The sequence below is a fragment of the Streptomyces sp. NPDC029526 genome (genome assembly GCF_040637405.1).
Taxonomy (GTDB): domain Bacteria; phylum Actinomycetota; class Actinomycetes; order Streptomycetales; family Streptomycetaceae; genus Streptomyces.
Genome location: NZ_JBEZWE010000010.1, coordinates 171078 through 227956 on the forward strand (window position 1 = coordinate 171078; position 56879 = coordinate 227956).

The 56879-nt window shown below is 74.8% G+C and carries 47 protein-coding genes and 2 pseudogenes (1 of these 49 only partly in view); 34 read left to right on the forward strand and 15 right to left on the reverse strand.

The genetic code is table 11. The annotated features are described in order from the left end of the window. Positions 1–131: 131 nt before the first annotated feature. The 10 genes from AB0F01_RS21590 to AB0F01_RS21635 all read left to right on the forward strand — a co-directional run bounded on the left by AB0F01_RS21590 (position 132) and on the right by AB0F01_RS21635 (position 16089). Positions 132–4139, forward strand: coding sequence for a HAMP domain-containing protein (locus tag AB0F01_RS21590; protein WP_362098059.1), 4008 nt, complete (start codon positions 132–134; stop codon positions 4137–4139). 118 nt (positions 4140–4257) lie between these two features. Further along, positions 4258–6633, forward strand: coding sequence for a SpoIIE family protein phosphatase (locus AB0F01_RS21595; protein ID WP_362098212.1), 2376 nt, complete (start codon positions 4258–4260; stop codon positions 6631–6633). Between the two features lie 439 nt (positions 6634–7072). Next, on the forward strand, positions 7073–7474 hold the full coding sequence (locus tag AB0F01_RS21600) for an STAS domain-containing protein (RefSeq protein ID WP_362098062.1): 402 nt from the start codon (positions 7073–7075) through the stop codon (positions 7472–7474). Positions 7475–7625: 151 nt separating this feature from the next. Beyond that, positions 7626–8525, forward strand: coding sequence for an STAS domain-containing protein (locus tag AB0F01_RS21605; RefSeq protein ID WP_362098064.1), 900 nt, complete (start codon positions 7626–7628; stop codon positions 8523–8525). Beyond that, positions 8522–8947 (forward strand): STAS domain-containing protein, encoded by a 426-nt coding sequence (locus AB0F01_RS21610; RefSeq protein WP_362098066.1) that lies wholly within the window; start codon positions 8522–8524, stop codon positions 8945–8947. The genes AB0F01_RS21605 and AB0F01_RS21610 overlap by 4 nt, the downstream gene beginning before the upstream one ends. Beyond that, entirely contained in the window at positions 8947–9387 is a 441-nt protein-coding gene (locus tag AB0F01_RS21615; protein ID WP_362098067.1) for an anti-sigma regulatory factor, read from the forward strand. Before AB0F01_RS21610 ends, AB0F01_RS21615 begins: the two co-directional genes overlap by 1 nt. After that, complete coding sequence (locus AB0F01_RS21620) at positions 9387–10505, forward strand: ATP-binding SpoIIE family protein phosphatase (RefSeq protein ID WP_362098069.1); 1119 nt, start codon at positions 9387–9389, stop codon at positions 10503–10505. Before AB0F01_RS21615 ends, AB0F01_RS21620 begins: the two co-directional genes overlap by 1 nt. Continuing rightward, positions 10502–12211: a SpoIIE family protein phosphatase gene (locus AB0F01_RS21625; RefSeq protein ID WP_362098072.1), complete on the forward strand. Its 1710-nt coding sequence runs from the start codon at positions 10502–10504 to the stop codon at positions 12209–12211. The genes AB0F01_RS21620 and AB0F01_RS21625 overlap by 4 nt, the downstream gene beginning before the upstream one ends. 184 nt (positions 12212–12395) lie before the next feature. After that, positions 12396–13772, forward strand: a complete 1377-nt coding sequence (locus AB0F01_RS21630) for an NAD(P)/FAD-dependent oxidoreductase (protein WP_362098075.1) — start codon at positions 12396–12398, stop codon at positions 13770–13772. A 79-nt stretch (positions 13773–13851) separates the two neighbouring features. Then, a complete protein-coding gene (locus tag AB0F01_RS21635) occupies positions 13852–16089 on the forward strand; it encodes an FUSC family protein (RefSeq protein WP_362098078.1) in 2238 nt (745 codons plus the stop codon). A gap of 372 nt (positions 16090–16461) precedes the next feature. Here the strand turns inward: AB0F01_RS21635 and AB0F01_RS21640 are convergent, their stop codons facing one another. The 5 genes from AB0F01_RS21640 to AB0F01_RS21660 all read right to left on the reverse strand — a co-directional run bounded on the left by AB0F01_RS21640 (position 16462) and on the right by AB0F01_RS21660 (position 19965). After that, positions 16462–16890: a hypothetical protein gene (locus tag AB0F01_RS21640; RefSeq protein ID WP_362098081.1), complete on the reverse strand. Its 429-nt coding sequence runs from the start codon at positions 16888–16890 to the stop codon at positions 16462–16464. 84 nt (positions 16891–16974) lie between these two features. Continuing rightward, entirely contained in the window at positions 16975–17811 is an 837-nt protein-coding gene (locus tag AB0F01_RS21645; protein WP_362098084.1) for a DUF1206 domain-containing protein, read from the reverse strand. Between the two features lie 147 nt (positions 17812–17958). Beyond that, positions 17959–18234 (reverse strand): DUF5133 domain-containing protein, encoded by a 276-nt coding sequence (locus AB0F01_RS21650; protein WP_362098087.1) that lies wholly within the window; start codon positions 18232–18234, stop codon positions 17959–17961. A gap of 203 nt (positions 18235–18437) precedes the next feature. Then, on the reverse strand, positions 18438–19301 hold the full coding sequence (locus AB0F01_RS21655; RefSeq protein WP_362098090.1) for a SigB/SigF/SigG family RNA polymerase sigma factor: 864 nt from the start codon (positions 19299–19301) through the stop codon (positions 18438–18440). A gap of 217 nt (positions 19302–19518) precedes the next feature. Further along, a complete protein-coding gene (locus AB0F01_RS21660; protein ID WP_362098093.1) occupies positions 19519–19965 on the reverse strand; it encodes an ATP-binding protein in 447 nt (148 codons plus the stop codon). A 160-nt stretch (positions 19966–20125) separates the two neighbouring features. Between AB0F01_RS21660 and AB0F01_RS21665 the strand changes: the two genes are divergently transcribed. The 3 genes from AB0F01_RS21665 (at position 20126) to AB0F01_RS21675 (ending at position 22861) form a co-directional block, all read left to right on the forward strand. Continuing rightward, positions 20126–20344, forward strand: coding sequence for a hypothetical protein (locus AB0F01_RS21665; RefSeq protein WP_362098096.1), 219 nt, complete (start codon positions 20126–20128; stop codon positions 20342–20344). 211 nt (positions 20345–20555) lie between these two features. Beyond that, positions 20556–22034 (forward strand): ornithine decarboxylase, encoded by a 1479-nt coding sequence (locus AB0F01_RS21670; protein ID WP_362098098.1) that lies wholly within the window; start codon positions 20556–20558, stop codon positions 22032–22034. A gap of 368 nt (positions 22035–22402) precedes the next feature. Continuing rightward, positions 22403–22861: a cyclic nucleotide-binding domain-containing protein gene (locus AB0F01_RS21675; RefSeq protein ID WP_362098101.1), complete on the forward strand. Its 459-nt coding sequence runs from the start codon at positions 22403–22405 to the stop codon at positions 22859–22861. Positions 22862–23081: 220 nt separating this feature from the next. Here the strand turns inward: AB0F01_RS21675 and AB0F01_RS21680 are convergent, their stop codons facing one another. Then, the gene (locus AB0F01_RS21680; RefSeq protein WP_362098103.1) at positions 23082–23699 is read right to left on the reverse strand and encodes a LysE/ArgO family amino acid transporter; all 618 of its coding nucleotides are present in this window, start codon (positions 23697–23699) and stop codon (positions 23082–23084) included. A gap of 160 nt (positions 23700–23859) precedes the next feature. On the opposite strand from AB0F01_RS21680, the gene AB0F01_RS21685 reads away from it, so the two are divergent. Beyond that, positions 23860–24768 carry a LysR family transcriptional regulator ArgP gene (locus tag AB0F01_RS21685; protein WP_362098105.1) on the forward strand — a complete coding sequence of 303 codons (909 nt, stop codon included), beginning with the start codon at positions 23860–23862 and terminating at the stop codon, positions 24766–24768. 304 nt (positions 24769–25072) lie between these two features. On the opposite strand, the pseudogene AB0F01_RS21690 reads toward AB0F01_RS21685, so the two are convergent. Next, positions 25073–25753, reverse strand: a pseudogene (locus AB0F01_RS21690) (TetR/AcrR family transcriptional regulator); the annotation flags it as partial. Positions 25754–25923: 170 nt separating this feature from the next. Between AB0F01_RS21690 and AB0F01_RS21695 the strand changes: the two are divergent. From AB0F01_RS21695 to AB0F01_RS21705, 3 genes are all read left to right on the forward strand, one after another. Further along, the gene (locus tag AB0F01_RS21695) at positions 25924–27144 is read left to right on the forward strand and encodes a saccharopine dehydrogenase C-terminal domain-containing protein (protein WP_362098108.1); all 1221 of its coding nucleotides are present in this window, start codon (positions 25924–25926) and stop codon (positions 27142–27144) included. A 102-nt stretch (positions 27145–27246) separates the two neighbouring features. Continuing rightward, a complete protein-coding gene (locus tag AB0F01_RS21700; RefSeq protein WP_362098215.1) occupies positions 27247–27495 on the forward strand; it encodes a WhiB family transcriptional regulator in 249 nt (82 codons plus the stop codon). A 234-nt stretch (positions 27496–27729) separates the two neighbouring features. Beyond that, the gene (locus AB0F01_RS21705; protein WP_362098111.1) at positions 27730–28080 is read left to right on the forward strand and encodes a DUF488 family protein; all 351 of its coding nucleotides are present in this window, start codon (positions 27730–27732) and stop codon (positions 28078–28080) included. 48 nt (positions 28081–28128) lie between these two features. Here AB0F01_RS21705 and AB0F01_RS21710 read toward each other — a convergent pair whose 3' ends face one another. Together AB0F01_RS21710 and AB0F01_RS21715 are read right to left on the reverse strand one after the other, a co-directional pair. Next, the gene (locus tag AB0F01_RS21710) at positions 28129–29802 is read right to left on the reverse strand and encodes an FAD-binding dehydrogenase (RefSeq protein ID WP_362098114.1); all 1674 of its coding nucleotides are present in this window, start codon (positions 29800–29802) and stop codon (positions 28129–28131) included. Beyond that, positions 29739–30455 carry a TetR/AcrR family transcriptional regulator gene (locus tag AB0F01_RS21715; protein ID WP_362098117.1) on the reverse strand — a complete coding sequence of 239 codons (717 nt, stop codon included), beginning with the start codon at positions 30453–30455 and terminating at the stop codon, positions 29739–29741. The genes AB0F01_RS21710 and AB0F01_RS21715 overlap by 64 nt, the downstream gene beginning before the upstream one ends. A 143-nt stretch (positions 30456–30598) precedes the next feature. On the opposite strand from AB0F01_RS21715, the gene AB0F01_RS21720 reads away from it, so the two are divergent. The 3 genes from AB0F01_RS21720 (at position 30599) to AB0F01_RS21730 (ending at position 34078) form a co-directional block, all read left to right on the forward strand. Continuing rightward, positions 30599–31246 carry an alpha-ketoglutarate-dependent dioxygenase AlkB gene (locus tag AB0F01_RS21720; protein WP_362098120.1) on the forward strand — a complete coding sequence of 216 codons (648 nt, stop codon included), beginning with the start codon at positions 30599–30601 and terminating at the stop codon, positions 31244–31246. Between the two features lie 78 nt (positions 31247–31324). Then, positions 31325–32590 carry an acyltransferase gene (locus tag AB0F01_RS21725; protein ID WP_362098123.1) on the forward strand — a complete coding sequence of 422 codons (1266 nt, stop codon included), beginning with the start codon at positions 31325–31327 and terminating at the stop codon, positions 32588–32590. 237 nt (positions 32591–32827) lie between these two features. After that, complete coding sequence (locus AB0F01_RS21730; protein WP_362098126.1) at positions 32828–34078, forward strand: DUF4032 domain-containing protein; 1251 nt, start codon at positions 32828–32830, stop codon at positions 34076–34078. A gap of 48 nt (positions 34079–34126) precedes the next feature. On the opposite strand, the gene AB0F01_RS21735 is transcribed toward AB0F01_RS21730, so the two are convergent. Beyond that, on the reverse strand, positions 34127–34999 hold the full coding sequence (locus tag AB0F01_RS21735; protein WP_362098129.1) for a universal stress protein: 873 nt from the start codon (positions 34997–34999) through the stop codon (positions 34127–34129). A gap of 89 nt (positions 35000–35088) precedes the next feature. Between AB0F01_RS21735 and AB0F01_RS21740 the strand changes: the two genes are divergently transcribed. The 9 genes and pseudogenes from AB0F01_RS21740 to AB0F01_RS21780 all read left to right on the forward strand — a co-directional run bounded on the left by AB0F01_RS21740 (position 35089) and on the right by AB0F01_RS21780 (position 47698). Further along, positions 35089–35463, forward strand: coding sequence for a VOC family protein (locus AB0F01_RS21740; RefSeq protein WP_362098131.1), 375 nt, complete (start codon positions 35089–35091; stop codon positions 35461–35463). Between the two features lie 103 nt (positions 35464–35566). Further along, positions 35567–37236 (forward strand): annotated as a pseudogene (locus AB0F01_RS21745) (FAD-dependent oxidoreductase). Then, positions 37233–38750 carry an ATP-binding protein gene (locus tag AB0F01_RS21750; RefSeq protein ID WP_362098134.1) on the forward strand — a complete coding sequence of 506 codons (1518 nt, stop codon included), beginning with the start codon at positions 37233–37235 and terminating at the stop codon, positions 38748–38750. The pseudogene AB0F01_RS21745 and the gene AB0F01_RS21750 overlap by 4 nt, the downstream one beginning before the upstream one ends. Next, positions 38747–39097, forward strand: coding sequence for a UBP-type zinc finger domain-containing protein (locus AB0F01_RS21755; protein WP_362098137.1), 351 nt, complete (start codon positions 38747–38749; stop codon positions 39095–39097). Before AB0F01_RS21750 ends, AB0F01_RS21755 begins: the two co-directional genes overlap by 4 nt. A 153-nt stretch (positions 39098–39250) precedes the next feature. Then, a complete protein-coding gene (locus AB0F01_RS21760; protein WP_362098144.1) occupies positions 39251–42244 on the forward strand; it encodes an AAA family ATPase in 2994 nt (997 codons plus the stop codon). 117 nt (positions 42245–42361) lie between these two features. Further along, on the forward strand, positions 42362–43636 hold the full coding sequence (locus AB0F01_RS21765) for a serine hydrolase domain-containing protein (protein WP_362098147.1): 1275 nt from the start codon (positions 42362–42364) through the stop codon (positions 43634–43636). Positions 43637–43714: 78 nt separating this feature from the next. Next, positions 43715–44392, forward strand: a complete 678-nt coding sequence (locus tag AB0F01_RS21770; protein ID WP_362098150.1) for an AIM24 family protein — start codon at positions 43715–43717, stop codon at positions 44390–44392. A 177-nt stretch (positions 44393–44569) separates the two neighbouring features. Further along, positions 44570–45529, forward strand: a complete 960-nt coding sequence (locus AB0F01_RS21775; protein ID WP_362098153.1) for a threonine/serine dehydratase — start codon at positions 44570–44572, stop codon at positions 45527–45529. Positions 45530–46054: 525 nt separating this feature from the next. After that, positions 46055–47698, forward strand: coding sequence for a serine/threonine-protein kinase (locus AB0F01_RS21780; protein ID WP_362098156.1), 1644 nt, complete (start codon positions 46055–46057; stop codon positions 47696–47698). Between the two features lie 31 nt (positions 47699–47729). Here AB0F01_RS21780 and AB0F01_RS21785 read toward each other — a convergent pair whose 3' ends face one another. Further along, a complete protein-coding gene (locus AB0F01_RS21785) occupies positions 47730–49175 on the reverse strand; it encodes a serine hydrolase domain-containing protein (protein WP_362098159.1) in 1446 nt (481 codons plus the stop codon). A 71-nt stretch (positions 49176–49246) separates the two neighbouring features. Between AB0F01_RS21785 and AB0F01_RS21790 the strand changes: the two genes are divergently transcribed. Both AB0F01_RS21790 and AB0F01_RS21795 read left to right on the forward strand, forming a co-directional pair. Next, complete coding sequence (locus AB0F01_RS21790; RefSeq protein WP_362098162.1) at positions 49247–50218, forward strand: LLM class F420-dependent oxidoreductase; 972 nt, start codon at positions 49247–49249, stop codon at positions 50216–50218. Positions 50219–50470: 252 nt separating this feature from the next. Beyond that, entirely contained in the window at positions 50471–50896 is a 426-nt protein-coding gene (locus tag AB0F01_RS21795) for an SsgA family sporulation/cell division regulator (RefSeq protein ID WP_362098165.1), read from the forward strand. Positions 50897–51089: 193 nt separating this feature from the next. Here AB0F01_RS21795 and AB0F01_RS21800 read toward each other — a convergent pair whose 3' ends face one another. Beyond that, a complete protein-coding gene (locus tag AB0F01_RS21800; protein ID WP_362098218.1) occupies positions 51090–51515 on the reverse strand; it encodes a DUF6328 family protein in 426 nt (141 codons plus the stop codon). A 272-nt stretch (positions 51516–51787) separates the two neighbouring features. Here AB0F01_RS21800 and AB0F01_RS21805 point away from each other — a divergent pair, with 272 nt between their 5' ends. Further along, positions 51788–52132, forward strand: a complete 345-nt coding sequence (locus tag AB0F01_RS21805) for a hypothetical protein (protein WP_362098168.1) — start codon at positions 51788–51790, stop codon at positions 52130–52132. 222 nt (positions 52133–52354) lie between these two features. Here the strand turns inward: AB0F01_RS21805 and AB0F01_RS21810 are convergent, their stop codons facing one another. Then, entirely contained in the window at positions 52355–53338 is a 984-nt protein-coding gene (locus tag AB0F01_RS21810) for an aldo/keto reductase (RefSeq protein ID WP_362098170.1), read from the reverse strand. Positions 53339–53351: 13 nt separating this feature from the next. Continuing rightward, complete coding sequence (locus tag AB0F01_RS21815; protein WP_362098173.1) at positions 53352–54578, reverse strand: FAD-dependent monooxygenase; 1227 nt, start codon at positions 54576–54578, stop codon at positions 53352–53354. A gap of 402 nt (positions 54579–54980) precedes the next feature. On the opposite strand from AB0F01_RS21815, the gene AB0F01_RS21820 reads away from it, so the two are divergent. Both AB0F01_RS21820 and AB0F01_RS21825 read left to right on the forward strand, forming a co-directional pair. Continuing rightward, positions 54981–55430, forward strand: coding sequence for a tyrosinase cofactor (locus AB0F01_RS21820; RefSeq protein WP_362098175.1), 450 nt, complete (start codon positions 54981–54983; stop codon positions 55428–55430). A 35-nt stretch (positions 55431–55465) separates the two neighbouring features. Continuing rightward, positions 55466–56287, forward strand: a complete 822-nt coding sequence (locus AB0F01_RS21825; protein ID WP_362098177.1) for a tyrosinase family protein — start codon at positions 55466–55468, stop codon at positions 56285–56287. On the opposite strand, the gene AB0F01_RS21830 is transcribed toward AB0F01_RS21825, so the two are convergent. Then, positions 56275–56879, reverse strand: partial view of a ribonuclease H gene (locus AB0F01_RS21830; protein WP_362098180.1) — the 3' portion only. 115 nt of this gene lie beyond the right edge of the window; 605 of the gene's 720 nt are visible here — the last part of the coding sequence; its start codon lies beyond the right edge, outside the window; its stop codon occupies positions 56275–56277. The two genes, AB0F01_RS21825 and AB0F01_RS21830, sit on opposite strands and share 13 nt — an antisense overlap.

Consider the following 56879-nt stretch of genomic DNA (forward strand, 5'->3'; position numbering starts at 1 on the left):
GGCGTATTTCTCATCTGGCGAAGCCGTGAACTGCACAAACGCGGGCACGGCTGCCGGGTCGCGCGGCGGCCCGGCAGGGGTGGTCGAGTTCCCGTCGGCGGGGACTCCCGGGGAGCGGAACGAGGGTGCGCATGACCAGCGGCAAAAGTCCCGAGAGCACCGAGGCGGTGCCCGGGGACCAGGAGCTGCTCCGGCTGCTGGCCGGGCTCACGGCGGTGCGGGACGGGGACTTCGGCACCCGGCTGCCCGACGACGCCGACGGACTCCTGGGCGACATCGCCAAGGTGTTCAACGGGATGGTGGACCAGCTGTCGGTCTTCACCTCCGAGGTCACCCGGGTGGCGCGCGAGGTCGGCACCGAGGGCACCCTGGGCGGTCAGGCGCAGGTGCCGGGGGTCTCGGGCACCTGGGCGGACCTGACCGACTCGGTGAACGCCATGGCGGGCAACCTGACCTCCCAGGTCCGGGACATCGCCCAGGTGGCGACCGCCGTCGCGCAGGGCGACCTGTCGCAGAAGATCGACGTCGACGCGCGCGGCGAGATCCTCCAGCTGAAGAACACCATCAACACGATGGTCGACCAGCTCTCCGCCTTCGCCGACGAGGTCACCCGCGTCGCCCGCGAGGTCGGCACCGAGGGCCGCCTCGGCGGCCAGGCGGACGTGAAGGGCGTCAAGGGCACCTGGCGCGACCTCACCGACTCGGTGAACTTCATGGCGGGCAACCTGACCGGCCAGGTGAGGAACATCGCACTGGTCGCGACCGCCGTCGCACAGGGCGACCTGTCGCAGAAGATCACGGTCGACGCGCGGGGCGAGATCCTGGAGCTGAAGAACACCATCAACACGATGGTCGACCAGCTCTCCGCCTTCGCCGACGAGGTCACCCGCGTCGCCCGGGAGGTCGGCACCGAGGGCCGCCTCGGCGGCCAGGCCCAGGTGCGGGGCGTCTCCGGCACCTGGAAGGACCTCACCGACAACGTCAACGTGATGGCCTCCAACCTGACCGGCCAGGTCCGCTCCATCGCCCAGGTGGCCACCGCCGTGGCCCGGGGCGACCTGTCGCAGCGGATCACCGTGGAGGCGGCGGGCGAGGTCGCCGCGCTGGCCGAAGTGATCAACACCATGGTCGACACCCTGTCGGCGTTCGCCGACGAGGTCACCCGGGTCGCCCGGGAGGTCGGCACCGAGGGCCGCCTCGGCGGCCAGGCCCACGTCTCGAACGTGGCGGGCACCTGGCGCGACCTCACCGACAACGTCAACTCCATGGCGAGCAACCTCACCGGCCAGGTCCGCAACATCGCGCTCGTCACCACGGCGGTGGCCCGCGGCGACCTGTCGAAGAAGATCGACGTGGACGCGCGCGGGGAGATCCTGGAGCTGAAGACGACCATCAACACGATGGTCGACCAGCTCTCCGCCTTCGCCGACGAGGTCACCCGCGTCGCCCGCGAGGTCGGCACCGAGGGCCGCCTCGGCGGCCAGGCCGAGGTGGAGGGCGTCTCCGGCACCTGGAAGCGCCTGACGGAGAACGTCAACGAGCTGGCCGGGAACCTCACCCGTCAGGTGCGGGCCATCGCCGCCGTGACCAGCGCGGTCGCCGAGGGCGACCTGACCCGGTCCGTCGACGTGGAGGCGTCCGGCGAGGTGGCCGAGCTCAAGGACAACATCAACTCGATGGTGGAGTCCCTGCGCGAGACCACCCGCGCCAACCAGGAGCAGGACTGGCTCAAGACGAACCTGGCCCGGATCTCCGGGCTGATGCAGGGCCACCGCGACCTGCCCGTGGTCGCCGAGCTGATCATGGACGAGCTGGTGCCGCTGGTGTCGGCGCAGTACGGGGCCTTCTACCTCGCGGAGGACGGCGACGACGGGCCCGAGCTGCGGCTCGTCGGCTCCTACGGCTACCCCGACGACCTGGAGCGGCCCGCCCGCATCGCCTTCGGCCGCACCCTGGTGGGCCAGGCGGCGCGCAGCCGCCGCACGATCATGGTGGAGGACCTGCCGCCGGACTACGTCACCATCTCCTCCGGTCTGGGCCGGGTGGTGCCGACCGCGCTGGTGCTGCTGCCCATCGTGATGGAGGGGCAGGTCCTCGGCGTCATCGAGCTGGCCTCGGTGACCCCGTTCACCCAGATCCACCAGGACTTCCTGACCCAGCTGATGGAGACGGTCGGCGTCAACGTCAACACCATCGTCGCCAACGCCCGGACCGACGAACTGCTCGCCGAGTCGCAGCGGCTGACCGGCGCGCTGCAGGAGCGGTCCGCGGAGTTGCAGGTGCAGCAGGAGGAGCTGCAGCGCTCCAACGCCGAGCTGGAGGAGAAGGCGTCGCTGCTGGTGGCGCAGAACCGGGACATCGAGGCGAAGAACCTGCAGATCGAGCAGGCCCGGCAGGAGCTGGAGACGCGGGCCCAGCAGCTGTCGCTGGCGTCCAAGTACAAGTCGGAGTTCCTGGCCAACATGAGCCACGAGCTGCGCACCCCGCTCAACAGCCTGCTCATCCTGGCGCAGCTGCTCTCCCAGAACCCCTCGCGCAACCTGACCCCGAAGCAGGTCGAGTACGCGCAGATCATCCACTCGGCGGGCTCGGACCTGCTGCAGCTGATCAACGACATCCTCGACCTGTCCAAGGTCGAGGCGGGGAAGATGGACGTCAGCCCCGAGCGGGTGGAGCTGGGCCGGCTCATCGAGTACGTCGAGGCCACCTTCCGGCCGATGACGATGCAGAAGAGCCTGGACTTCACGGTGACCACCGCCCCGGGCGCGCCCGCGGACCTGCTGACCGACGACTCGCGGCTGCGGCAGGTGCTGCGCAACCTGCTGTCGAACGCGGTGAAGTTCACCGAGCGGGGCAGCGTCGAGCTGCGGATCGAACCGGCCGCGGAGGACGAGGTGCCGGCCGGCGTGCGCGGTCACGGCGCGGTGGTGGCCTTCCGGGTCCGCGACACCGGGATCGGCATCCCGGAGCAGCACCTGGAGACGATCTTCGGGGCGTTCCAGCAGGCGGACGGGACCACCAGCCGCAAGTACGGCGGCACCGGGCTGGGCCTGTCCATCACCCGCGAGATCGCGCACCTGCTCGGCGGTGCGGTGAGCGTGGACAGCGTGCCCGACCAGGGCAGCACCTTCACCCTGTTCCTGCCGGTGGCCCGGCCGGACTTCGAGGACCTGACGCGCGCCCCCGGCGCGGGGGTGCCGGGCGACGCGTCCGTGCTGCCCGCCGACGCGCCGTCCCGGCCGGTCCCGGCCCTGGAGAGCGGTGGCGGCGCGCAGCGGCGTCCGCGACGGCTGCTGGTGGTGGAGGAACGCCCGCGCGGGCTGCTCACGCTGGTCGCGGAGAGCGTCGTCCAGGACGTCGCCGGGGCCCGGGGCCACGGGGGAAGCCGGCCCGTGGTCGACATCATCACCGCCGTCGGCGCCCAGGAGGCGGCCGGCGCCCTGGCGGCGGAGCCGTGCCACTGCGTGGTGCTGGAGCTGGGCATGGAGGGCGAGGCGGCCCGCTTCCTGGAGGCGCTGCGGGGCGACGCCGCGCTGGCCGCCGTCCCGGTGCTGGTGCACAGCGGGCACCGGGCGGACACCGCCATGGAGGACACGCTGCGCTCCCGCTCCGCGGGGACCGCGCTGGAGTTCCTCTCCAGCCTGGACGAGCTGCGGGAGCGCATCGCGCTGCACCTGTCCGCCGAGGAGCCCGGTGACGTGCTGTCCCTGGTCCGGCCGGACGACCCGCAGCGGCAGACGCCGGACCCGGTGGTGGACGTCTCGCACGCCGGCCGCACGGTGCTGGTCGTCGACGACGACGCGCGCAACCTGTTCGCCCTCAGCGGGATCCTGGAGCTGCACGGCTTCCGGGTGCTGCACGCGGAGAACGGGCGTCGGGGCATCGAGACGCTGATGGCCAACCCGGACGTGGCGCTGGTGCTGATGGACGTGATGATGCCCGAGATGGACGGGTACACCGCGACGGAGGAGATCCGGGCCCTGCCGCAGTACGCGGAGCTGCCGATCATCGCGGTGACCGCGAAGGCGATGCCCGGGGACCGGGAGAAGAGTCTCGCCTCGGGCGCCAGCGACTACGTCACCAAGCCGGTCGACACGCACGCCCTGATGGCGTGCGTCCGGCGCTGGCTGCCGGCGTGAACCGCCCGCGCCCGTCCCACCGCGCCCCAGGTCCCCGCAACCGAGGAGCATCCGCACCGTGAGCACCACCGACCGGCCGATCCTGCCGCCGCACGAGGAGCCGCAGGGCGGCTCCGGCCTGCCGGCGGCCGCGCACCGGGCCGGGCCCGCCGGAGTGGCCGCGGACTCCCCCGTGGGGCGGCTCGCGGCGACCGTGGACCGGCTGAGCCGGGAAGTGCGGGCCGCACAGGCGGAGGCCGAGGGGCGGGCCCTGCTGGAACTCGCCAAGGGCATCCTCGTCGAGCGGCTGCAGTGCGGTCCCGCGCAGGCGGCCCGCCAGCTCGCCGAGCTGACCGAGCAGGCCGGGACCACTCCGCTGGAGTTCGCCGTCGAGGTGATCAACCAGGCGGCACGGGACCGGATGTCGGAGGTGACCAGCGCGTTCCTGGCCGCCACCCGGGCGGCCGGGGAGGCGGAGAGCGAGGCGGCGGCCGCCGTCCGGCTGCGGGCGGCGGAGAGCGGGGTGCTGGCCGCCGACGACACCCAGGCCGTCGCGGAGTCCCTGCTCCAGCACGCGCTGCGGCCGATCGGGGCGACCGCCGTGGCCATCTGGTCGGCGGGCTTCGACGGCTCGCTCACCCTGGCGGGCAGCGCCGGGTTCTCCCCCGCGGAGGCGGCGCGCTGGCGGTACGTGCCGCCGGACGTGGCGACGGTGGCCCGCTCGGGTCTGACCGAGCGGGACGGGCTGTGGATCACCTCGCTGTCCGACACGGGCCTGCCCAGCGTCGGCCGTCACCAGCATCCCGACGGGGGCCGGGCCGCCGTGCCCGCCGGGACGGGCGGCCGGATCCACGGCGTGCTGGAGATCGCCTGGCCGGCGCCGCTGCCAGAGCAGCCGCCGCAGATAGTGCGCCAGGTGGAGGCGCTGGCGGAGCTGTGCGCGCACACGCTGGAGACGTACACGGCGCCGGGCGACCCGGCCCAGCCGCCGCGGGTACTGCCGGACGCCGCCGAACTGATGGACCTGGCCGACGGGCTGCAGGACCCGGCCCTCGTCCTGGTGCCGCACCTGGACGCCTCCGGGAACCTGGTGGACTTCCGCATCCAGCACGTCAACGGCCGCTTCCAGGACCCGGCGGGCCGCTCCCGGGCGATGATCAACGGGGCGCTGCTGCTGGAGGCGTACCCGCTGGCCGCCGGGGAGAGCGGGCTGTTCCAGCGGATCGAGCGGGTCTACGCGACCGGTGAGCCGTTCCGGGCCCGCCGGACCAACCTGACGGCGCTGGTCGACCAGGTGCCGCTGTCGGCGGTCGCCGACCTCAGCATCAGCCGGCACGGCTCCAGCGTGCTGTTCATCTGGCGGATCGAGGACGAGGCGGCGCGGCTGGCGAGCCTGCTCCAGCACGCTCAGCGCCTCGGCCGGATCGGCGGGTTCGAGGAGAACCTCCTCACCGGGGAGATCACCTGGAACGGCCAGCTGTTCGACCTGTACGGGCGCCCGCCGACGAGTCTGCCGGTGGCGCTGGAGGACCTTCCCGCGCACGCCCACCCCGACGACGCGGTCCCTATCGGCCGCTTCCTGCGGACCCTGATGCACCACGGCCGGCCCGCCTCCGCGGCCTTCCGGCTGCAGCGCCCCGACGGGGTGACCCGGCACATCCGGGTGGTCGCCGAGCCGGTCACGGACACCGACGGCCGGGTGCTCACGGTGCGCGGCGCCTACCAGGACGTCTCGGCCCAGCACTGGACCGAGGTGGCGCTGGCCGCGACCCGGGACCAGCTCGCGCACACCGAGCAGCACGCCAGCGAGCGGGACCGGCTGGCGCTCCAGCTCCAGCAGGCCATCATGCCGCCCACCCAGGCCCCGCTGCGGGTGCCGGACCTCTCGGTGGCGGTCCGCTACCGGCCGGCGGAGGCGGAGCAGCTGGTGGGCGGTGACTGGTACGACGCGGTGGTCCTGCCGTCGGGGCTGGTGCTGCTGTGCGTGGGCGACGTGGCCGGGCACGGCATCGAGGCCGCGACCAGCATGGTCGTGCTGCGCAACGCGCTGCGCGGGCTGGCCGTCACCGGGGCGGGGCCGGGGCAGCTGCTGTCGTGGCTCAACATCGTGGCCCACCACCTGACGGGCGCGGTCACCGCCACGGCCGTCTGCGGGCTGTACGACCCGGACGTGCGGAGCCTGCGCTGGGCCCGCGCGGGCCACCTGCCGCCGGTGCTGGTCCGCGGTGACGGTGCCGCGCCGCTGCCGACGGTCAAGGGGCTGCTGCTCGGTGCGGTGCCGGAGGCCGACTACGAGGAGGCGGAGGTGACGCTGGCGGCCCAGGACACGCTGCTGATGTACACCGACGGCCTCATCGAGCGCCGCGACCGGACCATGGAGGAGGCGCTGACCCAGCTCCTGACCACGGTCGGCACCGCCCCGAGGTCGCTGGACCAGCAGCTGGACCGCATGCTCACGCACAGCAGGTCGGACACGGACGACGACACCTGCATCGTCGGCATCCGGGTGGGCTGAGACGGGGACGGGGACGGGGGCGCCTGGGGTGCCCCCTGCCGCCGGCGGGGGCCTGCCGGAGCCGCGCGGCCCTCGCCTGGCCCGGGGCCGGGTCCTCCCGTCCCCCCGCCGGGGCCCCGGGGCCGGCTCCGCCCGTCCCCCGGCCGGACCCCGCGTCCGGGTCCGCCGTCCCCCGCCGTCCCGGCCGGGTCCGATTCCGTGCGGGTGGTGCCGGGCATGAAACGCGGATCAGGGGGTACGCGCGGCTGCGCGGTGCGACTCGGCCGGGAGCGAAGGAGTGCGGATGGCAGGCGGCACAGGGGTTTCGGGCCCCGCAGCGGGGACGTGTCCTTGCAGGTCGTCGCCGTTGAGAGCTTGATCACTTCCGCGTCCCGGCCCCGTACCGCGTGGCCCCCGGGGTGACCCCCGCCCCGGACGTCCGTACTTGTTGGAGGTACCCGTGCCCATTGCCCAGAACCCGCTGTCCGTCGAGGTGACCCTGCCGCGCGAGGACGTCGCCCTGCTCACGGTGGAGGGGTACTTGGACGTCGACACCGCGACCGAGTTCCAGCACCACCTGGCGAACCAGCTCCACCACGGCCGGCGCCACTTCCTGCTCGACCTGTCGGCCGTGCCCTTCATGGACTCCTCCGGCATGAACATCATCCTCCGCGTCTACCAGGAGGCCCGGGAACTGCCGGGGAGCGTGCACATCATCTCCCCCACGTCCGCGGTGCGACGCATCCTGGACCTGACCGGGGTCAGCATCACGGTCCCCGTCTCGGAGAGCGTGGACGAGGCGCTGGAGCGCGTCGACGGGATGCGGGACGGGGCCGCCCCCCGGGAGGACCCCGAGATCTGAGCGGACCGGCCCGGCGAGCGAGGACCGGGCACCTCACGAGCAACACCACCACCCGACGGCGTGCCGCCGGCCGGTGCGGGCGGCCGGCGGCCGCACGGCCCGGTCGCCGCGCCCGCACGCGGGGGACATCGAGACGACGAGGAGAAGACAGGTGCCGGAGCACGAGGCGGACGGGGCGCTCGGGACGCCGTCGCACGAGGTCGCGGACTTCCTGCGGCGACGACGGGAGCAGATCGCCCAGCGGTGGGCGGACGAACCCCTGTTCCGTACGGTGTTCACCGTCTCGCGGGACGAGGCCGTCGAGGCGGGCCGCACGGTCGTGGACGCCCTGGCCGTGGTCGCGGAGGCGGGGAAGGTCGAGGACCCGGACGCGGCCGGATTCAGCGGGGTGCGTGAGCAGCTCGCCCGGATGGGGGCGTCCCGGTCGCGGGCCGGGCTGTCCTCGACGCAGGTGTCGGCGGAGCTGTCCGCCCTCTGGCCGCCCGCCGAGAACCTGCTGGTCGCGGACCTGGAGCAGGCGGAGCCCGAGCGGCTGCGGAGCTGCTCGACCACGCTGAGCCGGCTGATGGGGACGCTGCGGCTGGTCGCGATGCAGACGGCGCTGACCGAGGGGCAGGCGCTCATCGACCGGCAGCGGCTGCAGCTGATGGAGGTCGCCACTCCGGTGATCAAACTGTGGGACGGGATCGTGGCGGTCCCGCTCATCGGCACGCTGGACAGCGCGCGCAGCCAGGTCGTGATGGAGACCCTGCTGGACGCGGTGGTCGAGCAGCGCGCCCGGTTCGCGATCCTCGACATCACCGGGGTGCCCACCGTCGACTCGCTGGTGGCGCAGCACCTGATGAAGACCGTCGCGGCGGCCCGGCTGATGGGCGCGGAGTGCGTGGTCTCCGGCATCCGGCCCGCCATCGCGCAGACCATGGTCCACCTCGGGCTGGACCTCGGTTCGGTCCTCACCCGGGCGAGCCTCGCCGACGCGCTGGGCTACTGCCTGCACGAGCTGGGCGCCGACATCGTGACCGCCTCCCCGACGGCCGAGGGGCGGCGGTGAGCGCACACCCGTCGCACGGCGCCCCGGGCCAGGTGGCCGTGCCCGTCCTGCGGCTCGGCGACGTCCTGCTGGTCACCCTCCAGGGCGACCTGTACGACAGCACGGCACAGCAGCTCCAGCAGGACCTGGCGGAGACCATCGTGCGCAGCGGGGTCACCGGGGTCGTCATCGACATCTCCGGCGTGGAGATGATCGACTCCTTCCTCGGCCGGGTGCTCGCGGAGATCGCGGCGCAGACCGAACTGCTGGCCGCGCGGACGGTCGTGGCGGGCATGCGGCCGGCGGTCGCGATCACCCTGGTCGAGCTGGGGCTGACGCTGCCCGGCCTGCGCACGGCGCTGAGCACGGAGGTCGCGCTGGAGATGCTCTCCCAGCCGGTCGTACGGTCCCGTCCGGGCGGCAGGCGCGGGGAGGGCGCGTAATGGACACGTCGGCGGGCGTGGATGCCTGCTTGCCGATCCGGTCGGACATGGACCTGGCGTGGGTGCGCCAGCACGTGCGGCAGTCGGCGGCCGCGCTCGGGTTCGGGCTGGTGGACCAGACGAAGCTGGTCACCGCCGCCAGCGAGCTGGCCCGCAACACGCTGGTGCACGGCGGGGGCGGCCGGATGGAGAGTTCCGCGATCAGCACCGCGGGCGTCGCCGGGCTGCGGCTGGTCTTCGTCGACGACGGCCCGGGCATCGCGGACCTGGACCGGGCCCTCAGCGACGGCTACACCTCGGGCGACGGCCTGGGCATGGGCCTGGGCGGGGCCCGGCGCCTGGTGCACGACTTCGCGGTGGACAGCTCCCCCGGGTCCGGAACCACCGTGCGGGTGACATCCTGGGTGTCCGGGCCTCCCCGGACGCGGGAGGACGTCTGATGCCGCGCGTGTGGGAGGTGCCGGTGCGGGACTCGACCCGGGTGCGGGACGCCCGTGTCGCCGCCGAGGAGGCGGCAGCCGTGGCCGGACTGGACGAGCGCCGGACCGCCGCGGCGGCGCTGGTGGCGACCGAGCTGGCCACGAATCTGCTGAAGTACGCGGAGGGCGGGACGATTCTGATCGACGTGGTGGATCCGCCCGTGCTGCCGGAGGGCCCCGCGACCCGGTCCGTGCAGATCGCCGCCCTCGACCACGGGCCGGGCATCCCGGACGTGCCCGCCGCCCTGCGGGACGGCTACACCACGACCCGTTCCCTGGGGGCGGGGCTGGGCACCTGCCGGCGTCTGTCCGACGACTTCGCGGTGCACAGCGCGCCGGGCCGGGGCACCGTGGCGGTGGCCCGGCTCTCCCGCGGCCCGGCCCGCGGTGCGGCCGGGCGGTCCCCCGGCCCGCTCGCCTCTCCCCCCGGTCCCGGCGGGACCGGAGGGACCGGCGGGTGGCGGGCGGCGGGCGTGCGGGCCGGCGGCGTGAACGTCCCCTACGCCTCGGCCACCCATTCCGGGGACGCGTGGGCCTGGCACCGCGACGGCGACCGCTGCACCCTGCTGCTCGCCGACGGGCTGGGCCACGGCACCCAGGCCGCGCGGGCCTCGACGGCCGCGGTGGACACGCTGCGCCAGTGGGCGCACCTGCCGCCCGGCGAGATCCTGGGCCGGCTGCACGAGGCGCTCACCGGAACCCGGGGGGCCGCCGTCGCGGTCGCCCAGGTGGACACCCGCACCGAGCGGCTGCGGTTCTCCGGGATCGGCAACGTGGGGGCCCGGCTGCGCGAGGGCGACCGGTGGCGGGCACTGCTGTCGAGACCCGGCATCGTCGGCGTCCACCGCCCGGGCCGGGTACGGGAGGACGACCTGCCCTGGACCGGAGACAGCCTGCTGATCCTGCACAGTGACGGCCTGCCCAGCCGCTGGAGTCCCGCCCCGGACGCCGGACGCCCGGCGACCGACCCGGCGGTGACCGCCGCGGTGACGATCCGGGACGCGAGCAGTTCCGCCCTGCCGGTCCGGGACGACACCGCCGTGGCCGTCCTCGCCCCCGACCCCCCGGACCGCCCATGACCCGGACCTGGCAGATCACCGGCCCCGCCGACGCGGCCGGCGCGCGGGCCGCCGTGACGCGGACCGCCGCGCGGTGCGGAGTGCCGGCGGTCGAACGGGCCCGGCTGGCCGCGTCGCTCACCGAGCGGCTGCGGCGCTGCCTGGCCAAGGGGGGCACGTGGGTGCTCACCCTGGAGCTGCCGTCCGCCGGTCCGGCCGCGGGGTCGCTGCGCGTGGTGGTGACGCCGCCGCGGGACCTCGCCGAGGCCGGGGAGATCCCGTGGGAGGTGGCGGTCGCCGCGCCCGACGTGGGACAGGCCGCGGACCTCGGGTCGGAGGGGGCCGCGGACCTGGCCGAGGCGCTGCTGGACGCCGACGAGGACACGGCCGCGGTGCTGGACGAGCTGACCGCGCAGGAGGCGCTGGTCGCCTTCCACCGGGAGGAGCTGCACCAGACCAACCAGGGCGTGCTCGCGCTCCACGCCGAGCTGGACGTCGCCGGGCGGGCGCAGCGCACGGCGTTCGCCGCGGAGCGCAGGGCGCGCAAGGAGGCGGAGAACGCCCGCCGCCGGCTGACGTTCCTGGCGGACGCGAGCGCCGTGCTGAACGCCTCGCTGAACCTCGACGAGATCGTGCGCCGGCTGCCGGAGCTGCTGGTGCCGTCGTACGCCTCGTGGGTCGACGTGTGGCTGTTCGACGACGAGAGCGAGCAGGTGCACCCGGCGTCCCACGCCGCCGCCGCGGTCCGCGCCGCCCGCACCGGGCGTCCGCAGTACGCGGCGCCCCACCCCGGCGGGCTGCCCGGGGTCGACGACCACCCCCCGTCGGCGCTCGACCCGCAGCGGCCGCTGCTGTGCGTGCCGCTGCTGACCCGCCGGGCCCCGCTGGGCGTGCTGACCCTGTCGCCGCCCGGGGAGCGCTGGGCGCCCGACGACGCGGTGATGCTGATCGAGCTCGCCCGGCGGGCCAGCATCGCCCTGGACAACGCGCGGCGCTTCGAGCACAACCGTGACATCGCTCAGACCCTGCAGCGCGCCCTGCTGACCGAGCTGCCCCACATCCCCCGGCTCAGCCTCGCCGCGCGCTACCTCCCGGCCACCCACGGGCTGAACATCGGCGGTGACTGGTACGACGCGTTCCGGGGCCCGGACGGCAGCCTGATCACCGTGGTCGGTGACGTGACGGGGCACGGGCTGCACGCGGCGGTGATGATGAGCCAGCTGCGCACCGCGCTGCGCGCCTACGCCGTCGACGGCAGCAGCCCGGGCCGGCTGCTGACCCGGCTGCACCAGTTCCTGCACCAGCTCCAGCCGGACCTGTTCGCCACCGCGGTCATCGCGCGGTTCCACCCGGACGAGCCGACACTGACCTGGGCCGCCGCCGGCCATCCGCCGCCGGTGCTGCGGCTGCCCGACGGGCGGGTGCGCATCCTGGACGCCAAGCCGGGCGCGATGCTGGGCATCCCGCTGCACCAGGAGATCGCCGACCACACCGAGCCGCTGGCGCCCGGATCGACGCTCGCGCTGTACACCGACGGGCTGGTGGAGCGGCGCGCGCAGGGCATAGACCCCGGGATCGCGCGGCTGTCGGCGGCGCTCGGCTCCCTCGGCAGCGGCGACCTGGACGCCGATCCGGACGCGTCCGCGGACCGGCTGCTGAGCCCGCTGCTCAGCGATTCCGAACGCGACGACGACATCTGCCTGCTGCTCTGTCACCTGCACGGGTGAACGGCGGCGGCGCTGCCGTTCGCGGGGCCCGCTCCCGCCGCTCCGTGCGGGCCCCCGCCCCGTCTCCCGCGCCGCCGGCCGCCTCTCCCGGTGCGCACGCGCGTGCCTGCGGGCATCGTGGTGCGATACGGGGGCACGCGAAGGGCGTCGACGTACGAGGCAGGACACACGCAGCCGGAGAGGGATGACCACCGTGACTCGACCCAGGATCCTGGTTGTGGGCGCAGGCTTCGCCGGAGTGGCGTGCGTCCGGCGGCTGGAACGCAGGCTGGCGCCCCACGAGGCGCGCATCACGCTGGTGACGCCGGTCTCCTACCAGCTCTATCTCCCGCTGCTGCCCCAGGTCGCCTCCGGCGTGCTGACCCCGCAGTCGGTCGCGCTGTCGCTGCGCCGGAGCACCAAGTACCGCACCCGGATCATCCCGGGCGGCGCCATCGGCGTGGACCTGCGGGCCAAGGTGTGCGTCATCCGCACCATCACCGACGAGATCGTGAACGAGCCGTACGACTACATCGTGCTGGCCCCCGGCAGCGTCACCCGGACGTTCGACATCCCGGGGCTGACGGACCACGCCTTCGGCATGAAGACGCTGGCCGAGGCCGCGTACATCCGCGACCACGTGATCGCCCAGCTCGACCTCGCCGACGCCAGCCACGATCCGGCCGAGCGCGCGTCCCGGCTGCAGTTCGTGGTGGTCGGCGGCGGCTACGCCGGCACGGAGACGGCGGCCTGCCTGCAACGGCTGACGCACGCCGCCGTCGAGCGCTACCCGAGGCTGGACCCGGGTCTGATCAAGTGGCACCTGATCGACATCGCCCCGAAACTCATGCCGGAGCTGGGCGAGAAGCTGGGCCGCAGCGCGCTGGAGATCCTCACCCGGCGGGGCATCGAGATCTCGCTCGGGGTGTCCATCGCGAAGGCGGGCCCGGAGGAGGTCACCTTCACCGACGGCCGGGTGGTGCCCACGCGCACGCTGATCTGGACGGCCGGGGTGGTGGCCAGCCCGCTCATCGCCACGCTCGGCGCCGACACCGTCCGGGGACGGCTCGCGGTCACCGCGGAGATGACCCTGCCCGGCTACGACGGCGTGTTCGCGCTCGGCGACTCGGCCGCGGTGCCCGACCTGGCGAAGGGCGAGGAGGGCGCCGTCTGCCCCCCGACCGCCCAGCACGCCCACCGCCAGGGCCGGACGGTGGCCGACAACGTCATCGCGACCCTGCGCGGCCAGCCGCTGCGCCGCTACACCCACCACGACCTGGGACTCGTGGTCGACCTCGGCGGCACCGACGCCGTCTCCAAGCCGCTGGGCGTCGAACTGCACGGGCTGCCCGCGCAGGTGGTGGCCCGCGGGTACCACCTGGGGGCGCTGCGGACCGGTGTCGCCAAGACGCGGGTGCTGACGAGCTGGCTGCTGAACTCGGTGGCGGGCGACGACTTCGTCCGCACCGGCTTCCAGGCGCGCAAGCCGGCGAAGCTGCGGGACTTCGAGTTCACCGACGCCTATCTGACGCCGGACCAGGTGCGGGCCCACGTCGAGGAGGAGGGCCGCCCGGTACGGTGATCCGGACGGTGGTCCGGACGGTGCGGCGGGCCGGGCCGGGTTCCGGTCCGCCGCGGGTGACAGGAGAGAGTGCGGGGGCGTGAAGGCTGCGGGACGACCGGCGCGGACCGGGCTGCGGGAGCGCTTCGTGGCGTCCGACCCGGGACTGCTGCGACTGACGGCCGCGCTGCGGACCGTGGGGGCCCTCGCCCTGACCCTGGCCGTGCTCGGCCTCGCGGGCGCGTCGACCAGCCTCATGGTGGCGGGGGCCATCGCCGCGATGGTCTCCACCTTCTCCATCCGGGAGCGGCAGCGGACGGCCCAGGCCGTCACCCTGGCCCTCGGTCTGCCGGTGGCCTTCGCGTCGGTGTCGCTGGCGGCGCTGCTCAGCGAGCGGGTCGTGGTGGGCGACCTGTGCTTCGTCGTCCTGATCTTCTGCGCGGTCTACGGGCGGCGGTTCGGCGACCGGGGCACGGCGCTGGGGCTGATCGCCTTCCAGGTCTACTTCCTGTCCCTGTTCGTCGGCGCGGATCCCGGCGGGCTGCCCGGCCTGTGGGCGGCCATCGCGGTGGCGTTCGCGTGCAGCGCCCTGGCGCGGTTCGCCCTGGTGCCGGTGACGCCGACGGGCCTGATGGGGCGGCTGCGGGACGCCTTCCGGGCGCGGCTGGCGCAACTGGTGACCGCCCAGCTGACGCTGCTCGACGCCACCCCCGAGCAGGCCGACAAGGCGCTGGAGGACCTGCGGGAGGGCACCGCCCGGCTGCACGAGACCGCCCTGATGATCCAGTCCCGGCTGGAGGAGGGCACCCCGGACGAGTCGACGGCCCGGCTGGTGCAGCGCCGCATCGCGGAGGCGGAGATCGCCGCCGAGCGGCTCGGCCTGCTGCTGCTGTCGGCGCGCAGCGCCCAGCGGGCGGACACCCTCACCCTGCACCTGCCGGGCGCGCCGGCGCCCGAGGTGGGCCGGCTGCCGGGACCGGACGAGGCCGTGGCGTCCCTGCGCCGGGACCTGCTGGCGCTGCGCACCCTGATCCTGCACACCGGGGCGCAGGGAACCGCGGTGGCCCACCTGCGCAACCGGCTGCTCGCCTACCGCGACGAGGAGAACCTGCCGCCCGCCTCCCGCGCCGTCCAGGACGTCTTCCGTGCCGTCGGTGAGACCGCGCGGGCCGTCATGGGGCTGCGGATCGCCCTGGACGGACCGCAGGACGAGTCGGACGACACCCCCTCGACCACCCGCTCCCGGGAGGAGCTGGACGCCGAGGACGCCGCCATCGACGCCCCGGCGGAGCCCGACGACGAGGAGACGGGGCTGCGGCGGCCCACCACCAGAGCGGCCGTGCAGGTGGCGGTGGGCTCGTCACTGGCGATCGTCGGCGGCGAACTGCTGTCGGCGCACCGCTGGTACTGGGCCGTCCTCACCTGCTGGATCGTCTTCATCAACACCGCGTCGACGGGCGAGATCCTGGTCAAGGGCTACCGGCGGCTGCTGGGCACGGTGTTCGGCGTCGTCGCCGGGATCCTGCTGGCCGCCGTGGTGGGCCGGAACACCTGGGCGGCGTTCGCCCTCGTGCTGCTGCTGATCTTCGCGATGTTCTACACGGCGCCGCTGTCCTACACGCTGATGTCGTTCTTCGTGACCGCGATGCTGGGCCTGCTGTACACCCTGCTGCACACCTACAGCTGGGAGGTGCTGGTGCTGCGCCTGGAGGAGACGGCGCTGGGGGTGGCCTGCGGGGTGGTCGCCGCGGTCCTGGTCCTGCCGATCCGCACCGACCGGCGGACCAACGAACTGCTGGGCACCGTGCTGGAACGGCTCGCCGAGGTGACGGAAGCGGCCGCCGCGCAGCTCAGCGGCGGGGACGTGACGGACCTGCTGGAGAAGGCGCGGGAGCTGGACCAGGCGCTGGGCGACCTGCGCTCGGCCACCAAGCCGCTCACCCACCCGGTCACCCCGATGCGGGCCCGGCGCGCCAACGCCCGGTACGTGGTGGCCCTCCTGGAGACCTGCGCCTACCACGCCCGGGCCCTGGCGGCGACGGCCGAGCTGCTGCCCGCCCACCCGTCCATCGCGGCGGACCCCCGGCTGAGCGGGGCGGCGGGGCGGACGGTGCGCAACATCCAGGCGATCGCCGCCCGGGTCGCGGAGGAGGACACCACCGCGAAGATCGAGACGGGTCCGAGCATCGCGTCCCTGCTGGAAGGGGTGGCCGCGGACGGCACCCCGCGGTTCGGCCGGGTCACCGACCGCGTGCTGCGGCACCTGCAGCGGCTGGACGAAGCCGTGGTGGGCCTCGCCCGCCCGCTGGAGGTGCCGCTCGCGCAGCAGGACGGGTGAGGACGGGCGCCGGGCGCGTGAGGTCGGTGACCGGCGGTCGGTGCCTCGGAGGGCGGTGCGCCCGGGGGGACGGGGCGCCTCGGAGGGCGGTGTGCCCGGAGGGACGGGGCGCCCGGGAGAGCGGGGCGCCCGGGAGGGGGTGCGTGTCCGGCGGCCGGGTCACCGGCCGTGCGTGCCACCAGGCAGGACCGCGGCGAGCCGGCGGCGGGCCCGTACGACGGCCCGGCGGCCGGTGGCCCGGCGGCGGCGGACGGCGCCGGCCCGGACGCCGGATGCAGGCGGCCGGGCCGGGATCGTACGGGGCCGGTGTCGGTCGGTGCGGTGTCGGGCCGGTGCGGCGCGGGTCGTGCGACCGGAGGGGCGTCGGGTCCCTCAGAAGTCGGTGGGCAGCCCGCTGGCGGCGGCGATCCCGCGCAGTTCCTCGTTCTGCCGGTGCCGGTCCCTGATGTAGTCCGCGATCTCTCCCAGGCGGGAGGGGTCGGCGGCGGTCTGGGCGTCGGTGACGACACGCACCGGGCCGGTGTCGTCCACCTCGAGTTCGACCACCTCGTTGTCCAGGCGGCCGGTGACGGCGGTCGCGATGACGAGGGCGGCCTCGTCGCGGACCTCCTGGGGCAGTTCGTCGTCCCCGCTGTCGAGGGCGAGGTCGAGGCCGGAGAGACGATGCTCCTCGATCGCCTCCAGGACCGGCTCCACCACTCGGAGCAGAAGCCGGTAGTCCTCGGTGTCCATCCGGACGCGCAGGAGGTCGAGGTAGACGTCCACGGGCCGGCCTTCCGGGGGTATCTCGGATTCGCTCATGACACCCGGGTTCCCCACAAGCGGCCCGCCATACGGGCGCCGCCGCACCGGGGTGCGGCGGCGCGGCCGTGGGGCGCGGTGCCGTCAGACGCGGCGCCAGCGGGCCAGGGCGAAGGAGAACGCGCCGAACAGCACGAGTCCGGCGGCGACGGCCACCAGCAGCCACGGCCCGGCGGGGGTGTCGGCGAAGCTGCGGAGCGTGTCGTCGAGGCCCTTGGCCCGGTCGGGCTCGTAGTCGACGGCCGCCCGGACGGCGAACGCCCCGGCCGCGGCGAACACCAGGCCGCGGGCGATGCCGCCGCCCACGCCGGTCACGTCCACCAGGGTCCGGGCGCGGCGGCTCAGCTCGCCCAGGCGGAGCTGGTCGTGGTACTTGCGGCGGGCGGCGCGTACGCCGATCCACACCCCGGCGCCGGCCACCACGGCGCCGCCCAGGGCGACCAGCCACGGCCCGGCGGGCAGTTCCAGGGCCCGGGCGGTGACGTCCCGGGACTGGCGGTCGCTCGAACCGCTGCCGTTGCCCCGGTCCAGGGCGAAGGCCAGGACCGAGAAGGCGACGAACGTGTAGAAGCCGCAGCGGGCCGCGGAGGTGAGCCGTTTGCGGGCCTTGCGGCCGTTCTTGCCGGCGGCGCCGAAGAGCGCTTCGGTCAGGCGCCACACGGCCATGCCGACCAGTCCGATGCCGAGCGCCCACAGCAGGACGGCGCCGAACGGCTTGTCGGCGAGTTCGGCCAGGGCGCCGCCCCGGTCGGCCTGGCGTTCCCCGTCGCCGAAGGCGATCCGCAGCGCCAGCACGCCGACCAGCAGGTAGATGACGCCCCGGGCGGTGAGGCCGGCGCGCGCGGCGCCTTCGCGTACCGAGCCGTTCGCGGCCCGCCGGGCGTCCGTGCGGCCTCTGCGGGCCAGCGTGCCCATGTTCATGTGTGCCCCCCACGTCGGTTCCTGCGGCCCCGCTCCGGGGGCCGCGCTTCGAGATGTCGGCAGACCTGCGGATGCCCCGGTCTCCGGCGCGCACACGTGGGGCGCCGGACGGCGGTCCGGCGCCCCACGTGTCGGACGTCCGCGCTCTCAGTCGGCCGCCAGGGCCGCGGGGCGGGGGCGCGCCGTGTCGGCGGTGGTCCCGAGCCCCTGGTGCGCGGTCTTGTCGGCGGTGGTCCCGAGCCACTGGTGCGCGGTCTCCAGTGCCCGTCGCACGTCCCGGGTGCCCGTGGACACGCACAGCGTGTAGGCGAGGTCGCGCACCCGGGGGTTCGGCCCGGCGGGGCCCGGGAGGGTGTCGGCGCCCACGAGGGCCTCGTACTCGTCGACGAGACGGCGCAGCACGACGGGGTGTGGCTTCAGCATGGGTTTCGTTCTCCGGTCCGTGGGACGAGGACGTCCGTGTCGTACGGGGGTGGGACGTACCGCACGGGCCGCGCCGGGCGGTACGTCCGGGCGGTCCGTGCAGGCGGTGCGTGCAGGTGGTTCGTGCGGGGGGTGCAGTGGTGCGGGTGGTCGGTCCGTGCGGCTGAGGCGGTCGCTCGCTCGCCCGGCCGCCGCCCGGGGGGTCAGGCGCCGGGCGTCCGGCCCGTGGAGCCGTGGCGGCCGGGGCGCTGCCCCATCGCCTCGGCGCGCACCCGGGCACAGCTGCGGCTGATCAGGCGGGAGACGTGCATCTGGGAGATGCCCAGCCGGTCGGCGATGCGGCTCTGGGTCATGTCCTCGAAAAACCGCATGTAGAGGATGGCGCGCTCGCGCTCGGGGAGACGGCGCAGGCCCTCCTTGGCCGACTCGCGGTCGATGACCGTGTCGTAGGAGCCGTCCGAGGCGCCGAGCGTGTCGGCCAGGCTGTAGCCGTCGTCCTCGGCGGACAGCTCGGCGTCAAGGGACAGGGTGCTGAAGCTCTCCAGCGCCTCCATCCCGGCCCGGACCTCGTCCTCGGTCAGCCCGGTGTGGGCGGCGAGGTCCGCGACGGAGGGCTCGGGGCTGCCGGGGTTCTGGGTCAGTTCGCGACGGGCGACCCGGACCTTGTTGCGCAGTTCCTGTACCCGGCGCGGCACCCTGAGGGCCCACATGCGGTCCCGGAAGTGCCGCTTGACCTCGCCCGTGATGGTGGGGACGGCGTAGCTCTCGAAGGCTCCGCGGGACGGGTCGAAGCGGTCGATGGCCTTCACCAGGCCCAGCGCGGCGACCTGGCGGAGATCCTCGACGGACTCGCCGCGGTCGCGGAAGCGGCCGGCGATGCGGTGCGCCATGGGCAGCCACGCGGTGACGAGCTCGTCGCGCACGGCGTCCCGCTCCGGCCCGTCCTCCAGGGCCGCCAGGCGGCTGAACAGGGCGGCGGTGTCAGGGGCGTCGTCGTGCCGCCTGCGACTACGGGCCGTCTCGGCGGGCTGGGTCACGGGGCGGGCGGCCGGGGTGTCTATGAGCATTGCGGTATCGCTCCCGAGCGGTGGTTGGGGGGTTCTACCGCGGGACGCCGACGCCGGGGACACCCGGAGGGAGTCCACAGCAGTCACAGTGGTCCCGCTGGCGCGCCTCCGGTCCGAAGCACGAAACTCCGGTTGCCCCGCCCCCAAACGAACAAACACCCCTGTGCCGGACAATCGTCGGAAGCGTTCCGGAGCCTGGTGACGTCGGGCCGGGACGTCAGGAGAGGGGCACCACGGCGGTGATGCACTTGCCGCCGGTGGGCAGGTCGGCGACGAGCACGTCGCGCGAGAGGCGGCAGACGATGGGCCAGCCGTGTCCGCCGGGCCGCCGGCCGCCCCGGGCCCGCTCGGCCGCGGTGCGGGTGACCGGCAGCTCGTCGCTGCGGTCGCTCACCGAGACACGGACCGACGGTCCGGTGACATCGACCCGGACCTCGGTGACGCCGCCGCCGTGCAGGATGGCGTTGGTGGTCAGTTCGGACGCGACGAGCAGCGCGTCCGAGAGTGCGTCGGCGTCGCACGACGCGTGGGAGGTCCGGCACTGCTCGGACACCGCGCGGGCGACGGCTTCCCGGACATCGCCCGGCCGGCACGGTGACGTGCGCCGGACCGGGCCGTCGTCCGGCGGATCGGCAACGGGCAGGATCGTATGCGCCTCTCGCATCCTCGGGCTCCTGGTTCTCGCTCGGATCGGCGGCCCGCCCGGACGGACAGATGCCGCGTACTTCCTTTTTCGGCTCACCTGTCCCGGTGGCGGCAAACCTCCCGGACCCCATCCGGGCGCCGCTGTCATGCGGTCGGCAGGCCGGGGTACCCGGCCCGACATGGCGGATGTGGTGGACTCGGACGAACTGTTGCGGCGCATCCAGCGGGCGCGGGCCTGCGCGGCGCAGGAGGAACGGGCACTACGGACCGGGGGCGGCCCCGGAGCGGGCGGCGGCACGGACGCCGGCGACACCGAGGCACGCAGAGTGGCCTACGAGGTGGTCCTGCGCGTGCTGGACGAGATCCTCACCCCGGGCCGGCGCACGGTGCGCGACTGAGGCGGGAGCGCGCGCCGGCCGGGAGCACGCGCAGGCAACGGCCGCGAGCACGGGCGGCGGTAGGCGCGGGCAGGAGCGCGGAGGGCACGGAAGCGGCGCCGGGACCTCGGAAGGCAGCGGGCCGCAGCAGCGACCGCGGGCGGCGGGGCAAGCGGCCCAGGGGAACGCGGACGGGCGGAATGGCTCCGTGCCGCCCGGGCACCCGGCGCGCATGACTGCCGATCACCACCGGGCACCGGTTCTCGAAGCACTGCAGGAGTACCGCCGTACGGGGCAACTGTCCTTCACACCCCCGGGTCACAAGCAGGCCCGTGGCGCCGACCCCGAGGTGCGCGAGGTCCTCGGCGACGCGGTGTTTCTCGGCGACGTCCTGGCGATCGGCGGCCTGGACGACCGGCTCACCCGGGGCCGCGTGCTGCAGCGGGCCCAGGAGCTGATGGCGGACGCGGTGCACGCCGACCACACCTTCTTCAGCACCTGCGGCAGTTCCCTGTCGGTCAAGGCGGCCATGCTCACGGTGGCCGGGCCGCACGAGAAGCTGCTGATCGGGCGGGACGCCCACAAGTCCGTGGTGTCGGGCCTGATCCTGTCCGGCATCGAACCGGTGTGGGTGGAACCCCGCTGGGACGCCGAGCGGCACCTCGCCCATCCACCGTCGGCCGCGGAGTTCGAGCAGGCGTTCCAGGATCATCCGGACGCCCGCGGCGCGCTCATCACCAGCCCCACCCCGTACGGAGCCTGCGCCGACCTGGCGGCCGTCGCCGAGGTCTGCCACCGGCGCGCACGTCCGCTGATCGTGGACGAGGCGTGGGGTGCCCACCTCCCCTTCCACCCGGATCTGCCGTCGTGGGCGATGGACGCGGGTGCCGACATCTGCGTGACCAGCATCCACAAGATGGGCAGCGGTCTGGAGCAGGGATCGGTCTTCCACCTGCGCGGGGACCTGGTGACACCGGCGCTGCTCGGGATCCGGGCCGACCTCCTGGACACCACGAGCCCTTCGGTCCTGATCCACGCCGGCCTGGACGGCTGGCGGCGACAGATGGCCCTGCGCGGCGAGGAGCTCATGGGCGCCGCGCTGGAACTCTGCGGCGAGGTGCGCGCGGCCGTCGAGGAGATCGACGGGATGCACGTGAACGACCGCGCCGACTTCTGCGGGCCCGGCCGCGCGGACGACTTCGACCCGCTCCCTTGCGTCATCGACCTCGACGGACTGGGCGTCAGCGGGTACCGGGCGGCCGACTGGCTGCGTGAGCACCGCGGCGTGGACGCCCATCTGGTCGACCACCGCCGGATCGGCATGCAGATCACCCACGCCGACGACCGGGAGACGGCCGGTCAGCTGCTGTCCGCACTGAAGGACCTGGCGCGGGCGGCACCGGAACTGCCGCGCGGGTCCCGCGTCGAGGTGCCCGACCCTGGCGAGCTGCGCCTGGAGCAGGTCCTGCTGCCGCGCGACGCGTTCTTCGGCCCGGCCGAGGAGGTTCCCGTCGGCGAGGCCGCCGGCCGGGTCGCGGCCGAGATGATCACCCCGTACCCGCCGGGCATCCCGGCGATCCTGCCCGGCGAGCGGCTGACCGAGCCCGTACTGCGCTACCTGCGGACGGGCCTCGACGGGGGCATGTTCCTGCCCGACCCGACGGAGCCGTCGCTGGAGACCGTCCGGGTCGTCGACGAGCGTACGGGGTGAACGCCCCCGGCCGGCGAGGTCCCGCCCCCGGCACCGGACCGGGGCCACGGGAGTGAAACAGGTCACGTGACCGGGTTCCGGCTCCACATATGGACGGTGGTTGGTTTATCGTTCATCTACACGTGGTCACGGAGTCGACGCCCGGTCCTCCGGCACCACTTCATACGGCCCTGGCTGGTTTCCCCCGTCCAGCCAGGGCTTTTTCATGCCCGCTCGGCGTACCCCACCTGACCCCTTCCGCTCCCCGACGTGCCCCGGAGGCCCGGGGCGGCTCCCATGGAAGAGGAAGAAGCGGGAGAAGAGGGGCAAAGGCGAGCAAAGGCGGGTATGAGCCCCGGAACCGTCCGTACGGCTAGGAGCGCCGCGTCATGACCCAAGCGATCAAACTCCTGACCGTCCTCCCTCCCGACCAGCGCGAGCGCCTGATGCGCATCGCCCGGGAGGTCCACTTCCCCGAGGACGCCCGGATCTTCGAGGCAGGCGGCACCGCCGACCGCTTCTGGGTTCTCCGGTCCGGCGCCGTGTCCCTGGACCAGCGGGTCAACCACCTGCACCGCACCACGGTCGCCGGTCTCGGCGCGGGCGACCTCCTCGGCTGGTCCTGGCTCTTCCCCCCGTACCGCTGGGACTTCGGCGCCGTGGCCTTCAGCCAGGTACGCGCCTACGAGTTCGACGCGGCGGCCGTGCTCGACCTGTGCGAGCAGGACCCACGGCTGGGGCTGACCCTGGTGCGCGGGGTCGCGGAGATCCTCGCCCAGCGGCTGGAGATGACCCGCGGCCTGCTGCTGGAGCAGTACGCGCTGCACCGGCGGGGCGTGGTGCCGTAGGCGCGGCCCCGGCAGCGGGCCGGGCGGCGCGGGCACGACAGCGATGACGGCCCGCCGACGGGATGCGCGCGGTACGGCCCCGGCGACGGCGCTCCCGACGGGCTGCCCGCCATGGCCATCGCGCCGGCGGGCGGGCCGTGCGCCGCTGGTGCCATGGTGGCCCGACGGCCAACGGGCGACGGGCTACGGCGACGGGCGACGGTCCGGTCGTTCGGCTCCGTCAGGCGCCGGCCAGCAGGCTCACCCCCAGGACGATCATGGTCGCGGCGACCAGGCCGTCCAGCACCCGCCAGGCCGCGGGACGTGTGAGGAAGCGGCTCAGCAGCCGGGCGCCGAAGCCCAGCGCGGCGAACCAGCAGACACTGGCCAGCACGGCACCCAGGCCGAAGGTCCAGCGCAGCGGACCGTGATCGGCGGCCACCGAGCCCAGCAGGAACACGGTGTCCAGGTACACGTGGGGGTTGAGCCAGGTCAGCGCGAGGCAGGTGAGCACCGCCCGGCGGCGCGAGCCGGCCGCCTCCCCCTCCGTGCGCAGCCCCTCCGCCTCCGGCCGGACGACCCGGCGCGCCGCCAGGGCGCCGTAGCCGAGCAGGAACAGCCCGCCGATCCAGCCCACCGCCGTCAGGGCCCCCGGCCACGCGACCACCACCGCGCCGATGCCCGCCACGCCCAGGGTGATCAGGGCCGCGTCGGAGAGGGCGCAGATGCCGACGACGGCGAGGACGGCGTGGCGGCGGACCCCCTGACGCAGCACGAAGGCGTTCTGGGCGCCGATGGCCACGATCAGGGACAGGCCGGTGCCGAAGCCGGCGGCGGCGGTGGTCAGGCTGCTGGTCATGGGAAAGAAGCTAGTCGCGAGGGGTGTGTGCAGTACACCTAAGGATTCTTACGTACCCTTAGACACCGTGATGTCAGAGCCCTCACCACCGGTTTCCTCCGCGACCGCCCCCTCCACCGGTCCCGCGACCGGTCCCGCGACCGCCGGCGGGGGCGGGGCCGTGCCCTCCCCCGCGTCGGAGCTGCCGCTGGACCAGGTCAGGACCCTGCTCGCCGTGGTGGACGAGGGGACCTTCGAAGCAGCCGCAGCCGTGCTGCACGTGACGCCCTCCGCGGTCAGCCAGCGGGTCAAGGCGTTGGAACAGCGCACCGGGCGGGTCCTGCTGCTGCGCTCCAAACCGGTGCGGCCGACGGAGTCCGGCCAGGTGCTGGTGCGGCTGGCCCGGCAGGTGGGGCTGCTGGAGCGGGACGCGCACGCCGAACTGGGCCTGAGCGGCACCGGCCGCGCCACGCGGGTACCGGTGGCGGTCAACGCGGACTCCCTGGCGAGCTGGTTCCTGCCCGCCCTCGGCCGGGTGCCGCCCGAGGCGCGGATCTGCTTCGAGCTGCGCCGGGAGGACGAGGGCCACACGGCCGCACTGCTGCGGGAGGGCACGGTGATGGCCGCGGTGACCTCCTCACCGGAGCCGGTCCCGGGCTGTTCGGTCCGGCACCTGGGGCGGATGCGCTACCTACCCGTCGCCCACCCGGACTTCACCGCGCGGCACCTCGACGGGCCGCTGCGCGAGGTGCTGCCCGCGGCGCCCGTGATCGTCTTCGACCGCCTGGACGACCTCCAGGACGGTTTCGTCCGGCGGGTCACCCGCGGACGCTCGGGAGCGAGCGCCGACCGGCACTGGATCCCGACCTCGGAGGGGTACGCCGACGCCGTCGCGGCGGGACTGGGGTGGGGCATGGTCCCCGAGGCGCAGGCCGTCCCCCTGCTGCGCGCCGGGCGGGTCGTCCGCTTCGCCTCGCAGCTCCAGGTGGACGTGTCCCTGTACTGGCAGCAGTGGAAGCTGGACTCCCCGGCCCTGGCCGCGCTGGCCGAGGCGGTCACCGCGACGGCAGCGGAGGAACTGCGTCCCTGACGGGACCGGCCGTCCGGCCCGGGCCGGACGGTTCTCGGCGCCCCGGGACGGACCCGGGTCCGGACGGATGTCCGCCCGGCGCCCCGGACACCTCCGCCGACTCCGCGCCCGACCCGCCGTCCGAAGCACCCGCCTGCCTGGGACCGACCCCCGGCCCGCCGTCCGGAGCACCCGCCTCCCTCGGACCGACCCCCGGCCCGCCGTCCGGAGCACCCGCCTCCCTCGGACCGACCCCCGGCCCACCGTCCGGAGCACCCGCCTCCCCCGGACCCGCGTCCGGCCCGCCGGGCGGGCGGAGGCGGCCGGCCGCGCTGTCCAGCAGCATGTCCAGTGCCGTCGGATACGCGCTGGTGACCATGCGGGCGGCCAGCAGCGGAGCCACCTCGGCGATGCGGGGATGGGTGGCGGCGGGCAGCCGGGCGTAGGTCGACTGCCACATGTCCTCGTCGGCGCGCCGGGCGTCGCCGGGCAGGGCCAGGGACGCGGCGTCCAGTGCGGCGAAGCCCAGGGTGGTGTCGATGAACGCGTGGTAGACGCGGACCGTCTCCGCCGGGGAGAAGCCCGCCGAGCGCAGGATGTCCAGTACGGCCTCGTCGGCGGCGAGTTCGTGGGCGCGGCCGGAGACCCGGCCGGCGGTGAGCACCGCGGCCTGCGGGTGGGAGAGGTAGACCTCGTGGATGCGCAGCCCGAGGGCGCGCAGGTCGGCGCGCCACCGGCCCGTGGGCCGCCAGCCGCCCAGCGCGCGTCCGACGAGCGCGTCCCCGAGGGCGAGCGTCAGGTCGTCCATGCCGCGGAAGTACCGGTACAGCGTGCTCGGGTCGCAGTCCAGGGCGAGGCCGAGCCGCCGGGCCGTCAGACCGGTACTCCCGTGCTCGCGCAGCAGGCGCAACGCGGTCTCGACGATCAGCGTCTCGGACAGCACCCGGCCGCTCCGGGTCGGCCGGCGGCGACGGCGCTTCTCCTCCGGAACCACCCGCTTGGCCATGTCCGGCTCCTTCCCCCGTCCCGGCACCGGGCGGGCGTCCGCGGCCCGCGTCCGGTACGAGGACCTCCTTATGCCAACGCAATTGACCTTACGTCGCCGCGAGGCGTTGTATCTGCCTCACAGGAGCTCCTCGTATCGTCCTGATACGTCACGGAAAGGGAGTGTTCGTCATGCGTGTACTGCTGGTGGGAGCGGGTGGGGTGGGAACGGCCATCACCCGGGTGGCCGCCCGGCGGCCGTTCTTCGAGCGGATGGTCGTCGCCGACTACGACCCGGCCCGCGCGGAGGCCGCCGTGGCGGCGCTCGGCGAGGAGGGCGGCCGGTTCCGTGCCGAGCGGGTCGACGCCGGCGACCAGGCGCAGGTGGCTGCCCTGCTGCGGGAGCACGCGTGCGACGTGCTGCTCAACGCCACCGACCCGCGGTTCGTGATGCCGCTGTTCCGTGCCGCGCTGGACGCCCGGGCCACCTATGTCGACATGGCGATGTCGCTGTCCCGGCCGCATCCCGAGCGGCCGTACGAGGAGTGCGGGGTCAAGCTGGGCGACGAGCAGTTCGCGCTGGCGGAGGAGTGGGAGCGGGCCGGCGCGCTCGCCCTGGTCGGCATGGGGGTGGAGCCCGGGCTGTCCGACGTGTTCGCCCGGTACGCGGCCGACGAACTCTTCGACCGGATCGACGAGATCGGCATCCGGGACGGCGCGAACCTCACCGTCGACGGCTACGACTTCGCCCCGTCCTTCAACATCTGGACCACCATCGAGGAATGCCTCAATCCGCCGGTCGTCCACGAGGCCGGCCGAGGCTGGTACACCACCGAGCCGTTCAGCGAGCCCGAGGTGTTCGACTTCCCCGAGGGCATCGGGCCGGTGGAGTGCGTGAACGTCGAGCACGAGGAGGTGCTGCTCGTTCCCCGCTGGGTGGACACGCAGCGGGTGACCTTCAAGTACGGCCTGGGCCGCGAGTTCATCGACACCCTCAGGACCCTCCACCGGCTGGGCCTGGACAGCACCGAGCCGGTGACCGTGCCGGGCCCGGACGGACCGGTGGCGGTCTCGCCGCGGGACGTGGTGGCCGCCTGCCTGCCCGACCCCGCGACGCTGGGCGAGCGGATGCACGGCAAGACGTGCGCCGGGACCTGGGTGCGCGGGGTCCGGGACGGGAAGCCGCGCGAGGTGTACCTCTACCACGTCGTCGACAACCAGTGGTCCATGGCGGAGTACGGCAGCCAGGCCGTGGTGTGGCAGACCGCCGTCAATCCGGTGGTCGCCCTCGAACTCCTCGCCACGGGTGCCTGGTCGGGGAGCGGGGTGCTCGGCCCCGAGGCGTTCCCGGCCCGTCCGTTCCTGGACCTGCTGAACGACTACGGCTCCCCCTGGGGTCTGCGCGAGCAGTGAGTGTGTGCGCCGCCGCGGTTTCGCCCGGCGGCGACAGGTCACCCGAAATCCGGTAAGGCATCCCAGGGTGCGGATCTACTGCGATCGCAGGTGACTCTCGACATGGACAACTGGCGGAATCGCGCGGCCTGCCGGACCGAGGACCCCGACCTCTTCTTCCCGATCGGCACGTCCGGCCCGGCCCTGTTGCAGACCGAGCAGGCCAAGGCGGTGTGCCGGCGCTGCCCCGTCCAACAGCAGTGCCTGGACTGGGCGCTGGAGAGCGGTCAGACCCTCGGCGTGTGGGGCGGAACGGGCGAGAACGAGCGGCGTGCCCTGAAGCGGCGCGCTGCGCGGCGGACGTCCGGCTGACACGGCGCGCACGGCCGGCGTCCCGGCCGGCGCGGTGACTCCCGAAGGGCCCGGCGCGCCGCGGCCGACCTCCAGGGCCGGACCCCGCCCGTCAGAAGCCCGTCAGAAGCCCGTCGGACGTCCGTCAGAGCCGGGGCCCACCGAGGAGGGAGCCGCGCGCCCGCCGCCGTGCCCGCCACCGGGCACGGCAGTACGCTCGCAGGACACCTGACCCGATCGGAAAGGGGCCCGAGCATGACCGTGCGGGTGCGGCGGGTCTACGAGCCGCCCGAGCCGGAGGACGGGGTCCGGGTCCTCGTCGACCGGCTGTGGCCGCGAGGGCTGGCCAAGGACGCGGCCCGGGTGGACGAGTGGCCCAAGGAGCTGACCCCGTCGACGGAGCTGCGCCGCTGGTACCACGCCGAGGAGCGGCCGTACGAGGAGTTCCGGGCACGGTACGAGGCGGAGCTGGCCGCTCCCGGGGCCGCCGGACTCCTGGACCGGCTACGGCAGTTGGCGCGGGAGGGGGACGTGACGCTGCTGACCGCGTCGAAGGCCCCGGAGCGCAGCCACGCCGAGGTCCTGCTGCGGCTGCTGGAGGACTGACCGCGGGCGGGCCGGGGGCCGTACGTTCCCCCGGACCCGCCCGGCGGCTCAGGCGGTCCGGTCGGCGGCGGCGCGTCCCGCCGCCCGGCCCGAGAAGAGGCAGCCGCCGAGGAACGTGCCCTCCAGGGCGTTGTACCCGTGGACCCCGCCGCCGCCGAAGCCGGCCACCTCGCCGGCCGCGTACAGGCCGTCGACGGGGCGGCCGTCCGCGCCGAGGGCGCGGGAGTCGAGGTCGGTCTGGATGCCGCCGAGGGTCTTGCGGGTCAGGACGTGCAGCTTGACGCCGATCAGCGGGCCCGCCGACGGGTCCAGGATGCGGTGCGGGGACGCCACCCGGCCGAGGCGGTCGCCGAGGTAGCGGCGGGCGTTGCGGATGCCCTGCACCTGGGCGTCCTTGGCGTAGGAGTGGCCGATCTGCAGGTCCCTGGCCTCGATCTGGCGGCGTATCCGGGCCGCGTCGAGCAGCGGCTCGTCGGTGAGCGCGTTCATCTTCTCGACCAGCTGCTCCACGGTCGGGGCGGACACGAAGTCGGCGCCCCGGCGCAGGAAGGCGTCGACCGGTCCGGGCGCCCCCTTGCCCAGCACCCGCTCGCGCAGGAAGGCGGCGCGGTCCTTGGCCGTGATGTCCGGGTTCTGTTCGGAGCCCGACAGCGCGAACTCCTTCTCGATGATCTTCTGGGTGAGCACGAACCAGGAGTGGTCGTACCCGGCGATGTCCTCGGTGGTGCGCAGGTGCCGGAGCGTGCCCAGGGTGTCGTAGCCGGGCAGGCAGGGCGCGGGCAGCCGGCGGCCGAGGGCGTCGAACCACACGGAGGAGGGGCCGGGCAGGATGCGGATGCCGTGCCCCGGCCAGATCGGGTCCCAGTTCCGTACGCCTTCGGTGTAGTGCCACATGCGGTCGCGGTTGACCAGCCGGGCGCCCGCCCGGGCGGTGATGTCGAGCATCCGCCCGTCGACGTAGGCGGGGACGCCGGTGACCATCTCGCGGGGCGGGGTGCCGAGCCGCTCGGGCCAGTACCGGCGGACGATGTCGTGGTCGGCGCCGATGCCGCCGCTGGTGACGATCACGGCCTGGGCGGTGAGTTCGAACTCGCCGGCCGCCTCGCGGCTGGAGGCGACGCCCCGGGGCGAGTCGTCGGGTGCCAGCACCGTGCCGCGCACGCCGTGGGCCCGGCCGTCCGTCATGACCAGGTCGTCGACGCGGTGGCGGTGGTGGAAGGTGAGCAGCCCGTCGCGCGCGGCCTGTCGGGCGGAGCGGACGAAGGGGTCGACGACGCCGGTGCCGGTGCCCCAGGCGATGTGGAAGCGGGGGACGGTGTTGCCGTGGCCGTCGGCGCGCAGGTCGCCGCGTTCGGCCCAGCCCACGGTCGGCAGGAAGGTGATGCCGTGGCCGTTCAGCCAGGACCTCTTCTCGCCCGCCGCCCACTCCACGTACGCCCGTGCCCAGCGGACCGCCCAGCTGTCCTCGTCGTCGAGCCGGTCGAAGCCCGCGCTGCCCCGCCAGTCGCTCCAGGCGAGGTCGAAGGAGTCCTTGATGCGCAGGCGCCGCTGTTCGGGCGAGTCGACCAGGAACAGCCCGCCGAAGGACCAGAAGGCCTGTCCGCCGAGGTTGGCGGCGTTCTCCTGGTCGACGAGGGCGACCCGGCGTCCCCTGCTGGTCAGTTCGTGGGCCGCGACGAGGCCCGCGAGTCCTGCTCCGACGACGATGACGTCGGCGTCCATGGCGACCGTCCCTTCCTTGGTCCGGGCCGCTGCGCGGCCGGCTCGGCGCTGCCGTCGGTGAGCAGCGCGGTCAGCAGTTGTCCCAGCCAGGTGCGGGCGCCCGCCGTGTCCCGGTCCAGCAGCAGCCGGGTGGTGACGCCGTCGTAGGCGGCGACCACGGCGTGCGCGGCGCCGTCGGCGTCGCCGAGCACGGCGGGCAGCGGGGTGCGGGCGCGGCGGAGCCGGTCCGCGATGGCCCGGCGCAGCCGGTCCCGGTGCTCCAGCAGGCCGCGCGCCACCTCGGGACGGCGGGCCGCGTGCACCAGGAAGTCGGTCTTCACCAGCAGCCAGTCCCGGTCGAGCAGCAGCACCTCGGTGACCCGCTCCACGGCGGCCGGCACGTCGAGGCCGGGTCCGTCCTGGGCGAGGGCCTCGGTGATCTGGTCGGCGATGAGGCCGGCCCGCTCGCGGTAGAGCGCGAAGAACAGCTCGTCGAGGGTGGTGAAGTTGGAGTAGAAGGCGCCCCTGGTGTAGCCGGCCGCCGCGCAGATCTCCTCGATGGAGACCCGCCCGAAGCCCTTGTCGGCGAACACGGCGAAGGCGGCGGCGAGGAGCCGGGCCCGCGTGCGCGCGCGGCGCCCGGTGGCCGGGCCGTCCGTGCCCGGTGTCGTCATGCTCGCCTCCCCCCGCGTTCGATACGAGAACGTATCCGATACGGCGGTGTATCCGAAGACCCCCGGACCCGTGACTTCGCACGGACCACCGGAGGCCGCCCCACCGACTAGAACACCTTTTCGATTAGGCGTACGCTGTGGCCATGACCACGCACCACCCCGAAGCGCTCCAGGCCCTCCAGGGCTCGCTCTTCGACCAGACGGACGAGGTGCGGCTCGGCCCGCTGGACGGGGTGCGCCGCACCGAACTGGGCCACGGCGCCTGGATCGACGTGCTGCCGGGCTGGCTCCACGGCTCCGACGCGCTGTTCGCGCGGCTGGCCGCCGAGGTGCCCTGGCGGGCCGAGCGCCGCCGGATGTACGACCGGACCGTGGACGTGCCCCGGCTGCTGTCGTACTACGGCGTCGGCGACCCGCTGCCGCACCCCGTGCTCGAGGAGGCGCGGGACGCCCTCGGCCGGTACTACGCCGACGAACTGGGCGAGCCGTTCGCCACCGCCGGGCTCTGCTGCTACCGCGACGGCCGGGACAGCGTCGCCTGGCACGGCGACCGCATCGGGCGGGGCGCCCGCGAGGACACCATGGTGGCGATCCTCTCCGTGGGCACCCCCCGCGACCTGCTGCTGCGGCCGGTGGGCGGCGGCCGGACGGTGCGCCGTCCGCTCGGACACGGCGACCTGATCGTGATGGGCGGCTCCTGCCAGCGCACCTGGGAGCACGCGGTGCCCAAGAGCACCCGCGCCACCGGGCCGCGCATCAGCGTCCAGTTCCGCCCGCGCGGGGTCAACTGACGTACCGCACGCGCCGGAAGCCTGTCCTCCCCCGCCGCGCTCCCCCACACTGGTGCGCACACCGTGCGGGGAGGGACCATGGGCGCGGACCCCGGGCAGCGGGAGGGCACCGGACGGCGCGGCGAACTGGACGTGCTGCGGGCCCTGGTCGTCGTCGGCCTGGTCTTCTTCCACGCCGCCCTGGTCTTCTCCCCCGACGACGACTTCTACGTCAAGAACGCCGAGACCACCGGTGCCGTGACCGTGCTCGCCGGGTTCGGCGTGGTGTGGGCGATGCCGATGCTGTTCCTCGTCGCGGGGCTGGGCGCACGGCACTCGATCCGCCGCCGCGGGCCGCGCGGGTTCGCCCGGGAACGCCTGCTGCGCCTCGGCGTCCCCCTCGTCTTCGGCACCCTCGTCCTGTGCCCCCTCCCGCAGTGGCTGCGGCTGCGCGCCGCCGGGAGCGCCGACGGCCTGTCGTACGGGGAGTTCTGGCTCCGGTTCCTCAGCGTGCGCCCGGACCTCGCGGACTTCCCCTTCGTGCTGGACGGGGAGCACTTCGAGACCGGGCACCTGTGGTTCGTCGTCCTGCTGCTCGCCTTCAGCCTGCTGCTCGCCCCGGTCGCCGGGCGGCTCGCCGACGCGGCCGGCCGCGCGGTGCCCGCGCTGCGCCGCCGGCCGGCGCTGCTCCTGCTGCCCGCGCTGCCCCTGGCCGCGGTCAACGCGCTGCTCGGCATGGAGGAGGGCTTCGCCGGCTGGAACCGCTGGGCCTACCTGCTGTTCCTCCTGTACGGCTTCGCCCTCGCCGACGACGGGCAGGTCCGGGCCGCGACCCGTCGCGCACGGCTGCCGGCCGGGCTGCTCGGCCTGGCCCTGTTCGCCGGGACGGCACCCGGATTCCTCGCGGGCGACGACCCGTTCACCGCCTGGACCCCGGCCGCCGTGACCACCCGGGCCCTGTTCGGCGCGGCGGGCTGGTGCTGGGTGCTGGCCATCCTGGGCCTGCTCGACCGGCCCCGCGCACGCTCCGGCGGTTCCCCGGACGGGCCCACGGAACGGGCCGCCGCCGACGTGCCGGACGGCGGGCGGCCCGCCGCCTCCCGCCGGGCCGCCCTCCTCGGGTACCTCGCCGTCGCCGCCCTCCCCCTGTACGTCCTGCACCAGCCGGTGGTCGTCGCCCTCGCCTACGGGGTGACCGGATGGCGGGCGCCGATCGCCGTGGAGTACACGGTCATCGTGACCGGCTCGCTCGCGGTGACCCTCCTCCTGTACGAGGCCGGGGTGCGCCGCAGCCGCCCCACCCGGTTCCTGTTCGGGATGCGTCCCCCCTCCCCCGCGCCGCCCGCCCGCAGCCCGGCATCCTGATCTGCCGGTATGTTCGACCAGGGACCAGGAACCACGAACCAGGAACCACGGATCACGACCGGGCAGCCGCGGTGGCCTCCCCCGGCGCCCCGGCGTCCCGGCGGACCCGGACGGCGACCTGCTGCCGCCCGGACACCGGCCCGCACACCGCGAGCCCGTGGTGTACGGCCCTGAGCACCCGCGAGCAGGCCCCATAGGCTGACAGCACGACCACCGCGAGAGGACGACGCGCGACCCATGGCCCTGCAGATCAACGCCACCAAGCCGGAGCACCCCGCGCTGCTGCTGGAACTGCCGTGGCACCTCCCCCTGGAGGAGTGGCCCGAGGAGTACCTGGTGCCGCTGCCGCGCGGCATCTCCCGGCACGTGGTGCGCTACGCCCGCGCCGGTGACGAGGTGGTCGCCGTCAAGGAGCTGGCCGAGCGCCCCGCCCAGCGCGAGTACGGGCTGCTGCGCGACCTGGACCGGATCGACATCCCGGCGGTCGACCCGCTCGCCGTGGTCACCGGCCGCACCGACGCCGCCGGGGAGCCGCTGGAGTCCGTCCTGGTCACCCGGCACCTGGCCGGCTCGCTGCCGTACCGGTCGCTGTTCGAGACGACGCTGCGCCCGGCGACCATGCACCGGCTGATGGACGCGCTGGCCGTGCTGCTGGTGCGGCTGCACCTCGCCGGGTTCGCCTGGGGCGACTGCTCGCTGTCCAACACCCTGTTCCGGCGGGACGCGGGCGCCTACGCCGCCTATCTCGTCGACGCGGAGACCGGCGACCTGCACCCGGAGCTGACCTCCGGGCAGCGCTCCTACGACCTGGAGCTGGCCCGGGTCAACATCAGCGGCGAGCTGATGGACCTGGAGGCGTCCGGGGCGCTGCACCCCTCCGTCGACCCGGTCGAGTTCGGCTCGGAGATCTGCGCCCGCTACGAGGGCCTGTGGCAGGAGCTGACCCGCACGTCGGTGTACCCGGCGGGCAAGTACCACTACATCGAACGCCGCATCCGGCGGCTGAACGCGCTCGGCTTCGACGTGGCCGAGATGCAGATCGAGCACTCCCCGCTCGGGGACTCCGTCACCTTCGTGCCCAAGGTGGTCGACGCCGGGCACCATCCGCGCCAGCTGCTGCGCCTGACCGGGCTGGACGCCGAGGAGAACCAGGCGCGACGGCTGCTGAGCGACCTGGAGAGCTGGATGGCGACCCAGGACGACTACGCCCCGGAGACCGGCGGGGACCGGTCGAACGGCGGCGGCGCCCGCACCGAGGTCCTCGCCCACCGCTGGGTGCGCGACGTGTTCCGCCCGACCGTGCGGGCCGTCCCGCCGGAGCTGCGGGGCGGGATGGACCCGGCGGAGATCTACCACGAGCTGCTGGAGCACCGCTGGTACCTGTCGGAGCGGGCCCAGCACGACATCGGCCTGGACACGGCCGTCGCCGACTACATCGAGAACATCCTGCCCCGCACCCGGTCGGTGCCGGGACCTCCCGGCGACTGAGTGCCGGGCGGCCGGGAGCGGGCCGGACGGGCCCGCTCCCGGAGCCCCTCAGACCTGCGGCACCACGGCCACCGGGCAGTCCGCGTGGTGCAGCACGCCGTGCGCGACCGAACCGATCCGGGCACCGACGGCGGTGCGGCGGGCGCGCCGGCCGACGACCATCAGCTGGGCACTGCCGGCCACCGACAGCAGCACCTGCCCGGCACTGCCCATCTCCACGTGCTCGACGACGTGCACGTCCGGGTGGCGCTCGCGCCACGGGGCGAGCGCCACCGCCAGCGCGTTCCGCTCGTACGGCTCCAGCCCGCCCGCCTCGTCCATCAGGCGCAGCGCACCGGGGCTGTAGGCGAACACCGGCGGAAGCGTCCAGGCCCGCACGGCCCGGACCGTGGCGCCGCGCGCGGCGGCGGTGCGGAAGGCGAAGCCCAGGGCGGCGGCGCTGTCCTCCGGGTCGCCCTGCTGGCCGACGACGACCTCCCGCCCGGCGACCTCGCCCGAGGGACGGTCCTCCGCCCGGACCAGCACGACCGGGCTCGGCGCGTCGACGATGACCTGCTGGCCGACCGAGCCGACCAGGAAGCCCATGATGCGCCCGTGCCCGCGCGAGCCCAGCACCAGCATCTCCGCGTCCGCGGCCACCTCGACCAGGGTGTCGACGGCGTCCCCCTCCAGGGCGTCGCCGCTCACGTCGAGGCCGGGGTGCCGCCCGGTCACCTCGCGCACGGCCTCCGCCACGGACTCGCGCACCCACCGCTCCTGGGTGGCGGCGTCCCCCGCGTCGACCGTGTCGTACGCCTGGAACCGCCAGGCGTGCACCACCCGCAGCGGCAGCCCCCGGCGGACCGCCTCGCGCGCCGCCCAGTTCAGTGCGGCGAGGCTCTCCCCGGTTCCGTCGACCCCTGCCGTGATCGGGCGCGTCATGCGGCCCCCTCCTCGATTCCCTGATGCGTCTGCGCGCGGCGGGCCGGTCTGTCCCCCGCGCGGGCCCCAGTCTTCCCTACGCTGTGCGGATGGGTTTGCAGTGGGATCAGGTGGTGGTGGACGCGGCCGATCCGCACGCCCTCGGGCGCTGGTGGGCCGAGGCGCTCGGCTGGGTGGTGGTGGACGAGTCGGCCGACGAGCTGGAGATCCGTCCGGCGCCGGACCGGCTGCCGGGGCTGCTGTTCGGCGCGGACCCGGGACGCAAGACGGTCAAGAACCGCCTCCACCTCGACTTCCGGCCGGACGACCGGGACGCGGAGGTGGACCGGCTGCTCGCCCTGGGCGCCCGGCACGCCGACGTCGGCCAGAGCGGCGAGGAGCCCTGGGTGGTGCTCGCCGACCCCGAGGGCAACGAGTTCTGCGTGCTCGCCCCCCGCTCCGGCCGGGAGCCCGGCGCAGGCTGAGCGGACCCGCGCGGGGGCCCCTACGATGGGCTGGGTCGGCGCGGTGACCGACGTCGCAGCGGGGGCCGCCGTGCCGGACCCGACCACGCGATGTGGGGGACCCATGGCAGAGGCCACCGACGCGGCGCGCACCGTCATCCTGACCGTGGACGACGACCCGGGGGTCTCCCGTGCCGTGGCGCGGGACCTCAGGCGGCACTACGGCGCCGCGTACCGGATCGTCCGCGCCGAGTCGGGCGAGGCCGCCCTGGACGCGCTGCGCGAGCTGAAGCTGCGCGGGGACCCGGTGGCCGTGCTCCTCGCCGACTACCGGATGCCACGGATGAACGGCATCGAGTTCCTGGAGCAGGCCCTCGACATCCATCCGGGCGCCCGCCGGGTGCTGCTGACGGCGTACGCGGACACCGGCGCGGCGATCGACGCGATCAACGTGGTCGACCTCGACCACTACCTGCTCAAGCCCTGGGACCCCCCCGGAGGAGAAGCTCTACCCGGTCGTCGACGACCTGCTCGCCGCCTGGCGGGCCGGCGACCACCGGCCGGTGCCCAGCACCAAGGTGGTGGGGCACCGCTGGTCGGCGCGGTCCTCGGACGTGCGCGAGTTCCTGGCCCGCAACCAGGTGCCCTACCGCTGGTACTCCTCCGACCAGCCCGAGGGCCGCCGGCTGCTGACCGCCGCGGGCGAGGACGGCACGCGGCTGCCCGTGGTGATCGTCCCGGACGGCACGCCGCTGGTGGAGCCCGAACCCGTGGACCTGGCGGCCCGGGTGGGCCTGGCGACCACCCCTGAAGCCGACTTCTACGACCTGGTGGTGATCGGCGGCGGCCCGGCGGGGCTGGGCGCGGCCGTCTACGGCGCCTCGGAGGGGCTGCGCACCGTGCTGGTGGAGCGGTCGGCGACGGGCGGCCAGGCGGGACAGAGCTCCCGCATCGAGAACTACCTCGGCTTCCCGGACGGGGTGTCCGGGGCGCAGCTCACCGACCGGGCGCGCCGGCAGGCGACCCGCTTCGGGGCGGAGATCCTGACCGCGCGGGAGGTGACGGGGCTGGAGGTGTGCGGCTCCGCCCGGGTCGTGCGGTTCTCGGACGGTTCGGCGGTCGCCGCGCACAGCGTGATCCTGGCGACCGGGGTGTCCTACCGGCGGCTGTCGGTCCCCGGCTGCGCGGACCTGACCGGCCGCGGTGTGTACTACGGGTCGGCGCTCACGGAGGCGGCGGCCTGCCGGGGCGAGGACGTGTACATCGTGGGCGGCGCCAACTCGGCCGGGCAGGCGGCGATGCACCTGGCCCGGGGCGCCGAGTCGGTGACGCTGCTGGTGCGCGGGCCGGACCTGTCCGCGTCGATGTCGTACTACCTGATCCGGCAGATCGAGCGGACGGCGAACATCTCGGTGCGCACCGGCACCGAGGTCGCCGCCGCGCACGGCGACGGGCACCTGGAGCACCTGACGCTGCGCGACACGCGGACCGGCGCGGGTGAACGGGTGGACGCGCACTGGCTGTTCGTGTTCATCGGAGCTGACCGGCTGGCTCGACGGCACGGTGCGGCGGGACGGGAGGGGCTTCCTGCTCGCCGGTCCCGACCTGACCGCGGACGGGCGGCCACCGGACGAGTGGGAGCTGGACCGGCCGCCCTACCACCTGGAGACCAGCGTGCCCGGCGTGTTCGTGGCGGGGGACGCGCGCGCCGAGTCCGCGAAGCGGGTCGCGTCCGCCGTCGGCGAGGGAGCCATGGCCGTGATGCTCGTCCACCGCTACCTGGAGCAGTCGTGAACGGCGTGCCGGGGCCGTGCAGCCCGCGGGAGATCGGCTCGCTGTTCCTGTTCGAGCGGCTCACCCCCGAACAGCTCGGCCGGCTGTGCGACGAGGGGCGGGTGGAGTGGTTCGGGCCCGGCCCGGTCTACGGCGAGGGCGAGCCCGCGACCTGCTTCTACGTGATGCTGGAGGGCACGGTCGTGCTGTCGCGCCGGGTCGGCGGCCAGGACGTCGAGGTCAACCGCACGTCCCAGCGCGGGGTGTACGCGGGGGCGATGCAGGCCTACCTGGGCGACCGGGTGCCGCAGGTGTACACCAACACGATGCGGGTGACGGAGCCGTCGCGGTTCTTCGTGCTGCCCGCGGACACGTTCGCGGCCGTCATGCGGGAGTGGTTCCCGATGGCCGTCCACCTGCTGGAAGGACTGTTCTTCGGGTCCAAGAGCACCCAGCGGGCCATCGGGCAGCGCGAACGGCTGCTGGCGCTCGGCTCGCTGTCCGCCGGTCTGACCCACGAGCTGAACAACCCCGCGGCGGCGGCCGTGCGGGCCACCGCCTCGCTGCGCGAGCGGGTGGGCCGGATGCGGCACAAGCTGCGGGTGATCTCCACCGGCACGTACGAGCCGGAGACCCTGGGCAACCTCATCGACATCCAGGAGCGCACCGCCGAACGCGTCGCGAAGGCGCCCGCCCTGAGCCCGCTGGAGGCGGCGGACCGCGAGGACGCGCTCGCCGACTGGCTCGACGACCACGGGGTGCCCGAGGGCTGGCGCATCGCCCCCACCTTCGTGCAGGCCGGGTTGGACCCGGACTGGCTGGACGGGGTCGCCACCGTCGTGGACGAGGATCTGCTGCCGGGCGCGGTGGGCTGGCTCAACTACACGGTCGAGACCGAGCTGTTGATGGGCGAGATCGAGGACGCGGCGAAACGCGTCTCGCACCTCGTCGACGCGGCCAAGCAGTACGCGCAGCTCGACCGGGCGCCCTTCCAGGTCGTCGACGTGCACGAACTCCTGGACAGCACGCTGGTGATGCTGTCCGCCAAGACCGGGCAGCACATCGAGGTCGTCCGGGACTACGACCGCACCCTGCCGAGGATCCCCGCCTATCCGGCGGAGCTGAACCAGGTGTGGACGAACCTCGTGGACAACGCGGTCGCCGCGATGGACGCGGCGGGCGGCCGGGGCACCCTGACCGTGCGCACCGCGCGGGAGGCGGGGCGGCTGCTGGTGGAGTTCCGCGACACGGGCACCGGCATCCCCGAGGACATCCGCGACCGCGTCTTCGACCCCTTCTTCACCACGAAACCGGTGGGTGAGGGCACCGGGCTCGGCCTGGACATCTCGTGGCGGATCGTGGCGGGCAAGCACCACGGCGTGCTGCGGTTCGACTCCCGGCCCGGTGACACGCGCTTCCAGGTGCTGCTGCCGCTCACCGCCCCGTCCCCCGACGACGAGACCTCCGGGTCCCCCGACACCCCGACCCCTGCGAGTCCCCCCGAGTTCCCCGAGCCCCCCGAGGAGCAGGCATGACCAGCGTCCCCGTCGACCCCTCCGTCCCGCCCAGCGGCCCCGGATGCGCCGACTGCGAGGCCACCGGCGGCTGGTGGTTCCACCTGCGGCGGTGCGCCGCGTGCGGCCACGTCGGCTGCTGCGACAGCTCGCCCGGGCAGCACGCCACGGCGCACTACCGCGCCAGCGGGCACCCGCTGGTGCACAGCTACGAGCCGGGTGAGGACTGGTTCTTCGACTACACCACCGAGGAGCTGTACGAGTCCGGCCCGGCCCTCGCCCCGCCGGACAGCCACCCGGCCGCGCAACCCGCCCCCGGACCGGCGGGCCGGGTCCCCGCGGACTGGACCGCCCGGCTGCACCACTGACCTGCCGCACCCGCTATACGACCCCCGCCCCGGACCCGACAGACCGGACCGCCCGGCCACACCCCCGACCTGCCGCACCCCGCTGCCCGGCCCTCTGCCCGGCCCTCTGCCCGGCCCCGCCCCGGGGCCGCTGCCCCGTGCCAGGATGGGGGCGTGTCACCGACCTCCTTCGCCGGTCCGCTCGTCGGCCGGGACGACGAACTCGCCCGTCTCGCCGGGGTGCTGGAAGGCGCCCGGCGCGGCCAGGCGCGTGCCGTGCTGCTCGCCGGGGACGCCGGGGTGGGCAAGACCCGGCTGCTGGACGAGGTCGCCGTGCGGGCCGCCGCGGACGGGATGACGGTGGTCACCGGGCACTGCGTGGACCTGGGCGACGTGGGCCTGCCGTACCTGCCGTTCACCGAGGTGCTGGGGCGGTTGGCCGCCGACGAGCGGTTCGCGGCCGTCGTCGCGGGCCGCGAGGCGGTCGGCCGGCTGCTGGGCGGCGGCACCGACGCGGTGCGGGACGCGGACGCCCGGCTGCGGCTGTTCGAGGGCGTGGCCGAGCTGCTCGCCGAGATCGCGGACGTCGCGCCGCTGCTGCTGGTGCTGGAGGACCTGCACTGGGCCGACCAGTCCTCGCGCGACCTGCTCCGTTTCCTGCTGGGCCGCGGGGTGCTGCAGGGCCCGGCGGTGGGGTCGCCCGCGCCCCGGCTGGCGGTCTGTGCCTCGTACCGGGCGGACGACCTGCACCGGCGGCATCCGCTGCGGCCGGTGCTGGCGGAGCTGGTGCGGCTGCCCGTGGTGGAGCGGCTGGAGCTGCGACCGCTGCCCGACGCCGACGTGGCCCGGCTGGTGCGGGCGCTGGAGGCGCGGCCCCTGCCGGACGCCACGGTCCGCCGGATCGTGGAGCGCGCGGAGGGCAACGCCTTCTACGCCGAGGAACTGGTCGCCGCCGCCGGCACCCCCGCCGCCGGGGTGCCCAGCGGCCTCGCCGACGTCCTCCTGATCCGGGTGGAGCAGCTGTCGGAGACCGCGCAGCAGGTGCTGCGCACCGCGGCCGTCGCCGGACGCCGGGTGCACCACGAGGTGCTGCGCGAGGCGGTCGGGCTGCCCGAGGACGAGCTGGAGCCGGCCCTGCGGGAGGCCGTGGGACGGCAGCTGCTGGTCGCCGGGGAGGGCGGCACGTACTCCTTCCGGCACGCCCTGGCCCGGGAGGCGGTCTACGCGGACCTGCTGCCGGGCGAACGGGCGCGGCTGCACGGGGCGTTCGCCCGGCTGCTGGCCGAACGCGGGCCGCGGGGGGAGACGGCGGCGGAGCGGGCGCACCACCACCGGGAGAGCCACGACCCGGCGCGGGCGCTCGCCGCGTCGCTGGAGGCCGCCGACCACGCCCAGCGGCTCGGCGCGCCCGCCGAGGAGCTGCGGCACCTGGAGACCGCCCTGGACCTGTGGCCCGCGGTGGGCGCGGAAGGGCTGCCCGAGGGCACGGTGGCCGATCCGGTGGCGCTGACCCTGCGGGCGTCGGCCGCGGCGGCGCACGCCGGTGAACTGCACCGCGCGGTCGCCCTCACCCGGTCCGCGCTGGCGGACCTCGGGCGGGACGCCGACCTGGAGCTCGCCGCGCGGGTGCGGTACACACTGGCCGGGAACCTGCTGCGGGTCGACAGCCTGGCGGCGGCCTTCGCGCACAGCAGCGAGGCGCTGGCGATGATCCCCGCGGAACCGGCGTCGCCGACCTGGGTGTGGGCGGCGGCCACGCACGTCATGACCGCGCGGCAGGTCGGGGAGAACGACACGGCCCTGTCGGTGGCCCACCGGGCGCTGGCGGCGGCCGAACGGCTGGGCATGGCCGACGCGCAGGCCGACCTGCTGATCTCGGTGGTCGGTCTGGAGGAGTTCAGCCGCCACTCCCCCGAAGGGCGCGAACGCCTCACCCGGGCGAGGAAGCTGGCCCGGGAGGCCGGCAACGCGGCGGTGGAGCTGCGGGCCCTGTACAACCTGGCCATGGGCGCCCACGAGGCCGGGGAGCTGGAGGCGTGCCTGCCCCTGCTGACGGAGGGCCTGGACCGGGCCCGCCGCGCCGGGCTGCTGGCGTCGCCGTATCCGCTGGCGATGCGGTACCTGCGGCTGCTGGTGCTGTACGGGACGGGCCGCTGGGACGCGTGCGTGGAGGCCGCGGAGGCCGATGCCCGGGTGCTTCCACCGCTGGGCGGGTACGCGGTCGCGCCCGCGCTGTACGTGGCGCTGGCGCGGGGCGACTTCTCGGTCGTGGAGCGGGTCCGGGCCACGCTGGACGGGCCGTTCGACTGGATGGCGACGCTGGTGGCGGGGATCCTGCTGACCGACGCGGCCGCGCTGCGGGGAGACCCGGAGGAGGCCGTGCGGTGGATGGACGGCACGCTCACCGCCCTCACCGACGCGTCGGGGGCGCAGCCGGACGTCACGGTGCGGCTGGCGGCCCTCGCTCTGGGGGCGGTCGCCGACGCGGCGGCCGAGCGGCGTGCGGCCGGTGACGAGGCCGGCGTCCGCCGGTGGGCCGGGACCGCCGACGACCTGGTGGCGCGGGCCCGGGCGTCGGCCGCGCACAGCGAGGACGGCATGCCGCAGGGCAGCGAGGGCCAGGCGTGGCTGGCCCGGGCGGAGGCCGAGTGGCGCCGGGCGGTGTCGGGGCCGGAGACCGCCGCGTGGGAGCGGGCGGTGGCCGCGTTCGCCGTCGGGGACGTGTACGAGCGGGAGCGGTCCCGGCTGCGGTACGCCGAGGCCCTGCTGACCGCCGGGCGGCGGGAGGAGGCGACGGCCGAGGTCGCCGCCGTGCGCGAGGCGGCCGTTCGGCTGGGTGCCGTACCACTGGTGGAGCGGGCGGAGGCGCTGGCGGCGCGCGGTGGGCTCGACAGGCCGTCCGGGGCGGGGCGGGCCGGTGTGCTGACCGCGCGCGAGCGGGAGGTGCTGCGGCTGCTCGCCCGGGGGCGCAGCAACCGGCAGATCGGCGAGGAGCTGTTCATCAGCGGCAAGACGGCGAGCGTCCACGTGTCGAACATCCTCGGCAAACTGGGCGCGGCGGGCCGTACCGAGGCGGTGGCGATCGCCTATCGGGAGGGGCTGGTCGGCCCGGAGTCCGACGGGCCGGGCCGGGTGGCCGACACGCCCCGACGCCCCACGTCCGCCTGACCGTTTCCGCCGCGTCGCGTCGCCATACTGTGGCGATCGGCGACGCTAGGTGACCATGGGGTGACCTTGCGTCGTCCGGGCCCGGTTGACGGTGCGGCAGAAGCGGAGCGGCGGCGGATGGTCTCGACAGCGGCGACGATGCGTACGGGTGCGGTGGCGGCGGTGGCCGCCCTGTCCCTCCTGACGGTTCCGGCGCACGCCGCCGGCGGGGCGGCCCCGGCGTCGGCCCCGGCGCTCGACGCAGCGGCCCCTGCGTCGGCCCCGACGCTCGACGCAGCGACCCCGGCGCTCGACGCGCCCGATCTGGCCGGTCTGGAGAAGCTGCTGGGGACGGCCCGGACGCAGGGCGCGCCGGGGGCGATGGCGCGGATCGACGACCACGGCACGGTGCTGCGGGCGGCCACCGGTGTGGCGGACCGCGCGACGGGGCGGGCCCTCACCGACGCGGACCGCTTCCGCATCGGCAGCGTGACCAAGGTGATGACCGCCGTGGTGCTGCTGCAACTGGTCGACGAGGGGCGGCTGGAGCTGGACTCCCCCGTCAACCGCCATCTGCCGGGGCTGCTGCCCGACGACCGCATCACGGTCCGTCACGTCCTGAGCCACCGCAGTGGGTTGTACGACTACACCAACGACATGTTCGCCCGGACGGTGCCCGGTTTCGAGGCGGTGCGTACGAAGGTGTTCACCCTGCGCGCGCTGGTGCGCAGGTCGCTGCAGCACCCGCGGACCACGGCGCCGGGCGGCGCCTACCGCTACTCGAACACCAACTTCGTCGTCGCGGGGATGCTGATCCGCACGGTGACGGGCCGGTCCCTGGCGACCGAGTACCGGGAGCGGATCGTCGGACCCCTGGGACTGCGCGACACGTTCTACGTGCATCCGGGCACCGCGCTCCCGGGCCGCCACACCCGCGGCTACCTCACCCCGGACGCGGCCGGCGGGGCGCTCGTCGACGCCACCGAGCAGACGGTGTCCTGGGCGCAGAGCGCGGGCGCCGTCATCTCCACCACGCGGGACGTCAACACGTTCCTCACGGCGCTGATGTCGGGGCGGCTGGTCTCGGCCGCGGCCCTGCGGGAGATGCGGCGCTGGGTGCCGGCGGGCACCGGGCAGGCGTACGGGCTGGGGCTGCGGCGCCGCGACCTGTCGTGCGGGGTGTCGGTGTACGGGCACACCGGTGCCGTCCAGGGCTACTACTCCTACGCGTTCACGTCGAAGGACGGGCGGCGTTCCCTCACGGCGCTGGCCACCACCTCGAACAACGCGAAGGTGATGGGCACGATGCTGCGGACGCTGGACGCCGCGTTCTGCGGGCGCTCGGCCGCCCGCGCCGCCGCGCCGTCCGTCCCGGTGCACGAGGACGTGGCGCCGCAGGTGGCCCGGCACTGAGGGCGGGCGGTTCCGCCGGGGGCGGACGGCCCCTCCCGTTTCTTGGCGGAGGGCGGGTGTCCGGGTGAGGATGACGCCATGAAGGGTGATCTCTTTTCCAGCCGGCACATGGTGCAGCCCGCCACGGCCCCGGGCATGACCGTCGAGAACGCGAAGTGCATCCGGTACGTGGTCAACGGGGAGATGCTCGCCCGGCAGGGTGCGATGGTCGCCTACCGCGGCAGCCTGCAGTTCGAACGCAAGGGCCAGGGCGTGGGCGGCATGCTGAAGCGGGCCGTGACCGGTGAGGGGCTGCCGCTGATGGCGGTGCGCGGGCAGGGCGAGGCGTGGTTCGCGCAGGAGGCGCAGAACTGCTTCATCGTCGACGTCGAGCCCGGTGACGAGTTCACCGTCAACGGCCGCAACGTGCTGTGCTTCGACCCCACCCTGGCGTATCGGATCAGCACGGTGAAGGGCGCCGGTATCACCGGCGGCGGCCTGTTCAACAGCGTGTTCACCGGGTACGGCCGGCTGGGGCTGGTGTGTGACGGCAATCCCCTGGTCATCCCGGTCTCGCCGCAGCAGCCGGTGCACGTCGACACCGACGCCGTCGTGGGGTGGACGGCGGGGCTGGCCACCTCGCTGAACCGGTCGCAGTCGTTGGGGTCGATGCTCCGCGGGGGCTCGGGCGAGGCGGTCCAGCTGGTGCTCCAGGGTGAGGGGTACGTCGTGGTGCGGCCCAGCGAGGCGACCCCGCACAAGCCGCAGCAGCACTGAGGGGAGCGGCCGTCGGGCGGTGCCCGTCGCGCCGCAGGCCGGGCGGCCCGACGGACGGTCCGCCGCGCGAGGGCCGCGCGGTCCGGTGCCGCCCGTCCCGGTTGACCCGGGCCGCGCACCGGGGTGAGAGTGCGTCACGGCGTGGATCACGACCCCCGCGCCGGAAAGGTGACCGACATGATCGGGATCTCGCGGATCGAGGCGGCGGCCGAACGGATCGCCGGGCACGTGGTGCGGACGCCGACCGTCCCCAGTCCTGGACTGTCGGCCCTCCTGGGCGTCCCGGTCACGGCAAAGCTGGAACTGCTGCAGCGCACCGGGTCGTTCAAGGCCCGGGGAGCGGCCTCGAAGCTGCTGGCGCTCGGGGAGGCCGAGCGGGCCGCCGGTGTGGTGGCCGTCAGCGGCGGCAACCACGGCATCGCGCTCGCGGTCATGGCCTCCGCCCTGGACGTGAAGGCGACGGTGGTGATGCCGCGTTCGGCTCCGGCGCGTGCCGTGGAGGTCGCCGAGTCGGCCGGGGCGACGGTGCGGCTCACCGAGGACATGGACGGCGCCTTCGCGCTGACGGCCCGGCTCCAGGAGGAGGGGCTGACCCTGGTCCACCCGTTCGACGATCCCGAGGTGATCGCCGGACAGGGCACCGTGGGACTGGAGTTGGCCGAGGACGCCGACGAGGTCACCGACGTGCTGGTCAGCATCGGGGGCGGTGGGCTGATCTCCGGCGTGGCCGCCGCCCTGCGGGCCCGGCGGCCGGGCGTGCGGGTCTGGGGGGTGGAGACCGGGGGCGCCGAGGCCATGTCCGAGGCGCTGGCCGCGGGCGGTCCGGTGCCGGTGGCGCTGTCGTCGGTCGTCTCCACGCTGAGCGCCCCGAGCGTGTCGACGCTGACCTACGAGCACGTCGCCGAGCTGGTCACCGAGGTGCTGGTGGTGCCGGACCGGGAGGCGGTGCGCGGGTCGCTCGACCTGGCCGAGCACGCCAAGGTGTGGACGGAACCGGCCGCCGGCTGTCTGCTGCCCGCGGCCCGGCAGGTGCGGGAGCGGGTCGGCGACGGCGCCCGGCTCGGACTGGTCGTCTGCGGCGGCAACGCGACCACCGCCGACATGGCGGTCTGGGCCGACCGCTTCGGACTGCGCTGACCGCACGGGCGGCGCCGGTGGCGCCGGTGGCACGGGCGGCGCCGGTGGCACGGGCGGCGCGGGCGGCACGCGCGGCACACACGGCACGCGTGGCGCGGCTGCCGCCACGGGCGCTCCCGCCGGCGGCGGCCGAACCCGGCGGGCCGCCGCCCGCCGGCAGGGGCCGTATCCCGGCGGGCCGCCGCCATTTCCTGCTTCCTTCGCATTCCGCCTTACCGGGTGGCCCGCTCCTTTTCCCTCCCCGCTCCGGGCTTTACCGCGGGTTACTCCAGGTGGGCCGGGGGCGGTTCTTTCACCGCCCCCGGAAAGGAGGGGGGACGGCCCGCCGAACGGCACAGCGTGCCAGGTGGGCCGCGTCCCGCCCGCTCCCGGGAGATCCGCCGATACCTGCGCGGGCCACGGTTTTGGAAATACGGGCCGGAAAACTCCGGCGCCGCGATCCGGCCGCGTTTTCATTGAACCGATCGGGCCCCCTTCTCCGTACCTGTGCCCAAGGCGGAAACAGCGGTCGGACGAGGGATGACCATGGGCAGGGCGCACGTCTCCACGCACGAGTCGGTCGGTGGTCGGTTCCGGCTGGTCGAGGTCCTCCACCGGGAGACCAACCGCGTCTGCTGGTACGCCGACGACATCCGGTCGGGCCGCCCCTGCCTGGTCACCCGGACCGGTCTGCCCGAGGACACCTCCGACGACACCGCGCGCCGGGTCCTGTCGCGCGTCCTGCGCACCACCGAGAGCGTGGACCGGCTGGCACCGGGGCGGGTGGCGACCGTGGTGGAGGCCTTCGACGAGGACGGCGCGCTGTGGACGGTCACCGCGTGGATCGACGGCATTCCGCTCGGGCAGCTCCTCGCCGAGCAGGGCACGGTCAACCCCGTGCGGGCCGCCCGCATCGGCCTGGAACTGCTCGACGTGCTGGACGCCGCCCACGCCCAGGGCGTCACGCACGGCGAACTCAGCCCCGGACAGGTCTTCGTGCGGGACACCGGCCCGGTCGTCGTCACCGGGTACGGGCTCGTCGGCGCGACCCTGGCACCGCGGCTGACCGCGCCGTCGTACGCCTCGCCGGAGCAGGCCCGCGACGAACGCGTCGGCCCGGCCGCCGACCTCTGGGCGCTGGGCGCCCTCCTCTACACGATGGTGGAGGGACGTCCGCCGTTCCGGGACCGGGGGCGGCCCGAGGCGACGCTGCGGGGCGTGGACCGGCTGCCGCTGCGCTCCCCCGTGCGGGCCGGGCCCCTCACCCGGGTCGTGCAGGGACTGTTGCGCAAGGACGCGCGGGAACGGCTGACCCGTCAGGTGGCGCGCGAGGCCCTCACCCGCGTCCTCAGCGAGGAACCCGGGGCGGGAGCGGTGGCGGAGGCCGGACGTCCCCGGCTGCGTGGTGTCGGCTTCGCCGTGGTGCGGCGCGCGGGCCGGAGGTGGAGCCGCCGGACGACGGTCCTCGGCACCGCCCTGGCCGTCGTCGTCGTGACGGTCGCCGTGCTGGCCGCGACGCGGTCGCTGCCGGGCGACGGCCCGTCCGCCGCCGGATCCCCGGCCGCACCGCCCGCCGCCACCTCGGCACCCCCGTCGGCGCCGGCGGCCCCGCCGTCGCCCGGCGGGACCCCGGAGGGCGGGGACCGGGACCCGGCCGCGCCGCCCACCTCGCCGTCCACCCCGCCGGGCAGGGCCGAGCCGTCCCCGTCCGGCACGGGCCGACTGCCCGAGGGGTTCCGCGTCCTGCGCGCGCCGGAGGGCTTCTCCGTCGCGCTGCCCGCGGGCTGGGAACGGGTGTCCACCACGCCGGGGGCCGAGGGGTCCTACCGTGCCACCTTCGGCGCCGACGACGATCCGCGCACGCTCGCGGTGACCTACAGCGAGCGGGTCGGCCCGGACCCGGTCGCGGTGTGGCGGGACGACGTGGAGCCCGGCCTGAAGCGCACCGCGGGCTACCAGCGCATCGGCGCGATCCGGGCGCTGACCTACCAGGGGCGGAAGGCCGCCGACATGGAGTGGTACGCCACCGTCGACGGCACCCGGGTGCGCACCCTGGGCCGCGGGGTCCTCCTGAGCGGCGGGCGCGGCTTCTCGCTGCGCTGGACGACCCCGGCCGCGGACTGGGAGGGGCCCGCCGAGGAGGAGGCGCTGCGCACCGTCCTGCGGACCTTCCGGCCCGGCACGGACTGACCACCGGGGCCGCGTCCACGGAGGGCGCCCCTCACCCCGGGCACCGCAGCCTGCGCAGGCGCGTCGGAGGGAGGGGCCGGGTCGCCCAGCTCGCCGTGAACGTGCGGTTCGCCAGGGAGCAGGTCAGGCGCAGGCGGTGGGGTGTCTCCAGGAACAGCACGTCCGCCGTCAGGGTCCCGGGCCCGGTCCAGCCGCCGCTGACGGCGGTCGGGACGGGCTCCTCGGTGACCGTCCACGCCGTGTCCGGGAGCCGCAGCGACAGCGGTTCGCCACGGTCGGTGAGGGTGAGCGTCCAGCCGCCGTCCGCGGCGGCGGTGACCTGCGCGCCGGTCAGGGTGGGCTGGTCGGCGCAGGTGCCGCCCGCCGGGGCGAACACGGCGCCCGCCCAGTCCGCGGCCCGCTCCGGCGGCACCGGGCGGCCCGGGGCCGGTGGGAGGGAGAGCCTGGCGAGCCGGTCGCGCAGCGCCGCGTCCTCGGCGTCCCGGCCGGTGAGCGGTGCCGGGTGGAGGGCGGGCAGCAGGTGCCGCCAGACCAGGTCCAGGTAGTCCTGCATGCGTTCGGTCGCCGACGTCGCGGCGATCACGGCCCCGTGCTCGGGCAGCACGAGGCAGAACTGGCCGTAGGCGCCGTCCCCGCGGTATCCGTGCCGGGAGATCCAGAAGTGGTGGCCGTATCCCTGGTCCCAGTCCGGGTGGTCCTCGCCCAGGGCGCCGGCCGTCGCGATGTGCGGGCGCGAGGCGCGGGCGGCCCAGCCCTCGGGCAGCAGCCGCCGGCCTTTGTGGACGCCGTCGGCGAAATACAGGGCGCCCAGCCGGGCGACGGCGTCGGTGGGGGCGTACAGGCCGCTGAAGCCGATCTCGCGGCCGGTTCGGTCGCGGACCCACCCGGTCGGGCCGATGCCCAGCGGGTCCAGCAGCCGGGGCCGCAGGTAGTCGGTGAGCGACTGCCCGGTCACGCGCTGGACGACGGCGCCCAGGGTGTAGGTGTTGGGCTGGTTGTACGCGAAGAGGGTGCCCGGGTCGCGGTCGGGCGGGATCAGCAGGAAGCCGCGCACGGGCTCGGCGGGGTCGCGGCGGTACGCCGCGTCCACGGTGTCGCGGTCGTGTCCGCTGGCCATCGAGGCGAGGTGCCTCACCCGCATCGCGCGGCTGCGGGGATCGGTGACGTCCGCCGCGAACTCCGGGAAGTGGGAGATCACCGGCGCGTCGAAGTCGATCAGGCCCTCCGCCTCGGCGAGGGCCGCGGCGGTCACGGTGAAGGACTTGCTGAGCGAGTACAGCAGGTGGGGGCGTGCGGGGGTGTACGGGGCCCACCAGCCGGCGGCGACCACCCTGCCGTGCCGCAGGATCATGAGGCTGTGCGGTTCGATGTCCCCGGCGGCCTCCAGGGCGTCGAGGAGGGCGTGCACCCCGGCGGCGTCGACGCCCTGGGCGGCGGGTGCGGAGGCGGGCGGCGGATCGGCACTGGTAGGGCTCATGCGGTGATCCTGCCCGGCCGGGGGCGGGTGATCCACCGTTTCCGGCCGGCGCGGGCGGGGACCCGGACATCATGGTGCAGATCGGATACACGATGATGACCGAGCAGGCCGGGCCGCGGGAGCTGGTCGACCATGTGGTGCGGGCCGAGGAGGCGGGCTTCGACTTCTCGGTGACCTCGGACCACTACTTTCCGTGGCTGCGGGCCCAGGGCCACTCGCCGTACGCCTGGAGCGTGCTGGGCGCCGCCGCCCAGGCCACCTCGCGCATCCCGCTGATGACGTACGTGACGTGTCCGACGTTCCGCTACCACCCCGCGGTGGTGGCGCAGAAGGCGGCGACCCTGCAACTGCTGTCCGAGGGCCGGTTCCGGCTGGGTCTCGGCTCGGGCGAGAACCTCAACGAGCACGTCGTGGGCGGCGGCTGGCCCCCCGTCGACGTGCGGCACGAGATGTTCGAGGAGGCGGTGGAGATCATCCGCGCGCTCCTCGACGGCGGTCACGTCAACCGTCGCGGCACCCACTTCGACGTGGAGTCCGCCCGGCTGTGGGACCTGCCGGACCAGCCGCCGCCGATCGGCATCGCGGTCTCCGGGGAGCGCTCCTGCGCCCTCGCGGGGCGGCTCGCCGACCTGGTGATCGCGACCGAGCCGGAGGCCGGGCTGCTCGACGCCTTCGACCGGCACGGCGGTGCGGGCAAGCCGAGGGTGGGACAGCTGCCGGTGTGCCACGACCCCGACCGGGACGCGGCGGTGCGGCGGGCGCACGCCGAGTTCCGGTGGTTCGCCGGCGGGTGGAAGGTCAACTCCGAACTCCCCCACCCGGACTCCTTCGAGGCCGCCACGCAGTTCGTGCGGCCGGACGACGTGGCCGCCTCGATCCCGTGCGGCGACGACCCGGACGACTTCGTCGAGGCGGTCCGCCCCTACGCGGAGGCCGGCTTCACCGAGATCGCGCTGGTGCAGATCGGCGGCGACTCCCAGCCGGCCTATCTGGACTGGGCGGAGAAGACGCTGCTCCCGGCGCTGCGGGACGCCTTCGGCTGAGGCACGAGGCGGGACGGCTGGACGGCAGGGCGGGGCTGGACGGCTGGGCGGCGGGGCCTGACCCGCGGGGCGCGGGGCGCAGGGCGTGCGGCCGGAGCGGCCCGAGCGGCCTGGACGGGCCGTGAGCGATGATGAGCGCACATAGACGGACATAGGCGGGCCGCGGAAGGATTCACTCGGACGACGGAGCATTCCGCCGGGATGCGGGGTACTAGAGGGCTCTACGTCGCTACGCGTCCCGGAGGCCCTTTCGTGAACTCGTTCGTGCACAAGACCCTGGTGGTGGAACTCCAGGCGGGTGATTCGGAGCGCTTCCCCGTGCTCGCCCACCTCAGTTACGAGCCCGCCGACCCGTTCGCCGTCACCGCGGTCTTCAGTCACGACGGCCGGGTCCTGGCGCGCTGGCAGCTCGACCGCGAGATGGTCGCGGACGGCCTGCGGGGGCCGGTCGGTGTCGGGGACGTCCGCCTGTCCCCGGAGGTGCGCGGCACGGGCCGGGAGCTGCGGATGGAGTTCCTGGGCGAGCCCCGCCCCGACGGGGGCCGGCACCACGCGGTGGTGTTCGCCTGGGCGGAGACGGTCGGGGAGTTCCTCGACGAGACGCGGCGCCTGGTCCCGCCGGGCCACGAGGACGCCGGCATCGACGACTTCCTGGCGGACCTCCTCGCCGAGCGCTGACCCTCCGCGCCCCGGGTCGCGGTCGGCGCGGTCGGCGCGGTCGGCACGGTCGGCACGGTCGGCACGGTCGGCGCCAGGGGTGCGTACCGGACTTCGGCGGGTGCTGCGGCGGCACCGGGCGTTCGCGGGGGGGGGCGGCCGCTCGGCGGGGTCGGCGGCTCGGCGGGACCGGTCGCTCCGCGGGACCGGTCGCTCAGCGGGTCGAGTTCCGGTGCCGGGCGTACAGCGGCAGTCCGAACCAACAGAGCAGATACCAGAAGACCACCCCGGCGACCAGATACGGGACGAAGCCGTCGTCGGTCGCCACCCGCAGGATGAGCAGCAGGGACGCGCAGGTGGTGGCGAGCAGCAGCAACAGCCCGAGCAGGGTCACCCGCGAGGCCAGCCGCACCGCCTGTGCCTTGATCCGCCGTCCGGAGACGAGGCGGTGCAGCGTGACCGGGGCGATGAGCGCGCCGGTGGCGCACGCGCCCAGGACGACGGTGACGAGGTAGATCGTCTGATCGGCGTCGGACAGGTCGCCGTACTTCGGCGTGAAGACCACGGTCAGCAGGAACCCGAAGAGGATCTGCACGCCCATCTGCGCGACGCGGACCTCCTGGATCAGCTCCTGCCACATCCGGTCCGCTCTCTCGTCCTCGGTCTCGTTGCGCCCTCTGCGCACCGGACCGGACTGCTCCGCACGCACCGGCCCGCTCTTCTCCGCGCGCACCGGCCGGCCCTGCTCCGCGTCGGTCACGCCGCCTCCCGGGTACTCGGGCCCGCCTGCCTCTCCTCCCACCGGGTTCCCCGCCCCGGGTGCTTTCCCCGCTCGACGCGCCACCGGTTTGGCCGGCGGGCGCCCGGTTACACGGACCGCTACGACACCGAGGCCGGGAGGTTGTGAAGGACATGGCGGACACCCAGCTCACCGTCACGCTGAGCGGCGGGGGCATCGACGACGCGCGGGCGGTCGTCCGGGCCCTGGAGGGAACCTTCGGCGCGTCGGACGGGCTCCCCTCCGACGAGCACGCGACCGTGCGGACCGCGACCTTCGGCGCCGAGGGCCCGGCGGACACCGGAGCGTCGGCCGCGGACGCCGCCCCGCTGACGGCGCCGGTGGCCGTGACGGTGCAGGGCACCCCGGACGCGGTGCGCCGGGCGGGCGACGCCCTCGGGGCGGCGTTCACGGTCCGCGACGACGGGACGGCGGCCGGCGACCAGGAGCAGGAGAGGCAGCTGCTCCTGGAGCCGTGAGCACCCGGTCGCCGACAGGACGGTGCGCGTCCCGGTCGCCGACAGGACCGTGTACGTCCCGCCCTGCCGGCGGGGCGTACGCGTGTGCGCTTCCTCGGCGGGTCGTGCGCGTACCGGTCTCCCGCCGAGGGCGCGTTGCCCCGACCTCACGCGGGCCTTGGTCCCGCCCCCTGGCACCGGGGCCCCGGTCGGCGGAGCCCTCGGCGGGCCGGCACGTGCGTCCTACCAGCGGGACTCCACATGGTCCCGGATCCGCCGGGCGTAGAGGTCGTCGATCGCCGCGAGGGTCTCCTGCGACAACTCCGGCAGGCGCGCGGCGGCCGCGTTGGCCCGGGCCTGCTCGGGCGTGCGGGCGCCGGGGATCACGGTGGTCACGCCCGGCAGGCCGGCGATCCAACGCAACGCCAGCTGGGCCGGGGTGTACCCCTCGGGGGTGAGCGCGGCGAACTCGGCGGCGGCCTCGACACCGGTGGCGTAGTCGACGCCGGAGAAGGTCTCGCCCTGGTCGAAGGACTCGCCGTGCCGGTTGAACGTCCGGTGGTCGTTGTCGGGGAAGACGGTGTCCGCGGTGTACTTCCCGGACAGCAGGCCGGAGGCCAGGGGGACGCGGGCGATGATGCCGACGCCGGCCTCCCGGGCCGCCGGCAGCACCTCGCGCAGCGGCTTCATCCGGAACGGGTTGAGGATGATCTGCACGCTCGCCACGTGCGGCCGGGCGATCGCCGCCAGGGCCTCCGCGCAGGTCTCCACGCTGACGCCGTAGGCGGCGACGCGCTCCTCCGCCACCAGGGTGTCCAGGGCGTCGAAGACCTCGTCGCGGGAGTAGACCGCGGTCGGCGGGCAGTGCAGCTGCACGAGGTCGAGCCGGTCGACGCCGAGGTTGCGGCGGGAGCGGTCCGTCCAGGCGCGGAAGTTGTCCAGCACGTAGTGCTCGGGGATCTGTTCCACCCGCCGGCCCATCTTGGTGGCGATCATCACGTGCAGGTCGGGACGGCCACTGACGAAGGACGCGATGGTCTGCTCGCTGCGGCCGTCCCCGTACACGTCGGCGGTGTCGAAGAAGGTCACGCCCGCCTCGGCGGCGGCCTCCAGCACCGCGAGGGCCTGCTTGTCGTCCACGTCGCCCCAGTCGGCGCCGAGTTGCCAGGTGCCCAGTCCGATCACCGAGGCGTGCTGACCGGACCGTTCGAATGTGCGCTCGTCCATGGGCGACAGTCTGTCATCCGTCCCGGTCGGCCAGGCTCTGTGCCCGGCGCGCGAGCCGGGGGCCCGCCCAGCGCTTGAGGCGCCGCAGCGTGTCCAGCCGCCCGGCCGCCCGGTCGAGCCGGTAGTAGAGCTGCGGCGGGACGTACGGCAGCAGCGGCGAGTGGCGCTGGCCGAGCAGGGCGAACATCTGCTCCGGGGGGAGGCGGATGTAGCGCTGCAGGTCCGCGTACCACCGGGCGCTGTGCCGGGCGGCACTCTGCGCGGGCAGCAGGGCGGCCCGGCGTTCGCGTTCGTAGTGCGCGAGGGCGGCGGGCACCTCGGGACGGTCGCGCAGGGCCCCGGCGAGGGCGACGGCGTCCTCGAGGGCGAGGCTGGTGCCGGCGCCGACGGAGTAGTGGGTGGTGTGGGCGGCGTCGCCGAGGAGGACCAGGTTGCCGCGGTGCCAGGTGCGGTTGGTCACGGTGCGGAACGTCTCCCACCGGGCGGCACCGCCCGGGCCGGGCCGGCCGGTGAGCCGGTGGCCGTCGAGGACGTCGGCGAAGAGCTCCTCCAGCAGGGCGAGCCCGTCGGCCTCCCCGGCGCGGTCGAGCCCGAGTCCGGCGAGGGTGCCGGGAGCGCACTCGATCACGCAGGTGCTGCTCTGCGGGGAGTAGGGGTATCCGTAGCACCAGATCCAGCCGTGGGCGGTCTCGACGAAGGAGTGGGTGAAGGCGTCGAAGACCTTGGTGGTGCCGAGCCACAGGTAGGGGTGCGGCCCGGCGGTGACGCGGGTGCCGAAGTGGTCGGCGTGGCGGGTGCGCAGGGCGCTGTGCACGCCGTCGGCGGCCACCACCAGGTCCGCCTCGGGCAGCCGGTCGGCGGCGACGTCGCTGTCGAAGACGAGGCGCACGCCGAGGGAGCGGGCGCGGTCGGCGAGCAGCTCGAGCAGCCGGTGGCGTCCGATGCCGTACCCGCGGTCGCCGCGGTGACGGGTGGTCAGGTCCCGCTCGTGGTCCCGGACGCGGGCGACGCCCTCCTGCCAGTGCACGGAATGGGTCTCCAGAGCGCCGGCCGAGCCGGGGTCGTGGGCCCGGAGGCGGTCCAGCAGGGTCTGCCAGTAGGTCACTCCCCACCCGTAGGTGGAGCCCTCGGGGTCGCGTTCGTGGACGGTGACGTCATGGGCGGGGTCCTGGAGTTTCAGCAGGACCGAGAGATACAGACCGGCGGGTCCACCGCCGACGCAGACGACCTTCACGCGCACCTCTGTGGGGACTTTCCGGGGAACTCCGGGGAACGCCGGGGGCCTCCGGGCCTGCCGGACATCCGGACATGACGGACAGGAGTCGGATGCTGACGCAGCGTAGCAGGCAGGCGACGGTGATCCTCGGGCTCGCGGATCGCGCCATTCTCCGGACGTGACGGACACCACGGGATCGCCGCCGCGACGCCAGGGTTCGGGGCGAAGAGGGCCCGCCGCGCAAGGAATTACCCCTTCCGCTCCACTCGGCGCCCCGGCGAAGCAAGATCATCTTGGTTCAACCCTGTACCTCCTGCGGTGAATTGCCCGGATCGCAGCCAACCGGCCCCGGGGGATTTCTCCGCAATCCGACGCGCCCGGTAGGTATGCGGGGTCCGTACGCACACGCCCCGTCCAGGAGGTCCCATGCCCGCACTCAGCCGTCGCCGTGCGCTCACCGCAGCCGCGGCCCTCACCGCCACCGCGGGCGGCGCCGCGGCGCTCGCCCCCGCCGCCCGGGCCGACGCCCGCGACCACGGGCACGGCCACGGCCGTCACGATGCCGCGCCCGACCACTTCGACGAGGTCTACCGGGGGCGCCGCATACAGGGTCGGCCGGCCTCCGCCGGCGGTCATCACCACCACGGCGGTCCCGCGGTCGCCGTGTTCGTCGACGGCGTGGAGCTGCACGTGATGCAGAACGCCGACGGCAGCTGGATCAGCGTGGTCAGCCACTACGACCCCGTGCCCACCCCCCGGGCCGCCGCCCGCGCCGCGGTGGACGAACTGCAGGGCTCCCCCCTGCTGCCCTTCCCCACGGCCCCCGCCCCGGCCTCCCCCGCCGAGCCCGCCGAGCCCAGCAAGCCCGCCAACTGAACCGTGCCGTCCGTACGTTGGGAGCACCACCGCACATGACCGTCCGCAAGAACCAGGCGTCGCTGACCGCCGGGGAGAAGCGCCGCTTCGTCGCCGCCCTGCTGGAACTGAAGCGTTCCGGCCGCTACGACGCCTTCGTCACCACGCACAACGGCTTCATCGTCGCCGACACCGACCACGGCCCCCGCACGGGGCACCGGTCCCCGTCGTTCCTGCCCTGGCACCGGAGATTCCTGCTGGAGTTCGAGCGGGCCCTGCAGTCGGTGGACGCCTCGGTGGCGCTGCCCTACTGGGACTGGAGCACCGACTCCTCGGTGCGCTCCTCCCTGTGGGCACCCGACTTCCTCGGCGGCACCGGGCGCAGCCGGGACGGCCGCGTGATGGACGGCCCGTTCGCCGCGTCCACCGGCAACTGGCCCATCACGGTGCGGGTGGACGAGCGCACCTATCTGCGGCGGGCACTCGGCGCGGGCGGCCGGCATCTGCCGACCCGGGCGGACGTCGAATCCGTGCTCTCCCTGTCCACCTACGACATGCCGCCCTGGAACAGCGGCTCGGACGGCTTCCGCAACCACCTGGAGGGCTGGCGGGGGGTCAACCTGCACAACAGGGTGCACGTGTGGGTCGGGGGGCAGATGGCCACCGGCGTCTCCCCCAACGACCCGGTGTTCTGGCTGCACCACGCCTACATCGACAAGCTGTGGACCGAGTGGCAGCGCCGGCACCCCGGCTCCGGCTACCTCCCGGCCTCCGGGACGCCGGACGTCGTGGACCTCGAGGAGACGATGGGGCCGTGGCACGACACGAGTCCGGCTGACCTCCTGGACCACACCCCGCACTACACCTACGACGCCTGACCGGCGCCGTCGGCCGTCCGGCACTCCGGGTGGCCCCAGCCGCTGTCGTTCTTGGCGATGGGCTCGCCCGCCGCGTAGGAACGGCCGCACCGGCACCGCCCGGGGAACTTCGCCTTCAGGGTGCGCGGGGAGGAGCCGCCACGCGGGCGGGCCGCCGCGGGCTTGCCGGACCGCCGCTTCCCGGCACCGGCGGGCGGGGCGTCGGGGGCGGGCGGCGGCTCGGGCGAGCCCAGCTCGCTGCCCGCGTCCTCCTGCACCGTGGCCGCCTGGCTGGCGGCTCGGTCCGCGAAGTCGTTGAGCCGGTCCCCGTCCACCTGGTGGGCGGGGACGTAGCGGAACTCGACGGACCGCTCGCGCAGGAGCTCGTCGATGCGCACGACGAGTTCCTGGTTGGCGACCGGCTTGCCGGCCGCGGTGCGCCAGCCGTTGCGCTTCCAGCCGGGGAGCCAGGTGGTGACGGCCTTCATGGCGTACTGCGAGTCCATCCGGACCTCGAGCGGCACGGCGGGGTCCGTCGCGGCCAGCAGCCGTTCCAGCGCGGTGAGTTCGGCGACGTTGTTGGTGGCCCGGCCGAGCGCGCCGGCCTGCCAGC

Bases quoted from the DNA above. Each gene is read 5' to 3' on its own strand.
- AB0F01_RS21695 (WP_362098108.1), top strand. From the start codon at position 25,924: ATGCGTGTACTGCTGGTGGGAGCGGGTGGGGTGGGAACGGCCATCACC.
- AB0F01_RS21800 (WP_362098218.1), bottom strand. From the start codon at position 51,515: ATGTGGCAGGAGCTGATCCAGGAGGTCCGCGTCGCGCAGATGGGCGTG.
- AB0F01_RS21640 (WP_362098081.1), bottom strand. From the start codon at position 16,890: ATGAGCGAATCCGAGATACCCCCGGAAGGCCGGCCCGTGGACGTCTAC.
- AB0F01_RS21740 (WP_362098131.1), top strand. From the start codon at position 35,089: ATGGGTTTGCAGTGGGATCAGGTGGTGGTGGACGCGGCCGATCCGCAC.
- AB0F01_RS21825 (WP_362098177.1), top strand. From the start codon at position 55,466: ATGACCGTCCGCAAGAACCAGGCGTCGCTGACCGCCGGGGAGAAGCGC.
- AB0F01_RS21675 (WP_362098101.1), top strand. From the start codon at position 22,403: ATGACCCAAGCGATCAAACTCCTGACCGTCCTCCCTCCCGACCAGCGC.
- AB0F01_RS21655 (WP_362098090.1), bottom strand. From the start codon at position 19,301: ATGCTCATAGACACCCCGGCCGCCCGCCCCGTGACCCAGCCCGCCGAG.
- AB0F01_RS21770 (WP_362098150.1), top strand. From the start codon at position 43,715: ATGAAGGGTGATCTCTTTTCCAGCCGGCACATGGTGCAGCCCGCCACG.
- AB0F01_RS21735 (WP_362098129.1), bottom strand. From the start codon at position 34,999: ATGACGCGCCCGATCACGGCAGGGGTCGACGGAACCGGGGAGAGCCTC.
- AB0F01_RS21725 (WP_362098123.1), top strand. From the start codon at position 31,325: ATGGGCGCGGACCCCGGGCAGCGGGAGGGCACCGGACGGCGCGGCGAA.
- AB0F01_RS21700 (WP_362098215.1), top strand. From the start codon at position 27,247: ATGGACAACTGGCGGAATCGCGCGGCCTGCCGGACCGAGGACCCCGAC.
- AB0F01_RS21705 (WP_362098111.1), top strand. From the start codon at position 27,730: ATGACCGTGCGGGTGCGGCGGGTCTACGAGCCGCCCGAGCCGGAGGAC.
- AB0F01_RS21710 (WP_362098114.1), bottom strand. From the start codon at position 29,802: ATGGACGCCGACGTCATCGTCGTCGGAGCAGGACTCGCGGGCCTCGTC.
- AB0F01_RS21780 (WP_362098156.1), top strand. From the start codon at position 46,055: ATGGGCAGGGCGCACGTCTCCACGCACGAGTCGGTCGGTGGTCGGTTC.
- AB0F01_RS21730 (WP_362098126.1), top strand. From the start codon at position 32,828: ATGGCCCTGCAGATCAACGCCACCAAGCCGGAGCACCCCGCGCTGCTG.
- AB0F01_RS21615 (WP_362098067.1), top strand. From the start codon at position 8,947: ATGGACACGTCGGCGGGCGTGGATGCCTGCTTGCCGATCCGGTCGGAC.
- AB0F01_RS21775 (WP_362098153.1), top strand. From the start codon at position 44,570: ATGATCGGGATCTCGCGGATCGAGGCGGCGGCCGAACGGATCGCCGGG.
- AB0F01_RS21660 (WP_362098093.1), bottom strand. From the start codon at position 19,965: ATGCGAGAGGCGCATACGATCCTGCCCGTTGCCGATCCGCCGGACGAC.
- AB0F01_RS21630 (WP_362098075.1), top strand. From the start codon at position 12,396: ATGACCACCGTGACTCGACCCAGGATCCTGGTTGTGGGCGCAGGCTTC.
- AB0F01_RS21665 (WP_362098096.1), top strand. From the start codon at position 20,126: ATGGCGGATGTGGTGGACTCGGACGAACTGTTGCGGCGCATCCAGCGG.
- AB0F01_RS21680 (WP_362098103.1), bottom strand. From the start codon at position 23,699: ATGACCAGCAGCCTGACCACCGCCGCCGCCGGCTTCGGCACCGGCCTG.
- AB0F01_RS21625 (WP_362098072.1), top strand. From the start codon at position 10,502: ATGACCCGGACCTGGCAGATCACCGGCCCCGCCGACGCGGCCGGCGCG.
- AB0F01_RS21670 (WP_362098098.1), top strand. From the start codon at position 20,556: ATGACTGCCGATCACCACCGGGCACCGGTTCTCGAAGCACTGCAGGAG.
- AB0F01_RS21645 (WP_362098084.1), bottom strand. From the start codon at position 17,811: ATGAACATGGGCACGCTGGCCCGCAGAGGCCGCACGGACGCCCGGCGG.
- AB0F01_RS21590 (WP_362098059.1), top strand. From the start codon at position 132: ATGACCAGCGGCAAAAGTCCCGAGAGCACCGAGGCGGTGCCCGGGGAC.
- AB0F01_RS21650 (WP_362098087.1), bottom strand. From the start codon at position 18,234: ATGCTGAAGCCACACCCCGTCGTGCTGCGCCGTCTCGTCGACGAGTAC.
- AB0F01_RS21810 (WP_362098170.1), bottom strand. From the start codon at position 53,338: ATGGACGAGCGCACATTCGAACGGTCCGGTCAGCACGCCTCGGTGATC.
- AB0F01_RS21755 (WP_362098137.1), top strand. From the start codon at position 38,747: ATGACCAGCGTCCCCGTCGACCCCTCCGTCCCGCCCAGCGGCCCCGGA.
- AB0F01_RS21785 (WP_362098159.1), bottom strand. From the start codon at position 49,175: ATGAGCCCTACCAGTGCCGATCCGCCGCCCGCCTCCGCACCCGCCGCC.
- AB0F01_RS21765 (WP_362098147.1), top strand. From the start codon at position 42,362: ATGGTCTCGACAGCGGCGACGATGCGTACGGGTGCGGTGGCGGCGGTG.
- AB0F01_RS21715 (WP_362098117.1), bottom strand. From the start codon at position 30,455: ATGACGACACCGGGCACGGACGGCCCGGCCACCGGGCGCCGCGCGCGC.
- AB0F01_RS21790 (WP_362098162.1), top strand. From the start codon at position 49,247: ATGGTGCAGATCGGATACACGATGATGACCGAGCAGGCCGGGCCGCGG.
- AB0F01_RS21620 (WP_362098069.1), top strand. From the start codon at position 9,387: ATGCCGCGCGTGTGGGAGGTGCCGGTGCGGGACTCGACCCGGGTGCGG.
- AB0F01_RS21720 (WP_362098120.1), top strand. From the start codon at position 30,599: ATGACCACGCACCACCCCGAAGCGCTCCAGGCCCTCCAGGGCTCGCTC.
- AB0F01_RS21805 (WP_362098168.1), top strand. From the start codon at position 51,788: ATGGCGGACACCCAGCTCACCGTCACGCTGAGCGGCGGGGGCATCGAC.
- AB0F01_RS21820 (WP_362098175.1), top strand. From the start codon at position 54,981: ATGCCCGCACTCAGCCGTCGCCGTGCGCTCACCGCAGCCGCGGCCCTC.